Origin of the sequence: Mycobacterium sp. D16Q16, from assembly GCF_002013745.1 — a bacterium.
Classification (GTDB): Bacteria; Actinomycetota; Actinomycetes; order Mycobacteriales; family Mycobacteriaceae; genus Mycobacterium.
Map to the genome: position 1 here is coordinate 280,095 of NZ_MAEY01000013.1, position 40,404 is coordinate 320,498.

General features: G+C 64.1%; 45 protein-coding genes and 1 other RNA gene (1 of these 46 cut by a window edge). 24 read left to right on the forward strand and 22 right to left on the reverse strand.

Annotated features, from left to right (window positions below; translation table 11 throughout):
* The 3 genes in view from B4394_RS14730 to B4394_RS14740 are tightly spaced (at most 5 nt apart) and all read left to right on the forward strand, a layout consistent with a single transcriptional unit that may run on beyond the window.
* Positions 1 to 217: the end of an isochorismatase family protein gene (locus B4394_RS14730; protein WP_078315467.1), read on the forward strand. Its footprint begins 419 nt before the window's first position; the window shows 217 of its 636 coding nt (coding positions 420–636); the start codon falls outside the window, past its left edge; it ends in the stop codon at positions 215 to 217.
* Positions 214 to 2,070, forward strand: a complete 1,857-nt coding sequence (locus tag B4394_RS14735) for an anthranilate synthase family protein (protein ID WP_078315469.1) — start codon at positions 214 to 216, stop codon at positions 2,068 to 2,070. Before B4394_RS14730 ends, B4394_RS14735 begins: the two co-directional genes overlap by 4 nt.
* Positions 2,071 to 2,075: 5 nt before the next feature.
* Entirely contained in the window at positions 2,076 to 3,026 is a 951-nt protein-coding gene (locus tag B4394_RS14740; protein ID WP_078311236.1) for an amidohydrolase family protein, read from the forward strand.
* A gap of 68 nt (positions 3,027 to 3,094) precedes the next feature.
* On the opposite strand, the gene B4394_RS14745 is transcribed toward B4394_RS14740, so the two are convergent.
* On the reverse strand, positions 3,095 to 3,541 hold the full coding sequence (locus B4394_RS14745) for an acyl-CoA thioesterase (protein ID WP_078315470.1): 447 nt from the start codon (positions 3,539 to 3,541) through the stop codon (positions 3,095 to 3,097).
* 125 nt (positions 3,542 to 3,666) lie between these two features.
* On the opposite strand from B4394_RS14745, the gene ffs reads away from it, so the two are divergent.
* Both ffs and B4394_RS14755 read left to right on the forward strand, forming a co-directional pair.
* Positions 3,667 to 3,761: signal recognition particle sRNA small type (gene ffs / locus B4394_RS14750), an RNA gene on the forward strand.
* Positions 3,762 to 3,808: 47 nt separating this feature from the next.
* Entirely contained in the window at positions 3,809 to 5,092 is a 1,284-nt protein-coding gene (locus B4394_RS14755; RefSeq protein ID WP_078315472.1) for an aspartate aminotransferase type Ic, read from the forward strand.
* On the opposite strand, the gene B4394_RS14760 is transcribed toward B4394_RS14755, so the two are convergent.
* Genes B4394_RS14760 through B4394_RS14770 form a run of 3 tightly spaced genes read right to left on the reverse strand, consistent with a single transcriptional unit; the run spans position 5,089 to position 7,085 of the window.
* Positions 5,089 to 5,745, reverse strand: a complete 657-nt coding sequence (locus tag B4394_RS14760; protein WP_078311235.1) for a hypothetical protein — start codon at positions 5,743 to 5,745, stop codon at positions 5,089 to 5,091. The two genes, B4394_RS14755 and B4394_RS14760, sit on opposite strands and share 4 nt — an antisense overlap.
* Positions 5,746 to 5,778: 33 nt before the next feature.
* Positions 5,779 to 6,504 (reverse strand): hypothetical protein, encoded by a 726-nt coding sequence (locus B4394_RS14765; RefSeq protein WP_078315473.1) that lies wholly within the window; start codon positions 6,502 to 6,504, stop codon positions 5,779 to 5,781.
* Positions 6,505 to 6,533: 29 nt separating this feature from the next.
* The gene (locus B4394_RS14770) at positions 6,534 to 7,085 is read right to left on the reverse strand and encodes a hypothetical protein (RefSeq protein WP_078315474.1); all 552 of its coding nucleotides are present in this window, start codon (positions 7,083 to 7,085) and stop codon (positions 6,534 to 6,536) included.
* Positions 7,086 to 7,369: 284 nt separating this feature from the next.
* Here B4394_RS14770 and B4394_RS14780 point away from each other — a divergent pair, with 284 nt between their 5' ends.
* Positions 7,370 to 9,382 (forward strand): DNA polymerase III subunits gamma/tau, encoded by a 2,013-nt coding sequence (locus B4394_RS14780; RefSeq protein ID WP_078315477.1) that lies wholly within the window; start codon positions 7,370 to 7,372, stop codon positions 9,380 to 9,382.
* Here the strand turns inward: B4394_RS14780 and B4394_RS14785 are convergent.
* From B4394_RS14785 to B4394_RS14805, 5 genes are all read right to left on the reverse strand, one after another.
* On the reverse strand, positions 9,379 to 10,689 hold the full coding sequence (locus B4394_RS14785; protein ID WP_078315479.1) for a class I SAM-dependent methyltransferase: 1,311 nt from the start codon (positions 10,687 to 10,689) through the stop codon (positions 9,379 to 9,381). The genes B4394_RS14780 and B4394_RS14785 overlap by 4 nt on opposite strands.
* Positions 10,686 to 12,056, reverse strand: a complete 1,371-nt coding sequence (locus tag B4394_RS14790) for an FAD-binding oxidoreductase (RefSeq protein ID WP_078315480.1) — start codon at positions 12,054 to 12,056, stop codon at positions 10,686 to 10,688. Before B4394_RS14790 ends, B4394_RS14785 begins: the two co-directional genes overlap by 4 nt.
* 66 nt (positions 12,057 to 12,122) lie before the next feature.
* A complete protein-coding gene (eno, locus tag B4394_RS14795; protein WP_078311232.1) occupies positions 12,123 to 13,397 on the reverse strand; it encodes a phosphopyruvate hydratase in 1,275 nt (424 codons plus the stop codon).
* The gene (locus B4394_RS14800) at positions 13,397 to 14,368 is read right to left on the reverse strand and encodes a phosphotransferase family protein (RefSeq protein ID WP_078311194.1); all 972 of its coding nucleotides are present in this window, start codon (positions 14,366 to 14,368) and stop codon (positions 13,397 to 13,399) included. Before B4394_RS14800 ends, eno begins: the two co-directional genes overlap by 1 nt.
* Positions 14,355 to 15,026: a TetR/AcrR family transcriptional regulator gene (locus tag B4394_RS14805; RefSeq protein WP_176112818.1), complete on the reverse strand. Its 672-nt coding sequence runs from the start codon at positions 15,024 to 15,026 to the stop codon at positions 14,355 to 14,357. The genes B4394_RS14800 and B4394_RS14805 overlap by 14 nt, the downstream gene beginning before the upstream one ends.
* 90 nt (positions 15,027 to 15,116) lie before the next feature.
* On the opposite strand from B4394_RS14805, the gene B4394_RS14810 reads away from it, so the two are divergent.
* The 3 genes from B4394_RS14810 to B4394_RS14820 are packed head-to-tail and all read left to right on the forward strand — an operon-like array spanning position 15,117 to position 17,618.
* Entirely contained in the window at positions 15,117 to 16,310 is a 1,194-nt protein-coding gene (locus B4394_RS14810; protein WP_078311193.1) for an acyl-CoA dehydrogenase family protein, read from the forward strand.
* Complete coding sequence (locus B4394_RS14815; protein WP_078311192.1) at positions 16,310 to 17,122, forward strand: enoyl-CoA hydratase/isomerase family protein; 813 nt, start codon at positions 16,310 to 16,312, stop codon at positions 17,120 to 17,122. The genes B4394_RS14810 and B4394_RS14815 overlap by 1 nt, the downstream gene beginning before the upstream one ends.
* 49 nt (positions 17,123 to 17,171) lie before the next feature.
* Complete coding sequence (locus B4394_RS14820; protein ID WP_078311191.1) at positions 17,172 to 17,618, forward strand: SRPBCC family protein; 447 nt, start codon at positions 17,172 to 17,174, stop codon at positions 17,616 to 17,618.
* Here B4394_RS14820 and B4394_RS14825 read toward each other — a convergent pair.
* Positions 17,615 to 18,367 (reverse strand): Rv3717 family N-acetylmuramoyl-L-alanine amidase, encoded by a 753-nt coding sequence (locus tag B4394_RS14825; RefSeq protein ID WP_078311230.1) that lies wholly within the window; start codon positions 18,365 to 18,367, stop codon positions 17,615 to 17,617. The genes B4394_RS14820 and B4394_RS14825 overlap by 4 nt on opposite strands.
* A gap of 165 nt (positions 18,368 to 18,532) precedes the next feature.
* Between B4394_RS14825 and B4394_RS14830 the strand changes: the two genes are divergently transcribed.
* Together B4394_RS14830 and recR are read left to right on the forward strand one after the other, a co-directional pair.
* Positions 18,533 to 18,877, forward strand: coding sequence for a YbaB/EbfC family nucleoid-associated protein (locus B4394_RS14830; protein WP_078311190.1), 345 nt, complete (start codon positions 18,533 to 18,535; stop codon positions 18,875 to 18,877).
* The gene (gene recR, locus B4394_RS14835) at positions 18,870 to 19,478 is read left to right on the forward strand and encodes a recombination mediator RecR (protein WP_078315481.1); all 609 of its coding nucleotides are present in this window, start codon (positions 18,870 to 18,872) and stop codon (positions 19,476 to 19,478) included. The genes B4394_RS14830 and recR overlap by 8 nt, the downstream gene beginning before the upstream one ends.
* A gap of 15 nt (positions 19,479 to 19,493) precedes the next feature.
* Here recR and B4394_RS14840 read toward each other — a convergent pair whose 3' ends face one another.
* The 5 genes from B4394_RS14840 to B4394_RS14865 form a co-directional block, all read right to left on the reverse strand.
* Entirely contained in the window at positions 19,494 to 20,195 is a 702-nt protein-coding gene (locus B4394_RS14840) for a hypothetical protein (RefSeq protein WP_078315483.1), read from the reverse strand.
* Between the two features lie 18 nt (positions 20,196 to 20,213).
* The gene (locus B4394_RS25775; protein WP_286142075.1) at positions 20,214 to 20,888 is read right to left on the reverse strand and encodes a hypothetical protein; all 675 of its coding nucleotides are present in this window, start codon (positions 20,886 to 20,888) and stop codon (positions 20,214 to 20,216) included.
* Between the two features lie 166 nt (positions 20,889 to 21,054).
* Complete coding sequence (locus tag B4394_RS14855) at positions 21,055 to 21,765, reverse strand: type 1 glutamine amidotransferase (RefSeq protein WP_078311187.1); 711 nt, start codon at positions 21,763 to 21,765, stop codon at positions 21,055 to 21,057.
* Positions 21,762 to 23,042: a Mur ligase family protein gene (locus tag B4394_RS14860; RefSeq protein WP_139360208.1), complete on the reverse strand. Its 1,281-nt coding sequence runs from the start codon at positions 23,040 to 23,042 to the stop codon at positions 21,762 to 21,764. Before B4394_RS14860 ends, B4394_RS14855 begins: the two co-directional genes overlap by 4 nt.
* Positions 23,043 to 23,153: 111 nt before the next feature.
* Positions 23,154 to 23,714 carry a hypothetical protein gene (locus B4394_RS14865; protein WP_078311186.1) on the reverse strand — a complete coding sequence of 187 codons (561 nt, stop codon included), beginning with the start codon at positions 23,712 to 23,714 and terminating at the stop codon, positions 23,154 to 23,156.
* A 286-nt stretch (positions 23,715 to 24,000) separates the two neighbouring features.
* On the opposite strand from B4394_RS14865, the gene B4394_RS14870 reads away from it, so the two are divergent.
* The 5 genes from B4394_RS14870 to B4394_RS14890 are packed head-to-tail and all read left to right on the forward strand — an operon-like array spanning position 24,001 to position 28,901.
* Entirely contained in the window at positions 24,001 to 24,447 is a 447-nt protein-coding gene (locus B4394_RS14870; protein WP_078315487.1) for a MarR family winged helix-turn-helix transcriptional regulator, read from the forward strand.
* Positions 24,448 to 24,471: 24 nt separating this feature from the next.
* Complete coding sequence (locus B4394_RS14875) at positions 24,472 to 25,539, forward strand: phosphotransferase family protein (RefSeq protein WP_078315488.1); 1,068 nt, start codon at positions 24,472 to 24,474, stop codon at positions 25,537 to 25,539.
* Positions 25,536 to 26,717, forward strand: a complete 1,182-nt coding sequence (locus tag B4394_RS14880; RefSeq protein ID WP_078311183.1) for an acyl-CoA dehydrogenase family protein — start codon at positions 25,536 to 25,538, stop codon at positions 26,715 to 26,717. Before B4394_RS14875 ends, B4394_RS14880 begins: the two co-directional genes overlap by 4 nt.
* 49 nt (positions 26,718 to 26,766) lie before the next feature.
* Entirely contained in the window at positions 26,767 to 27,750 is a 984-nt protein-coding gene (locus B4394_RS14885) for a DEDDh family exonuclease (protein ID WP_078315490.1), read from the forward strand.
* Positions 27,750 to 28,901: a serine hydrolase domain-containing protein gene (locus B4394_RS14890; protein ID WP_078311181.1), complete on the forward strand. Its 1,152-nt coding sequence runs from the start codon at positions 27,750 to 27,752 to the stop codon at positions 28,899 to 28,901. The genes B4394_RS14885 and B4394_RS14890 overlap by 1 nt, the downstream gene beginning before the upstream one ends.
* Positions 28,902 to 28,908: 7 nt before the next feature.
* On the opposite strand, the gene rpsR is transcribed toward B4394_RS14890, so the two are convergent.
* The 4 genes from rpsR to rpmB are packed head-to-tail and all read right to left on the reverse strand — an operon-like array spanning position 28,909 to position 29,861.
* Complete coding sequence (gene rpsR / locus B4394_RS14895; RefSeq protein ID WP_078290059.1) at positions 28,909 to 29,154, reverse strand: 30S ribosomal protein S18; 246 nt, start codon at positions 29,152 to 29,154, stop codon at positions 28,909 to 28,911.
* On the reverse strand, positions 29,154 to 29,459 hold the full coding sequence (gene rpsN / locus B4394_RS14900; protein ID WP_078311180.1) for a 30S ribosomal protein S14: 306 nt from the start codon (positions 29,457 to 29,459) through the stop codon (positions 29,154 to 29,156). Before rpsN ends, rpsR begins: the two co-directional genes overlap by 1 nt.
* Position 29,460: 1 nt before the next feature.
* The gene (gene rpmG / locus B4394_RS14905) at positions 29,461 to 29,625 is read right to left on the reverse strand and encodes a 50S ribosomal protein L33 (protein ID WP_078290061.1); all 165 of its coding nucleotides are present in this window, start codon (positions 29,623 to 29,625) and stop codon (positions 29,461 to 29,463) included.
* On the reverse strand, positions 29,625 to 29,861 hold the full coding sequence (gene rpmB / locus B4394_RS14910; RefSeq protein ID WP_005083638.1) for a 50S ribosomal protein L28: 237 nt from the start codon (positions 29,859 to 29,861) through the stop codon (positions 29,625 to 29,627). Before rpmB ends, rpmG begins: the two co-directional genes overlap by 1 nt.
* A 120-nt stretch (positions 29,862 to 29,981) precedes the next feature.
* Between rpmB and mrf the strand changes: the two genes are divergently transcribed.
* Together mrf and B4394_RS14920 are read left to right on the forward strand one after the other, a co-directional pair.
* Positions 29,982 to 31,178: a ribosome hibernation factor-recruiting GTPase MRF gene (mrf, locus tag B4394_RS14915; RefSeq protein ID WP_078311179.1), complete on the forward strand. Its 1,197-nt coding sequence runs from the start codon at positions 29,982 to 29,984 to the stop codon at positions 31,176 to 31,178.
* Complete coding sequence (locus B4394_RS14920) at positions 31,178 to 31,423, forward strand: type B 50S ribosomal protein L31 (protein WP_078311178.1); 246 nt, start codon at positions 31,178 to 31,180, stop codon at positions 31,421 to 31,423. Before mrf ends, B4394_RS14920 begins: the two co-directional genes overlap by 1 nt.
* A gap of 3 nt (positions 31,424 to 31,426) precedes the next feature.
* Here the strand turns inward: B4394_RS14920 and B4394_RS14925 are convergent, their stop codons facing one another.
* Both B4394_RS14925 and leuA read right to left on the reverse strand, forming a co-directional pair.
* Complete coding sequence (locus tag B4394_RS14925; protein ID WP_078311177.1) at positions 31,427 to 32,146, reverse strand: alpha/beta hydrolase family protein; 720 nt, start codon at positions 32,144 to 32,146, stop codon at positions 31,427 to 31,429.
* A gap of 79 nt (positions 32,147 to 32,225) precedes the next feature.
* A complete protein-coding gene (gene leuA, locus B4394_RS14930) occupies positions 32,226 to 34,058 on the reverse strand; it encodes a 2-isopropylmalate synthase (protein WP_078311176.1) in 1,833 nt (610 codons plus the stop codon).
* Between the two features lie 186 nt (positions 34,059 to 34,244).
* Here leuA and B4394_RS14935 point away from each other — a divergent pair, with 186 nt between their 5' ends.
* The 3 genes from B4394_RS14935 to B4394_RS14945 all read left to right on the forward strand — a co-directional run bounded on the left by B4394_RS14935 (position 34,245) and on the right by B4394_RS14945 (position 36,966).
* Entirely contained in the window at positions 34,245 to 35,285 is a 1,041-nt protein-coding gene (locus tag B4394_RS14935; protein ID WP_078315492.1) for a hypothetical protein, read from the forward strand.
* 110 nt (positions 35,286 to 35,395) lie between these two features.
* Positions 35,396 to 36,307 (forward strand): hypothetical protein, encoded by a 912-nt coding sequence (locus tag B4394_RS14940; protein ID WP_078311227.1) that lies wholly within the window; start codon positions 35,396 to 35,398, stop codon positions 36,305 to 36,307.
* 26 nt (positions 36,308 to 36,333) lie between these two features.
* Entirely contained in the window at positions 36,334 to 36,966 is a 633-nt protein-coding gene (locus B4394_RS14945) for a maleylpyruvate isomerase family mycothiol-dependent enzyme (protein WP_139360210.1), read from the forward strand.
* On the opposite strand, the gene B4394_RS14950 is transcribed toward B4394_RS14945, so the two are convergent.
* Positions 36,963 to 37,565 carry a nitroreductase family protein gene (locus B4394_RS14950; RefSeq protein ID WP_078311173.1) on the reverse strand — a complete coding sequence of 201 codons (603 nt, stop codon included), beginning with the start codon at positions 37,563 to 37,565 and terminating at the stop codon, positions 36,963 to 36,965. The two genes, B4394_RS14945 and B4394_RS14950, sit on opposite strands and share 4 nt — an antisense overlap.
* Before the next feature lie 86 nt (positions 37,566 to 37,651).
* Between B4394_RS14950 and B4394_RS14955 the strand changes: the two genes are divergently transcribed.
* From B4394_RS14955 to B4394_RS14965, 3 genes are all read left to right on the forward strand, one after another.
* Positions 37,652 to 38,917, forward strand: a complete 1,266-nt coding sequence (locus B4394_RS14955; protein ID WP_078290067.1) for an aspartate kinase — start codon at positions 37,652 to 37,654, stop codon at positions 38,915 to 38,917.
* A 28-nt stretch (positions 38,918 to 38,945) separates the two neighbouring features.
* Positions 38,946 to 39,983, forward strand: a complete 1,038-nt coding sequence (locus tag B4394_RS14960; RefSeq protein ID WP_078315495.1) for an aspartate-semialdehyde dehydrogenase — start codon at positions 38,946 to 38,948, stop codon at positions 39,981 to 39,983.
* Positions 39,984 to 40,045: 62 nt separating this feature from the next.
* Positions 40,046 to 40,404: hypothetical protein (locus tag B4394_RS14965; protein WP_139360211.1), on the forward strand; the 359-nt coding region annotated here is incomplete at its 3' end.

Below are 40,404 nucleotides of genomic sequence, written 5' to 3' on the forward strand. Positions count from 1 at the left end.
GATGCACGCCGCAGGGCGAGACCAGCTGATTATCTGCGGTGTCTACGCGCACGTGGGAGTGCTGATGACGGCGGTGGACGCGTTTACTCACGATATCGAGACCTTCCTGGTCGCCGATGCGATCGCCGACTTCGATGACGAATCGCACTGGATGGCACTCGAATACGCGGCCCGGCGGTGCGCTGTGCTGACCGTTACTGATGAGGTGCTGACATGAGTGATCTCCTGGGGCGCGTCTTGGCCGGACAAACCGGACCATTCGCGCTGCTGCATCGGCCGGAATCCGGCGCTCCCGATGTCGTCGATGTGTTCACCGGAGAGGTGACGTCCGTCGAACGGATCGGTGACCTGCCGTTGCGCGATGGATTGGTTGGGCATGACCTACTGGCATTGGTGCCTTACCGCCAGATCGTCGAGCGGGGATTCGTGGCGCCCGATGATGGTGCTCCGCTGCTGGCACTTGCCATCGAACAGCAAGAGCCGGCGCCGTTGTCTGCGGTGCTGGATCGAATTCCTGAGTACCCGGTGGTGGTGGGTCACAGCGATTTCGACATCGATGACGAGGAGTACGCACGTCTGGCGGCCGGAATCATCTCCGAGGAGATCGGTCAGGGTGCCGGCGCCAACTTCGTGCTCAAGCGGAACCTGCTCGTGCAGTTGCATGACTATTCGATCAACACGGCACTGACGCTCTTTCGCAGGCTGCTGGAGCGAGAGAAGGGTGCGTACTGGACCTTCCTGGTGAGCACCGGGGATCAGGTGTTCGTCGGCGCCACACCCGAACGCCATATCAGCGTGCAGGATTCGTTGGCCGTGATGAATCCGATCAGCGGGACCTATCGGTACGGTGTCAACGGCCCGAATCTGGATGCCGTGATGGAGTTTCTCGCCGACACCAAGGAATCCGATGAGCTTTACATGGTGGTCGACGAGGAACTGAAGATGATGGCCCGTATCTGCCCGGATGGTGGTCAGGTGCAGGGGCCGTACCTGAAGGAAATGGCGCGGCTTGCGCATACCGAGTATCTGATTTCCGGTGTGACGAACCGTGATCCGCGAGAGATCCTGGCCGAGACGATGTTCGCGCCGACGGTGACGGGAAGCCCGCTGGAGAATGCGTGCCGCGTCATCCAGCGGTATGAACCACAGGGCCGGCGGTACTACAGCGGAGTCGCCGCGCTGATCAGTACCGATACTGCCGGTGTGCGGCAGATGGATTCGGCGATCCTGATCCGTACCGCTGAGATTTCGCCTGATGGAGCACTTGTGGCCGGCACCGGCGCCACCATCGTTCGGCATTCCAATCCCGCGAGTGAGGCCGCCGAAACCCGCAGTAAGGCGGCAGGATTGCTCTCCGCGTTGACGACACGTCGCGAACTTCGCAGTCATCCCCGCGTGACGGAGGCCCTCGCCAGTCGCAACTCCGGCATAGGGACCTTCTGGCTGGGGCACGATTCGGGGGCGAGCGCCGCGAATCTGGTCGGCCGGACCGCGTTAGTGGTCGACGCCGAGGACACGTTCACCTCGATGATCGGATTGCAGCTGCGGGCCTTGGGCTTGCGGGTGGATATTCGTCGCTTCGACGAGGACATCAGACCCGGTTCGCATGACATTCTGGTGCTCGGTCCCGGTCCGGGTGATCCGACGGCCATTGATGTTCCGAAGATCGCGACGCTAACGGCGTTGACGAAGACCGCACTGACCCAGCGCATTCCGTTTCTGTCGATTTGCCTGAGTCATCAGGTGCTGTGCCGGCAATTGGGTCTGCCCATCCGTCGCCGGGAGCAGCCTAATCAGGGTGTCCAGCGGCAGATCGATTTGTTCGGAACTGAGCGGCATGTCGGGTTCTACAACACCTTCGCCGCGGTCACAGGCGGCGAGTGGGTGGATACTCCGGCGGGGCGAGTGCAGATCAGTTCGGATGCCGTGACGGGTGAGGTTCACGCGGTGCGCGCCAAGCGATTTGCGTCGATCCAGTTCCACGCCGAATCCATCCTGACGCGGGATGGAGTAGGGATCTTCGCTGAGCTGCTGACGCCGCTGGCGACGGGGGTTCCGGTACTAGCATGACAAGTGTGCGCATAGACATTCACGCTCACCTGTGGTCCGACGACTATCTCTCGCTGCTTGATGAGCACGGACGGGCCGGTACCGACGTCCATCGTGGTCTCGGGGCCGGGGCGGTACGCGCCGATTTGGATGGGCGTTTCGCGTTGATGGACGAGGCGGGTGTAGACCTGCAGATCCTCTCGGCGACACCGGCATCGCCCCATTTCGAGGATGAGTCTGCCGCCGTCGAGAGCGCCCGATTTGTCAACGATGAATACGCGAAGCTCGCTAGTGAGTACCCGGGACGGTTCCGGGCGCTGGCGTCGTTACCCTTGCCGCATATCCCGGCCGCGCTGGAGGAGCTGAGTCGCGCGATCGACGATCTGGAGATGTACGGTGCGGCCATCACGACCTCGGTGCTAGGTCGATCAATCGCCGATCCGATCTTCGATCCGCTGTACGAGGAGCTCAATCGCAGGGGTGCAATCCTTTTCGTGCACCCTGCCGGGTGCGGAGCGGATTCCTCGTTGATCACCGAGCACTCGCTCACCTGGTCCATCGGGGCCCCGATCGAGGACACGATCGCGATCATGCACCTCATCGTCGCGGGGATCCCGTCGCGTTATCCGGATATGAAGATCGTGACGTGTCATCTGGGTGGGGCGTTGCCGATGGTGCTGGAGAGGGCGAACCGGCAGGTGACCGAATGGGAAGCCACGCATTGTCCGGAGGCTCCCAAGGATGCTGCCCGGCGGATTTGGTACGACACGGTGGGACATGACCACACGCCCGCATTGCAGGCTGCTGTCGCGTCACTGGGCGCCGACCGGCTGGTGTTCGGATCGGATTTCCCGTACCAGGGCGGTCCCCGGTACGTCAGTTCCGCGACGTACATCCAGGAGGGTCTGTCGGCCGAGGACGCGTCGTTGATCCTCGACCGCAATGGGGCTGAACTGCTGGGGCTGGACGACGGTTAGACGTTTGTATCGGAGTGTGTTCCGGCGCGCTATTCGTCAGGCTGGCGTGATAATTGCCATGCGCTATGTCATTTTTCGGTAGCAGACCCGTCCAGCAACGATGTTGGCTCGGAGAGGCGGGTGCGAACCCCCTCGGAGAATGGCGTCGAGAGGCGTGAGCTTTCATCCATCAAAACAATGACGGAGCGGGCTTGCGCGACACAACGATTTCCCTGAAAGATGGCTTGGCGAAGTGTGAGTGAACTGCGTCCGACAGAATCCACCGTAGTACCGATGGTTACCTGGCCTGGCCACTGCATCTCGCCCAGGAAGTCGATCTCCAAACGCGCGATGACAAATGCCCTGTTCGGCCCCAGGATTTGTCTAGTGCTGTCGTGTAGAAACTCAACTCGCCCGGTTTCCAGCAGGGTCGAGAAAACGGAGTTATTGACGTGCCCCTGCCGATCCGTGTCGGCGTAACGTAGCTTATCGTGTGAATGCAGCGGAAACTCTGCAAGAGTTGGAATTTCAGCCATTTCCGCTGGTCCTTTCCGCTGTGAATTCGAGGGTAAGGAGAGTATCGCCCCAATCCGATTTCACGATATCGGAAGGTAACACCTACCACGGTTCGGGGCGGGACGGCCCACCCACTAGACTGGTCGCCGGACCCCGCGCGGCGTCTATCCTGTGAACTCCCCCAGGGCTGGAAGGCAGCAAGGGTCAACGGGCTCTGTCGGGTGCGCGGGGTCCCCTTTCCGAAGATCGCGACCTCCAGATGCCCGTAGGGCGAATAGGGGAAAGCCGTGTCGTTCCTGTCACTCGGACCCGACGAACTCGCAGCTCAGCATCGGTTGCAGCAGGAGAACTACAGCCAGCTCAAGGCCAAGGGGCTATCGCTGGATCTCACCCGCGGTAAGCCGGCTCCCGAGCAGCTCGACCTGTCGAACGGCCTGCTGGCGCTGCCCGGTGACGGTGACTTCCTTGACGGCAATGGCACCGACACCCGTAACTACGGTGGCGGCAACGGCCTCCCGGAGCTGCGCGCAATCTTCGGTGAGCTGCTCGGCGTTCCCGCGCCCAACCTGATCGCTGCCAACAACGCCAGCCTGTCCCTCATGCACGACATGATCGTGTACTCGCTGTTCCATGGAACCGTCGACTCGCCCCGGCCCTGGGTCGACGAGCCGACATTGAAGTTCCTGTGCCCAGCGCCCGGATACGACCGTCATTTTGCGATCACCGAATCCTTCGGCATCGAGATGATTCCGATACCGCTGCGCGAGGACGGCCCCGATGTCGACCTCATCGAGGAACTCGTCGCCTCCGACCCGGCCATCAAGGGCATGTGGAGCGTTCCGGTCTTCTCCAACCCGACCGGAACCGTGTACTCATGGGAAGTTGTTCGTCGGCTGGCCCAGATGAACACGGCCGCACCGGATTTCCGGCTGTTCTGGGATAACGCATATGCGGTGCACACCCTTACGCATGATTTCGTCCGGAATGTGGACCTGCTGGGCATCGCCGAAACCGCCGGACATCCGAACCGTCCGTTGATCTTTGCCTCCACCTCGAAAATCACCTTCGCCGGTGCGGGTGTCAGCTTCATGGGCGGATCGCTGGCCAACATCGCGTGGTACTTGCAGCATGCCGGTAAGCGCAGCATCGGACCTGACAAGGTGAATCAGCTGCGGCACTTGCGCTTCTTCGGCGATGCCGAGGGCGTCAAGCTGCACATGCAGAAGCATCAGCAGATTCTCGCGCCTAAATTCCAACTGGCACTTGAAATCCTGGACGACCGATTGAGCGAGAGCAAGATCGCATCGTGGAGTGAGCCCAAGGGCGGATACTTCATCAGCCTCGACGTTCTCGACGGCACGGCCAAGCGCACGGTGGCTCTGGCCAAGGAGGCCGGGATTGCGCTTACCGAGGCGGGGGCCACGTTCCCCTACCGAAACGACCCGAACGACAAGAACATTCGACTGGCGCCGTCATTTCCCCCGTTGGAGACCGTTGGTGCTGCTGTCGATGGTCTTGCGACGTGCGCACTGCTGGCGGCAACGGAGAAGCTACTGGAGCGTGCCGACTAGGGTGCCTTTTGCACCCTGTCGATCTGTTTGTTGAGGAGCGTCAGCGCCAGTTTGTCGTTATCGCTGGTCCAGGGCTCCATGGCGTGAAGGACTTTGACCGTCACCGTGGTTCCGCGCGGATGTGCGGTGAGCGTCTTGATGGTGATTTCCACGGTCTGCTCACCATCCATGCCCAGGCCGCCGGTGAAGACGGTCTCCGTCGCGTCGACGGAGGCCCCGGGCACCTTCTCCATCTTGACGCTGCCGGTCCCGTCGATCCCATCGAGATCCAGCTTGACGGACCCGCATCGTCCGGCCTTCTCCTCGATCGTCTGGAACGAGTCGGCAATGCCCTTGCCAACCACGACGTCCACGCGAAGAGCCCCGTCCTCGTACTGAGCGGCCGCCTGCTCAAAGGGGACCGTGTCATGGTTGACAAAGATGTTGCACTCGACCGGTTTCACCTTCGGTCCGTCATCGCCCGGCTGCTCGACCACTTCGTACGAGCCGGAGCCGTCGGGAAAGTCCTCGCGCGGCAGCAGGAGCGTTTCGGGAGAACCCTTGGGCAGCCCGGGCGAGCCATCCGACTTCGCTTCGCCCTCGACGACGCTGGTGCACGCGGACGCCAAGATCAGCACAGCGGATATCGCACCGATGGACAGCATGCGAGCCACGGGATATCCCCCATCCATTATGTGCGGATTCGCCTACGGCGCCTTTTGTACCTTGGCGATCTGCTTGTTGAGTAGATCCAACACCAGCGTGTCCTGATCAGGTGTCCACGGATCGATGAATCGATCGACCTCGATCCTGACGGTCGTGCCCCGAGGATGGGCGATCGCGATATGAGACTCGACGCCGATCTGATCTCCCTCGGGTCCGAGCAGGCCGCCGACCTTCACCAACTTGGCCTCCACGGAGGCGCCAGGCAAATCGGTGATGGAGACGTGCGCCTTCATCGCCACGCCGTCACCTTCCATCTGGACCGACGCGCATTCCTGGGCGCGCTTCGCAAGGTCGTCAAATGACTGCTTGATCCCGAGCCCGACACTGCTCTCCGCCGTCACGGTGTCCGAGTCGTATTTGGCCTGCGCCCTGTCGTAATCGCCGTCCCCCTCGGAAATGAACTCGTAGCATCCGGGCGGGTTGACCTTCTCAGGCTTGGACTTGCCCTGCTTGTCCTTGTCGAGTTTGAGCTTGTCCTCGATGCTGAACGTCCCATTGCCCGCGGGGAAGTCCTCGCGGGTCAGCAACAGCGCAGTCGCCGGGCCCTCGGGCAACTTCACGCTCGGCTCGTCGGCCTTCTGGGTACTCGAGGACGGTGCCGGGGTATTACTCGGCGAGTCCTTCGAACAAGCGGAGGTGAATGCGAGTGCGATGACACTCGCGCCAACCGCCAACACAGTGTTCATATCAACGCGACGTGTCGTCATGTACGGACTTTAGCGGCCATTTCGTGTGGCTACGGCGCTTCCTTCACTTTGGCAATCTGCTTGTTGAGCAGCGCTAAAGCAAAGGCATCGTCGGTGTCAGTCCAGGGCTCGGCTGTACGGGTCACCGACACCTTCACCGACGTGCCGCGCGGGTATGCACCGAGAATGGTGCTCTGGATGGGAACCTGCTGTCCACGTGCCGTCGCGTGGCCCACGAGCACCAGCTTCTTGGCCTCCGCCGCTGCTCCGGGGACGTCGGTGAAGGTGACATCGGCGTTGACGGTGATGCCGTTGATTTCGAATGTCACTGACGGGCATTTCTTCGCGCCCTCTTCGGCTTTGGCGAACGAACCGTCTATGCCGATCGACACGGTGCTGTCCGCGTCGAGGGTATCGGTGGAGTACTTGGTGCGCGCCTTGTCGAACTTGTCGTCGTTTTTCTTGTCCTCGTTGATCACCTCATCGCAGACCGCCGGGGTGACGACCGGGTCGGGCCGTTCCGCGTCGTCCTTCTTGATGTCCGCTTTGTCCTGGACGACGAACTTTCCATCCCCCCCGGGATAGTCTGCGCGCGTGAGCATCAGGCTCTCGAGCGGGACAGCAGGTAACTTGACTGCGGGTGTGGACGAAGTCGGGGCACTGGCGGAAGGCGAACTTTTCGCCGACGGCTTGTTGGCAGTTTCTCCGGAACAAGCAGAGGTAAACGCGAGGGAGATGACGCTGACGCCCAGAGTCAGCACAGTGGTGATGTTCACCTTGAAGGTAGGCATGAGCGGACAGTAGCAAACTTTTTTCTAACTTGGCGACCGGAGTGTGGGAGGCGGCCGCATGTGACCGTCTGCGTTCGCCGGTACCCTTGCTCCCCGTGGCCCTGTACCGCAAGTATCGCCCGGCGACTTTCGCCGAAGTTATCGGCCAGGAGCACGTCACCGGACCGTTGACCACCGCGCTGGACGCCGGCCGAATCAACCACGCTTATCTGTTCTCGGGGCCTCGTGGCTGCGGTAAGACGTCCTCCGCGCGCATCCTGGCCCGCTCACTGAACTGTGCGCAGGGACCCACCTCGACGCCGTGTGGAATCTGCGATTCATGTGTCGCGCTGGCGCCCAACGGCTCGGGGAACGTCGATGTCATCGAACTCGACGCCGCCAGCCATGGTGGAGTGGACGATACCCGTGAACTACGCGACAGAGCCTTCTACGCACCCGCGCAGTCGCGCTACCGCATCTTCATCATCGACGAAGCGCACATGGTCACCACCGCGGGTTTCAACGCGCTACTCAAGATCGTCGAGGAGCCGCCCGAGCATCTGATCTTCGTCTTCGCCACCACCGAGCCGGAGAAGGTGCTGCCCACCATCCGGTCGCGCACTCACCACTACCCCTTCCGCCTGCTGGCGCCGAAGACGATGCGGACACTCGTCGAGAACATCTGCGCGCAGGAGAACGTCGCCGTCGACGATCCGGTGTATCCGCTGGTGATCCGTGCCGGTGCCGGATCACCCCGTGACACCCTGTCCGTACTTGACCAACTGCTTGCCGGTGCGGACGAGGAACGCGTCACGTACCAGCGGGCACTCGCGCTGCTGGGCGTCACCGATATCGCGCTGATCGACGATGCGGTCGACGCCCTCGCCGCCGGTGACGGCGCCGCGGTCTTCGGAGCCATCGAAGGCGTGATGGATGCCGGACACGATCCGCGCCGATTCGGCACAGATCTGCTGGAACGCTTCCGGGATCTGATTGTCCTGCAAGCCGTTCCGGATGCCGCGGAGCGCGGTGTGGTTGACGCGCCGCAGGATGTGCTGGAGCGGATGCGTGAACAGGCCGAGCGCATCGGCCCCGCGACACTGACCCGCTACGCCGAGGTGCTGCACGCCGGGCTCGGGGAGATGCGTGGCGCGACGGCACCCCGGCTGCTGCTGGAAGTGGTGTGTGCCCGGCTACTGCTGCCTTCAGCCGCGGATGCGGAATCGGCTGTACTGCAGCGCGTCGAACGCATCGAGAAGCGTCTGGACATGTCGGTACCCGAGGCCGATGGGGGAGGCGCGGCGCCGCGCTTTGTCCGTAGGTCGCAGGCCCCCGCGGCACCGGCTGCGGAAGCACCCGCGCCACCGGCTCCGGCGCCTGAGCCTCCCGCGCCGACACCAGCCCCCGCGCCAACGGCACCCGTTCCTGCACCGGAACCGGAACCCGCTCCGGAACCGGAACCCACTCCGGAGCCAGCGCCACCCCCTCCCACCCCGGCGCCTGAGCCTGAGCCGACCCCGGAGCCAGTACCGCCTGCTCCTGCGCCGGAACCAGAGCCAGAACCAGAACCAGAGCCAGAACCGGAGCCCGCTCCGGCACCTGCGCCGCACCAGCCCGGCGCCCTCGACACCACTGCTGTCCGCAACGCCTGGGCCGAGATCCGGTCCAAGGTGAGGGATCGCAGCCGCACCACCGAGGTCATGCTCTCCGGTGCCACGGTGCGCGCCATCGAGGGTAAGACCCTTGTGTTGTCGCATGATTCGCCGCCGCTGGCCAAGCGCATCACCGAGTCGCGCAATGCCGAGGTCATCCGGGACGCGTTGAAGGACGCGCTCGGTGTGGACTGGGAGATCCGCTGCGAGGTGGGCAGTGGAGAAGCCGGCGCTCCGGCTCCCGCTCAGAAGGCCAGCAAGTCCCCGCCGCGGGTGGTGACCCGGCCCAGCCGCCCCACGCCCGAGCCGGAGGCAGCTCCCGAGCCCGAGCCGGAACCCTCGTCCCCTGAGGACGAGGAGGAGCAGATGCTCGCGGAGGCCGGACAGGGCGAGACCGGCCCGCGACGCGACCCCGAAGAGGTTGCGCTGGAACTACTTCAGAACGAGCTGGGCGCTCGCAAGATCGATCCCAGTTAGGGCTGCCACCACGGGCGCAGCGGCAGTGAGGATCCGCCGCGTTCATCCAGCTTTGTGGCCAGCACCTGATGCAGTTGAACGACGTTGCGCTCGAAGCCCAGTCGTGAACCCGCCATGTACAGCCCCCACACCTTCGCGGTGGCCTCACCTACCTCGGCGACCGCCTCGTCCCAGTGTTCGACGAGGTTGGCGCACCACTCGGCGAGCGTCAGCGCGTAATGGTGACGCAGGTTCTCCTCGTGGAGCACTTCCAGGCCAACGTTTTGTATCTCGGTGATGATCTTGCCTGACCCGGTCAGCTCGCCGTCGGGGAAGACGTAGCGGTCGATGAAATAACCTGCGACGGCAGAGGTTCGGTTGTCGGGCCGGGTAATGCAGTGGTTGAGCAGCAGGCCACCGGTCTTCAGGCGTGACTGCAGAAACCGGAAGTAGGCGGGATAGTTCGCGATGCCGATGTGTTCGGTCAGTCCAATCGAGGAGACCGCGTCGAACCCTCTCTCCGTGGTGTCGCGATAGTCCGCGTGACGAACCTCGGCAAGATCCGAGAGTCCTTGATCGGCAATTGCTTTCTGCGCCCAGGCGGCTTGCTCCGCCGACAATGTGACACCGATGGCGTGCACCCCGCGCCGCGCCGCATACCTGACCATCGACCCCCAGCCGCAGCCCACATCGAGCAACCGGTCTCCTGGCCGGAGCGCCAGTTTGTCGAACACCAGCCGATACTTATTGTCCTGCGCCTCCTCTAGGGTGGCGTCGACATTTGGATAGCACGCGCATGTATAGGTCATGGACGGGCCGAGGACCCACTCGTAGAACGCGTTCGACACGTCGTAGTGGTGATGGATGGCCTCGGAATCTCGTGTCTTGCTGTGCCGGAACCCCTCGACCACCCGACGCCAGCGGGGCAGGGCCTCTTGCGGCGGCGGCGCGATGGGGCGCAGATGCTCGAAACCGATCGACCTGACGATGTTGGCCAGTACCCGTGCCGGTGGACGCTTGAAGTCCAGCTTGTCGGCCATGGCCTTCAGCAGTTCGTAGGGATCACCCGGGTGCACCCCTTGCATTTCGATATCGCCGGAGACATACGCCCGTGCCAGCCCCAGATCGCCGGGAGCTGTCGCCAGATATGTTGTCCCACGCGGTGTCAACAGGTCGAGCCCCAGTTCGGCATTCTCGGGACCGGCCTTGCTGCCGTCGTACGCGCTGAAGCGCAACGGCAGGTCCCCGGCCGCCATGATCTCCAGAATCTCGGCGAGCGAGAGCCTGCCGTTCTCGCCGCGCTCATTCTTGGCCTGAGTAGTCGTCATTGTCGCCGCACCGCCTTCGCATAGAGATCCAGCAATCGGTTATCGGGGTCGTACGTCTTCTTGAGTGTCCGATAGTGCTCGCCGCCGTATAAGGCTTCGAACTCATCACGGGGGTAGAAGGATTCGGAGTACAGCGACTTGTGTCCGCCAAGCTCGCTGACCTTGCATTCGATGAGCCGATTGGCGGCTCCGTCTTCGGAGCCCGCGGGCACTGAAGACCAAAATCCGATGTTGACGTATGTCTGTCCCGATCGTATCGGGTACAGAGGCCATCCCTCGCTATCACGTAACCGCAACGGACACAGCCACACCGGCTCGATCGGTACCTCGTCGAGGAACCACCGCAGGAACTCCGCGGTGTTGGTGATCGGCACCTCGACGTCCTGTACGACACGTTCCCGGGCCACGCGTCCGTTGAATCTCTCGATACGGTCGGCGATGTCGTAGCGTTGGTCGAGGCCGATCATCTTCCAATAGACGCTGCTGCGCCGGTATTTTCGTGGCCAAAGCCTGCGGATGCGCGGATTCTGCGCACCGAACGCGCGGGAGCACCAGAACCAGTCGGTGTCCCAACGCCATAGGTAGTCGTGAATGGTCAGGCGATCGTTGCTGGTTCCGTTCGCGTGCTGGATCGATCGGTAGTAGATCTGTTGCCCTGTGTAATCGCTCACCGGGCCCGGTGCATCCGTCTGGGTGCCCAGGATCAGGTACGACTCGTCGGCCGTGAATACCACCCCGTCCAGGTAGTCCACGCGTTCGCCCTGGAAGGACGCCGAGTCCACGATCGACTCCATCCCCGAGACCAATTCATCGAGATTGTGGAATCGGATGTGCCGCAGGGCAACGAACGGTGTCACGGGCTCTAGTTCGATACGCAGACGCACCGAGTAGCCCAAGGTGCCGTACGAATTGGGGAAACCGCGGTACAGATCGACATGTTGGTCTGACGATGCGGTGATGATCTCGCCCGAGCCGGTGAGGATGTCCATCTCGAGAACGGACTCGTGGGGAAGCCCGTTACGGAAGGACGCGGATTCGATTCCGAGTCCGGTGACCGCGCCGCCGAGCGTGATGGTCTTGAGCTGTGGCACCACCAACGGTGAGAGACCGTGGGGGAGTGTCGCGGCGACCAGGTCCTCATAGGTGCACATGCCGGCCACATCGGCAGTCCTGTTGACCCTGTCCACGTCAATGACACCGGTGAGGCCCGAGATATCCAGGCCCGGTGTAGTCGGCTTTGCCCTTGCGCGGAACAGATTTGACGTGGGCTTAGCCAAGCGGACGGTCGCCGTCGCGGGAATGGCCCGGTAACTCCGTAGCAGCCGGTTCACTCCCTCGGCGTGCGCCGATCCTAATGAGATAGGCACAGTTACTACGCTAGCCCGGTTCCGGGCCAGGCGCACCCGAGATCGTGATTCGGCGACCAAGCGCGACTAACCCAGGGTCAATCGTCCTAACCGAATCGGTGCTCCGCCAAGCTGTTCGTCGATGCGGAGCAGCTCGTTCCACTTCGCGGTGCGTTCAGATCTGGTGATGGAGCCAACCTTGAGTTGCTCGGCACCCCAGCCGACCGCTAGGTGCGCGATGGTGACGTCCTCGCTCTCACCCGATCTCGCGGAGACGATGGTGTCCCATCCACAGTCGTGAGCGGTGTCGTGCGCAGACTTGGCGGCACTGAGTGTTCCCGCCTGATTTGGCTTCACCAGCAAGCCGTTACATGCTCCGGCCGCGGTTGCTCGGAGCACGCGCCCGGCGTTGGTCACCGTGAAATCGTCACCGACGACCAGGACGCGGTGTCCCACTGCTTGGGTGAACTGGGCCAGGGCGGCCGGATCGTCCTCGGCCAGGGGATCCTCGATGGAAGCGATCGGATACTTATCGATCCAGCCGATCAGAACCTCCGACCAGGCGTCGGAGTCGAGTTCGGTGCCGTCGAGCCCGAGGCGGTAGCGGCCACCACTACCGAACTCGCTCGATGCGATGTCCAACGCGATGGTGACCTGGGTGCCCGGCTGCAGGCCGGCCCGCTCGATGGAGGCGACCAGCAGTTCCAAAGCATCCTCGTTGGAGTCCACCACCGGCCACCAGCCGCCTTCATCGGCCACCCCGGCGAGTCGGCCTCGCTCGGAAAGCAATGCCCCACAAGCGCGATGGATCTCCGCCACCCAGTTGAGTCCCTGTTCGATGCTATCGGCGGCCGCCGGTACCACCATGAAATCCTGGACATCGGTGCGGCGCGCGGCATGGGCGCCCCCGCCGATCACTTGAATCTCCGGCAGTGGCATCGCCGCGGTTTGGTCACCGATCAGATACCGCCACAACGGAATTCCATGGGACGCGGCTGCGGCGTGCGCGGCCGCCATCGACATGGCGACCGCGGTGTTCCCGCCGATGTGGGAGAACGCGTCCGACCCGTCTGCCGCTGTGAGCGCCGTGTCGACGGCCTTCTGATCGGTGGCGTCGACGCCCACGAGATGTTCTGCTAGGCCGCGTGCGGCCCCGACCGCCGAAGTCACGTCGTAGCCGGCGAAAGGCCGGCCGCCGTCGCGTAAATCGGTGGCCTCACCGCTGCCTCGGGACGCTCCGGCGGGCGCGATCGCCCGTCCGATGCTGCCGTCGGCCAGCTGCAGTTCCGCTTCGAGGGTCGGCCGCCCCCGTGAATCCCACACCCGCCGTGCGTGCACTTCACTGATTTGTGTTCCGGTCATCATCCCTCTAACTGTTGTGCGATGGCCAGCGGGTCGGCGGCCGATTCATGGAGGGCCTGCCCCGCACGGTTGCGCAGTGAATCCCTTTGGGCGGCAGATAGGTAGTCCACAGGGGAACGCCCGTCGACGCGGGCGAGAGCCAAAGCGGGCAGGAGGCGTGCGGTACGTGCGGCCACCGCGTCCGGTGGCTCCCAGGAGACCCCCTGTAGGTACGTGGCGAAGAGTCGCACGCTTGTGTCATGCAGCAGTTCGCGGTGCTGCGGTTTCCATATTCGCTTGAGCAGTAGGTGATTAAGGCAGAACGCCAGATCGAACGCGGGGTCGCCGTACCAGGCGCATTCGGCGTCGGTCAGCACCGGTCCGTCCGCGGTGACGATGACGTTCTTCGGGCTCACATCCCCGTGAACCAGCGCGAGGTGCGTGCCCGCGAGATCGTCGGCCAGCCGCATCAGGATCGTCGAGTGTTGTGGGAGGCGCTCTGCGGTGTAGCGCAGGTACGGTTCTATCCGTAACGCCTCGAAGAGATTGTCGGCTGCGAATTCGCTTGCCACCGTGGCATCACCGGCCGTCTGGGCGTGAACGGTGGCGAGGCGTGCGCCGAGCACCGCGCCGATCTCCGGGTCGATGCGCCCGCCCGCCAGATCTTCCCGCCAGGACGGGATTGGCCCCAGATCGGTCATCGCGAACGCGTGTAGATCCTCGGCGGACGTGACAACCCGAGGTGTGAAAGACGGAACGATCCGTGACGCACGGACGAGGTAGCGGGCCTCAAAGGTGTTGCGTTCCAGGGGTGCTATCCAGTGGGCCTGCACACGGAGCCGTTCAACGGCGCGCTTGGCCACCACCGATTCGCCCGACCTCAGCCGTACGCGCCACACGTCGGAGGACACCCCTCCGGTCACCGGTTGCGCATCCAGTGGCACGAGTTCTGCGCGGGAGAGAAGTTCGACCACCCAGTCAGGTGGCACCATGCGCGCCTTCGGATTTCCACCACAGCGCGTTGAACCAGATGCGGGCCAGCGTATCGATGGCCTCCTCATCGGTGATCGAGCTGCGCCCGGTCTCGCCACCCTCGACCAGCCAGACGTAACAGAAGTAGTCCATCATCGCCCCGATCGCCGACGCGGTGATATCGGGATCCATCCCCGGGCAGTACTCGTGTTTCTGTAGCCGCCGAATGTTTTTGGCGATCATCGTGCGGGCCGGGGCACGCAGGTCCCGCCAGTACTCAACGAATGTCGGATCAATCTGCGCCGCCTGGAATACCCCGGAGAGCACCGGTGCGTGGTCGCGATAGGTGGTCCAGTACACGGTGACGATGTCCCGGATCACCTCGTACGGTGCGCGATCACCCGTCTCGACGGTGTCGCCGCGGGTGTACGCCTCGTCCCGGAACTCGTCGACCATGGTGCGCAGGAGCTCAGCCTTGTCGGTGAAGTAGTTGTAGAAGACCCCGACGGATTTCCCGGCCTGGGTGGTGATGTCGATGACGCGGGTCTCGGCGTACCCGACCCTGGAGATGACCTCACGCGCCGCATCCATCAGGGCGCGGCGCGTGCTGCGGCCACGTTGCGTCGAGGGCTGTTCGACGGGGACGGGCTGGATCGCGGAATCGCTAGACATCACCACCAGCCAAGGCTACATTAAACCTGAATCGAGATTCAGTTTCAGTCCGATCGCGTGTCATCCCCTAATGATTACGCAGGTTGCGAGGTTTTGATGACGAGTTCGACAGCAGTGCGGACCGATGCCGTGGAGCGGGCACGCGAGCTGGCACCCAACATCGCCGCACGGGCGCTCGAGGCGGAGCGCTTGCGCCGGATGCCCGACGAGACCATTGCCGAACTGTCGCAATCGGGTCTGTTCAGCCTGATGGCGCCGCGGCGTTACGGAGGTGACGAGGCCAGCCTGGAAACGTTGGTCAGCGCGGTCATCGAGGTGGGCAAGGTCTGTGGATCGACCGCCTGGACATTCTGTATCTACGGAATTCACAACTGGCTCGCCGGATTGTTCCCCGAGAAGCTGCAGGACGAGATGTTCGGCTCGGTGCCCGCCGGCTCGCCCCTGCTGTTTCCGGGCAGCTGGTCGCCGTCGGGTGTCGCCGTACCGATCGAGGGGGGCTACAAGATAAGTGGGCGTTGGCAATTCGGCAGCGGTGTCTGGCACTCATCGTGGGCGTCGGTCGCCGCTGTCGTGCAGCACGAGGAAGCGCCGAAATATCCGGATCTGCGCACCTTCATGATTCCGCGAGATGATCTCGAGGTCATCGATACCTGGTTCACCTCCGGCCTGCGGGGCACCGGAAGCATGGATATCGCGGTCAATGACGTGTTCGTCCCCGAGCATCGGGTGCAGGAGTTCGGCCCGCTCGCGCGCGGACAGTCACCGTCCGCCGACCTCCATGGCGCCGCGATCTACCGCATACCGCTGTTCTGTGCCCTCTCCAATGTCGCGGCCGCGCCCGCGGTGGGCATGGCGTTGGGCACGGTGGAGTTGTTCACCGAGAAGATCAAGACCCGGGTGATGCGCTACTCGATGCAGGAGCAGTCCAAACTCGCCACCGCGCACCGCCGCATGGGGCATGTTGCCGCGCAGGCAGAGTCGGCGCGGGCCCTGCTATTGCAGACAGTGCGCGATGTGGAGGGCAAGCTGCGTTCTGGCGAGGGATTGACGACGGAGGATCGGGTGGCGGTGCGCCGCAACTGCGCCTACGTTGTCGAGGTCTGCAAGCAGGCCATCGCCGAGGCCGTCGAGGCGTGCGGTGCCTCCGCGCAGTACGAAGACTCGCCACTGCAGCGTCACCTGCGTGACGTGAACACGCTGTCCACACATGTTGTCTACGACACCGATTCTGCCTACGAGCTGTTCGGACGGGTGGAACTCGGGCTGCCGCCGGGATCCGTCGCATTCTGATGCCACCCGAGCTCACCGGTCTGCACTGCGTGCTCGCGGACCGAATCTTGACCGTCACAATCGACAACGGCCCACTCAATCTGCTCGACGGGCCACTCATGGCGAGCCTGTCGCGCCTGGCCCGATGGCTGGCCGACCGTGACGACGTGACGGTGGTGCTGTTCGGCAGCGCCAACCCCGACTTCTTCATCGCGCACCTGAATGTCGAAATTCTGCAAACGGATTCGGCCCGTACTGCCGAGTCCGTCGAATCCTTCCAACGCTTGGTCGGCAGGTTTCGCGCGCTGCGCCAGGCCACTATCGCCCTCGTGGAGGGTCGGGTCGCGGGCGGGGGAAGCGAATTCCTCCTCAATCTGGACATGCGCTTCGCGGTGCGCGGCAAGGCCGTCTTCAATCAGGTGGAGACGGGTCTGGGCATCGTGCCGGCGGGTTCAGGCCCCCAGCACTTGGTCCAGGGCATGGGTCGGGCGCGCGCACTCGAGGTGATTTTGGGTCACGAGGATTTCGATGCTGACCTGGCGGAGCGATACGGCTGGGTGAATCGTGCCCTGGACCCCGATGAGGGGTGGCGGTTCGTGAATCGACTCGCCCGGCGCATCGCCGTCAATCCGCTCGCACTGATCGCTGGCGCCAAGAGCACGGTAGATGCGCTGGTCACCGACCTGGAGCCGGGGTTGGCCGCGGAGCGGGCAGCCATCGTTGCGGCGTTCGCCGACGTGCACAGCACCCAAAGAATCGCGCTCTTTCTGCAACGGGGTGGCCAGACGGTGGACGGTGAACGTCGCCTCGGCGATCTCGTGGGCGACCCTTAGACTGCGACTACAACCAGTAGTAGAACCAAGTCGTAGCGAGGGAGAACTCATGGGTCAGGTCAGTGCGTCCAGTTCGGTGTTGATCGACGCGGCACCCGAGGCTGTGCTCGCCGCGGTTGCCGATTACCAGACTGTGCGCCCGAAGATTTTGTCCGGTCACTACCGCGACTACCAGGTGCTCGAAGGCGGTCAGGGCGAGGGCACCGTCGCAGCCTGGAAGCTGCAGGCCACGGAGTCGCGGGTGCGGGACATCAAGTCCAGTGTCAGCGTGGCCGGACATACCGTCATCGAGAAGGACGCCAACTCCACGCTGGTGACCAGCTGGACCGTCGCGCCTGCCGGAACCGGCTCCACCGTCACCACCAAGACCGCGTGGACGGGTGGCGGCGGTATCAAGGGATTTTTCGAGAAGACCTTTGCGCCGTTGGGGCTCAAGAAAATTCAGGCCGAGGTGTTGGACAACCTGAAGAAGACGGTCGAAGGTTCGGCGACCTAACCGCCGGGTGCAGGCGCCGCCGCCGGGTCTACCCCCGGCGCCGGTGCGGTACCGCTGAGGTAGGCGACGATGCCCTGAACCACGGCCTGCGCGTACTTGGCGCGGCCCTCGGGGCTGGTCATCATCGCGGAGTCCTGGGCGTTTTTCATGTTTCCGAGCTCGACAAGCACCTTCGGGTGCTGGGCCAGGTTGAGGCCCGCCAGGTCGGAGCGGCCGTAGAGCCCGCCGGTGCCGATGTAGGTCGCCGGTGTCAGGCCCGCGGCTTGCAGGCTGTCGCGCATGGTCTTGGCGAAGCGCACCGTCGGCTCGCCTTGCACGGCGTTCACCGGGGGGTTTGAGAAGTTGACATGGAAGCCGTGGCCGCCGGCCGGGCCGCCGTCGGCGTGGATGCTCACCACCGCGTCGGGGTTGAAGCTGTTCTCGATCTCCGCACGCTTGTCGATACACGGGCCGAGCTTGTCGTCGTCACCACGGGTCATGGCCGTGCGCACGCCGAGCTGGGTCAGCTGCTGACGGATAAGCAGCACGGTGTTCCACGCGAAGGTGTGCTCGGGGTATCCGCCGTCGGTGACGGTTCCGCTGGTCTGGCAGCTCTTGGTGCCGCCGCGCCCGTCGGGTACCTGATTGTTGATCGAGCCGTCGTTGGCTCCGTTATGACCCGGGTCCAGCACGACGATGCGTCCGGCGATACCGGGTGCCGCGCTGGCGGTGAAGCTGGTGGAGGCCGCCGGTGTGACGGCGGGCAGCACCGTGACGGATGCCGCCGTTAGCAGCGTCACGCCAGTCAGGCCCGCGGCACGCCAAAAACTCACTCGCACCTGGCCACGGTAGCCCGGGCGGCGGCTACCCTTGTTGACGACCCGCCGAGGCCCGGCGAGCGTGACCAACTTGATACCCGCCGTTTAAGGAGACACATGCAACCCGGAGGCGCCCCGGATATGTCCGCCCTGCTCGCGCAGGCACAGCAGATGCAGCAGCAGCTGATGGCTGCTCAGGCGCAGATCGCGGCGGCCGAGGTCACCGGGGAGTCCGGTGGCGGCCTGGTGCGGATCACCGGCAAGGGCACCGGCGAAGTGACCAACGTGCAGATCGACCCGAAAATCGTCGATCCCGAAGATGTCGAGACGCTGCAGGACCTGGTCATCGGTGCGCTCGCCGATCTGACCGCGAAGACGCAGGAACTCGCAAGCCAGCGGTTGGGCCCGCTCGCCGGCGGTCTCGGTGATCTTGGTGGAGGGCTGGGATTGCCCGGTGTTTGAGGGGCCGGTCCAGGACCTCATTGACGAACTGGGCAAGCTGCCCGGCGTAGGACCTAAGAGCGCGCAGCGCATCGCCTTTCATCTGTTGGGCGTCGAGGCGCCCGATATCGATCGACTGACCGCGGCCCTGACCCGGGTGCGCGATGGCGTTCAGTTCTGTGAGGTCTGCGGGAACGTTTCCGATAAGGAACGCTGCCGTATCTGCTCGGATCCGCGACGTGATCTCGCACTGGTCTGCGTTGTCGAGGAGCCCAAGGATGTGCAGGCTGTCGAGCGCACCCGAGAGTTCCGCGGTCGTTATCACGTACTCGGTGGCGCGCTCGACCCGCTCTCGGGTGTCGGCCCGGATCAACTGCGCATTCGGGAGCTGTTGACGCGCATAGGAACCGAAGAAGATGGGGTCTCCATTTCGGAGGTCATCATCGCCACCGATCCGAATACCGAGGGGGAGGCGACGGCCACCTACCTGGTACGGATGCTGCGCGATTTCCCCGGGCTGTCCGTCACCCGGTTGGCGTCCGGTCTGCCGATGGGCGGGGACCTGGAATTCGCCGACGAGCTGACTCTGGGGCGCGCCCTCTCCGGACGCCGCCCCCTCTGACGTGCCTTCTTACGTTCAGGGGACGATGAGGAATTGCGCCTGACCGGGGTTGCCTTGCGCTCCTGACACCGTCACCGAGGTCCCTGGATCGCCGGGTGCGCCCGGATTGGGTTGAGGTCCCGGTCCACTGCAGTCCGATGAGGACGAGAACACACCGGTCGTCGCACCGTTCGCGCCCACCGATCCGCCAGGACCGCTGCCGCCACCGATTCCGCCATTGCCACCAGTGCCCGCCGACACGTCCATCGGATGAGTGCCCAGGGACAGGTCGTGCTGGCACTTGACGAGAATAACGCCGCCATTGCCGCCGGGGCCGGCGAAATTTCCATCTCCGCCGCGACCACCGGTCCCGCCATTGCCGCCAGTTCTTCCGAATTCGCAGTCGTCTCCGTCGCCGCCTTTGCCTCCGGTGCCTCCGGTTCCGCCGACTCCTCCGGTTCCGCCATTCCCACCACGGCCGCCCTTGGCTTGCAGCGATACGCCGTCCATGAAGGTCTCTACCTCGAAGTCGATCACGCCGCCGTGGCCGCCCGGTCCGCCTGGACCGCCGGCCACACCGTTGCCTCCGGTTCCGCCGGTCCCGCCTCGGGTGGCACAGTCGTCGTCAAGCCAATTGCAGTTCGCCATGGCCCCTGCCGCGCCCGTGGGCCCTTGGGGACCCTGCGCTCCTGTTGCTCCGGCATCGCCGTTTGGGCCATTGCTGATGATGTTCGCCATGGTTGTTTTTCCTTCTGTCTAGGCCAGGTTGCCGCGGACGGATGTCGCGCGAATTTTGATGTAGCTGGAAGTGATAACGAGTCGCCCTCCGGAATGGATGCGGATGTCGTTGGCCCACAGGCTCTTCGCCTTTGATCCCAATGTCAGCGTGGCGTTTCTGCCGATCTCGATGTCTTTGAACAGCACGACTACCAGCGGTATGTGGGTGACGTGTGCGGCGAACCGTTGGGCGAATGAATGGGTGATCTTCGCCTCCAGACTGTCGACCTCCACCGGCACCCCAAGTGCATCGCCAACTGCGCGTGACAGATTCGTGTGCGTCACCGGCCGGATTTCGCGGTAGAGCTGACCGAGTCGTGCTGGGTAGCTCGCGCGCCCGTCGCTCTTGCTGGCACACGGTGTACAGCAAGAATCCTGGGCGTCGGGGTGTTCGGCCACGGTTTCGGCCATACGCCGGGCGATCTCGCGTGCTTCGATGTCGTCGGCCGCTATGGCTTGGCGTGCGGTGCGCTCCTCCAAACGCTCTGGGACGAGCCGCAGTGCCTGAAGGTCGTCGAATCCGGCGATTTCCAGGCGGTGTGTCACCTCCGCCCATTCGCGTTCATTGGGATCGACAATTACCGATTTCTCTTCTGGCACAGTAAAACTGCGCCGTTCGGCCTTTAAGAACCGTGTTACTGATTCGCTTGTCACAATCGCTCCTTTGGGCGTTCGGCATGAACCTTGAATGCCCGAGGAACGTATTGCGCGTACGGCCGTGCCTACGTGAGTAATCGACTACTCGAATTCACGATCCGGCACGTGGCGCACTAGGAGATCGGCGTGGCCGCGGAACCGCACAGGCGAGTGCGCTCGCCGCTCAAGACTTGAGCCGTTCCTTACGCAGCCGCGCTACCTCGTCCAGATCCAGCGCGGTCAGCTGCGGCACACCCATGGCACGAGCGAGTAACAGGTCTGCCAGCTCGGGATTGCGTGCCAGGCACGGACCATGCATGTAGGTGGCGATCACGCTGCCTTGCACCACGCCGTCGGTACCGTCACCGGCACGGTTCCCGGCACCGCGGGCAACTCTGGACAGCGGAGCCGCAGCGGGTCCTAAAACCGTTCCGCCGCGGTGATTCTCGAATCCGGTAAGGGTGTCTTCGAGCTCGTCCATGATGGGCACGCCGGCCAGTTCACCGATGGTGCGCTTTTCCTGCGGACTGGTGGTGACGTCGAGCAGCCCGACGCCTTCGACTCGCTCCCCGGATGACGTTTCGTACCAGTGCCCGAGCACCTGGATTGCCGCACAGATCGCCAGCACCGGTGCACCGCGTTCAGCGGCGCGCTGCAATCCCGGATGCGCGATGAGATGGCGGGTGGCGAGCCGCTGGGCGTAATCCTCTGCCCCGCCCAGCGTGTACACGTCCAGGGAGTCTGGGACGGGGTCGGCCAGGGTGATCTCCACGATCTCGGCGTCGATGCCGCGCATCCGCAGCCGCTGCCGGAGCACCACGGCATTGCCTGAATCGCCGTACGTGCCCATGACGTCGGGCAGCACCAGGCCGACTCGGACGGTGGATTCGCTCATGCCGCACCACCTTTGGTCAGCGCACGGTTGAGGTTGAGGAACGCCGTGTAATTGGCGATCACGTCGACCTTGCCGGGTGGGCAGGCCTTGATGGCCTGTACCGGGTCATGGTGCAGGGTGTGTGTGACGCTGGCATACGTCAGCCGGACCGCCAAATCGGTGCCGCGCTCTCCGGACGCGACGACAGGCGGCACGGTGGTCATGTCATCGTCGGCACGGTTATCGCACGCGAAATGTTCGAAGTTGACATCCCATAGCCAGGACAGATCCTCGCCGTCCGGCACCTGTCCGTTGACCGCGATGACGAGTCCGTCGGCGTCGGTATCGACCATCGACAGCGCCTCCTGCCAGCCGGCCGGATTCTTGGCCAGCAGCAGGCGCACCGTGTGGTCGCCCAGGTGGATGCTGCGGTAGCGGCCCGCCACTTGATCGACGGCGGATACCGCATCGACGGCCGGACCGGGGCGGGCGCCGAGCTCGACAGCCACGGCCACCGCGAGCGTGGCGTTGCCGCGGTTGGCGGTACCGGGCAGTGTCAGAGACATCGGCAGGCTGATTCCGCTGGGCCCATAGATTCGATCGTCATCGAACCACCAGTGCGGATCGGGCCGGGAGAAGTCGGTTCCGGTGCTGTACCAATGGTTTCCGTCGCGGACGATGAGTTCCCCGCTGCGCGGACAGCTCACCGAGTCTCCGGCCCAGCCGCCGCCCGCTGCCACCCAGATGACATTGGGGTTGTCGTATGCGGCCGATGTCATGAGGACGTCGTCGCAGTTCGCGACGATCACCGCGGTGCGGTGCCGGGACAACCCCTTGCGCAGGGTGCGCTCGATGTTGTTGATCTCGCCGACGCGGTCCAGCTGATCACGGCTGAGGTTGAGCAGCACGATGGCCGCTGGGTTGACGGCGTCCGCGACATGCGGCACGTGCATCTCGTCGACCTCGAGCACCGCGACCTCGGCCTCGCGGGTCCCGGCCAGAGCGGCGACCAGGCCGGCATCCATGTTGGAGCCTTCGGTGTTGGTGGCCACCGGCCCCACTGTCGCGAGCGCGGCGGTGGTCATTCGGGTGGTGGTGGACTTGCCGTTGGTGCCGGTGATCACGACCGTGCGACGTCCGCGGCCCAACTGCGTCAGCACCGAGCTGTCCAACTTAAGCGCGACGAGCCCGCCGATCATGGAGCCCGCGCCGCGACCGCTGATCCGGGACGCCCAGCGCGCCGCGCGTCCTGCGGCCAGTGCGATCCGGCCGCGCACCGAGAGGTGGTCTTGGGTCACTCGCGGAGTTTATTGGAGGCCTCGATCGAGGACGATGTCACCGTCGTCGAGGGGGCGTTCACTGCCCGTGCGGCCAGCGGGGACGGCCACACGGGCAGTGCTGAACGGCTCCTAGGCGACAGCGCTCTGTAGCGATCGTTTGACCTCGTTGACTGTGGTCAGGAGGGTGGCGCTGGCCTCGGCCAGCTTTTCCTTCTGCTCGTCCGTTCCGGTCACGGCGATAACGCGAGCCAGTCCGGCGATTTCGGCCAGACCCGAGCGGAGCTTGAGAACGTTGATGAGTTTCGGGAAGAGCTTGGCTCGGAGCGCCTGTGCGGTGTGCGTGGTGATGCCCCGCTTCGCGAGCACCTTCCGGCCAAACTCGGTCAGGCCGGCTACGCCGTCATCGGTCTTCACGACGCCGCGATGAGCCAGCCGTTCGAGGACTCGCGCCACCACGGGCTCGGGAAGGGTGATCTCACCCTCGGTCGTATCCGAGACACGCTGCACGATCTCTGCGGCACTGGCCGGTCCGTCAAGCAGCAGTGAGGCGGTGACTGCGCGCTTGATTCGCAGACCGAAACCGCCGGGGCCGAACCCCGGTCCGTCAAATCCGGGTCCGCCAAACCCAGGTCCGTCGAATCCACCGAAACCGGGGCCGCGACCTTCGGAGCTTGCAAATGAATCAGACATCTAACTCTCCTTTTCTGATGATCAGGCAGCTGGCCTGTCGCCGACTGCATCTGTATCAACTCCCTTGATACAGGCGCCGAATTAGGCATGTCAAGGTTCTTGATATGAGTACGCTGAGAATTTCGCGTGGGGCGATAATCCATTGCCCGGCAACGACTCGCCCGCTCGGTTGACGCCGGGCTCTCGCGCGCGGCCGACAAACGGGGCGCTCCGGCCGGGCCCACCGCTCGCGTGTGCCGCATCAATGGGCGCGAGTCTGCGTGCGTCCTGGACGGTTCATGCCAGGATGCTTGCGATGACTGAATCCGATGAGGCCGAGCCACTGGGGTACCTGATGTTCCGGGCCGGTGCCGTGATGCGTCCGCAGGTCCTTGCTGCGCTGCGGCCGCTCGGGCTCGGGATGCCGGAGTTCATGTGCCTGCGGATGCTCAACGAGAGCCCCGGCCGTACCAGTGCCGAGCTGGCACGCGAGCACAATGTCTCGGCGCAGGCGATGAATCAGGTTCTCAACGGGTTGCAGAACGTCTCGCTGGTGTCCAGGCCGACGGTGCCGGCCTCGGGGCGAGCGCTACCGGCCCGGGTTACTGCCAAGGGCAAGGCGTTACTCAAACGCGTGGAGTCGGCGATCTGGGCCGCGGAAGGCGAGATGTTCGGCCGGCTGAGTGCCGATGATCAGCGTGAACTCCGGCGGATACTGGGGCGGCTGATCGACGCTACCGGCGAAAACGAGTGACCATCCACCCAACCAACCAGCCGGTTGGGGCACGCGGCTAGGGTAACGCGTGTGTTCCGCGCCACAGCAGAGACGACGCCACAGGATTGGGCTGCGTTGTCGGCGTGGGCGACGCGGCAGGGACGCACTCTCGACACGGCGACGGCGCGACAATTCGCCGGCGGTAAGGCCAATCTCAACTATCTGGTGACACTCGACGGCCAACGGGCCGTGTTTCGCCGCCCGCCGGCGGGTCCGATCGCCGAAGGCGCCAATGACATGGCCCGCGAATGGCGAGTGCTCTCGCGTCTGAACGACGGCTTCACACTCGCTCCGCGAGGCCTGTCGTACTGCGACGACCTGGACGTCCTGGGTGCCCCCTTCCAGTTTTTGGAGTATCGGGAAGGACTGGCGATCGGCGGTGAGCTGCCGCAGGGTCTACCTGGAGACGCCCCGGAACGCATCACCGCCACCCTCATCGAAGCCATGACCTCCCTGCACCGGGTGCAACCCGAGTCCGTGGGATTGGGCGAACTCGGCAAGCCCGAGGGCCTGCTGGACCGTCAGCTGACCGGTTGGACTCGACGGGCCCATGCCGTCTGGCCCGAGGGCCTGCCCGGGGTAGTCACGAAGCTGACCTCACAGCTGGAGCGGCAGATTCCCGAGCCCGCGGGAGTTTCGCTGCTGCACATGGACCTCAAGCTCGACAATATGCTTGTCGACCGGGAAACGTTGTCTCCCAACGCCGTCATCGATTGGGATATGACCACCCGTGGCTGCCCACTATTTGATCTGGCGATTCTGGTCTCGTATTGGATGGAGCAGGGTGACCCGGCCGCCGTGCGTGCTGTCCATCAGATGCCCACCACAACACCCGGATTCGGAAGTCGCCGGGACGTTATCGATGCCTACTTCGCCGCGGCCGGAACGCAGCCGCGCCCGCTGCACTGGCATGTGGCCTGCGCGCGGCTCCGCCTCGCCGTCGCCTGGATGCAGCTGTACCGCAAGTGGCAGTCCGGTGATCTCATCGGCGCCGGATACGCAGATTTCGAGAACATTGCCATGTCCGTCCTTGATTGGGCGGCAACACAATTCACCGAGGGAGAGATATGATCGACTTCAGCATTCCGGAAGAGCTGGCCGCGAAGGCGCAGCGGGTGCGCGAGTTCGTCACCGAGACCGTGATTCCCTACGAGCGCGACCCTCGTCTGACCGCGCACGGACCCACCGACGAACTGCGGAACGAGCTCGTCGGCAAGGCCCGAGAGGCCGGGCTGCTGACCGTGCAGGCGCCGGAATCCTATGGAGGTTGGGGTCTTTCGCATATCGGGCAAGCGGTGATCTTCGAGGCGGCAGGCTGGTCCACCCTGGGACCCATCGCCATGAACTGCGCTGCGCCCGACGAAGGCAATATGTTCCTGCTCGGCAAGATCACCAATGAGGAACAGTCCGAGAAGTTCTTGCGCCCGGTCATCGAGGGACATCAGCGCTCGGCGTTCGCGATGACCGAACCCGACGGCGCCGGATCGGACCCGTCGCAGCTCAAGACCTCGGCCACCTTCGATGGCCAGAACTTCGTCATCAACGGGCGCAAGTGGCTCATCACCGGAGCACGCGGCGCCAAGACGTGGATCATCATGGCCAATCTGGAGGCCAACGACCACCTGCCCGAGGGGCCCACGCTGTTCCTATGTGATGGCGACACCGAAGGCATTGTGATCGAACGGATCATGAACACGATGGACCGCAACTATGCCGAAGGGCATGCGGTGGTGCGGTTCGACAATCTGACCCTGCCGCGTGAGGCGCTACTCGGGGAGACCGGCCAGGCCTTCCGGTACGCACAGCTGCGGCTGGCGCCGGCGCGGTTGACGCACTGTATGCGGTGGCTCGGGGCCGCCTCCCGCGCTCAGGACATCGCGGTCGACTACGCGCGCACCCGGACCTCGTTCGGCAAGACCATCGGCGAGCACCAGGGAGTCTCCTTCATGCTCGCCGACAATGAGATCGCGCTGCATCAATGCCGCCTCACCATCTGGCACGCCTGCTGGATGATGGATAACGGCGCCAAGGGCCGGCACGAGAGTTCGATGGCCAAGTCATTCGTGTCCGAGGAGCTGTTCAAGGTCACCGACCGGTGCGTCCAGGTACTCGGCGGTATCGGCATCAGCGACGAGACGCCGGTGGAGATGATCTTCCGCGATATGCGCGCCTTCCGCCTGTACGACGGCCCCACCGAGGTGCACAAGTATGCGATTGGGCGACAGGTTCTCCGCACCCCGCGCGCCTAGGGCGGCGCGCCGGGCGCGATGTTGTCGGTCCTACATGCCATCCTGAGTCATGCCGATCTGGGGGCAGACGCCCGACCACAGCCCCAAGTGGGTGGTCGTTGACCTGGAGACTTCCGGCTTTCAGCCAGGTCGGGCGCGTGTCATCAGTGTCGCGGCGTTGGCGCTGGACACCGACGGGACCATCACCGACAGTGTGGTGAGTCTGCTCAACCCTGGTGTTGATCCGGGCCCGACGCATGTGCACGGCCTGACCCCGGAGATGCTGGAGGGACAGCCCGAGTTCGCCGATGTCGTCCCCGATCTCATCGCGCTGCTGCGGGGCCGGACATTGGTCGCTCATAACGTCGGATTCGACTATTCGTTCCTAGCGGCGGAGGCCGAGCTGGCCGGCGCCGAGCTGCCTACCGAGGCGGTGATGTGCACTGTCGAGCTGACCCGGCGTCTGGACCTGGAGACGCCGAACCTGCGCCTGGAAACCCTTGCCGCGCACTGGGGCGTCGAACAGCTCAAGGCTCACGACGCCTATGACGATGCCCGGGTGCTTGCCGAGGTGCTGCCGAAGGTGCTTGAGCGGGCGCGGGAACGCGGAACCTGGCTTCCTATCCGCGAAACCACCCGTAAGCGCTGGCCCAACGGCCGGGTGACACACGACGAGCTGCGCTCGCTCAAGACCGTGGCATCTCGCCAGCCGTGTCACTGGCTCAATCCCGGCCCGTTCATCGCGGGTCAGCCGCTGGTGCAGGGCATGCGAGTGGCCCTGAGTTCGGAGGTCGCTCGCACCCACGAGGAGCTGGTCGAGCAGATCATGCAGGCCGGCCTCGCCTATGCCGATACGGTTGACGAGGACACCTCGCTGGTGATCTGCAATCAGCCAAACCCTGAGCAGGGTAAGGGATTTCATGCACGGTCGCTCGGTGTGCCGCTGTTGGATGACGAAACGTTCATGACTGAAGTGCGACGCGTGGCCGGCGGTACCGACATCGAGCAGTTCACGGTTCCCAGCCGCGCCGGAGCGCAGTACTCGCTGTTCTGATGCGCCGAATCCTCTGCGTGGTACTCGCGCTCGTGCTGCTTATCGGCGGGTGTGCGACGCGCTCGCGCATTACCGTCACTGATCTGGATGCGGAGACATCGGCCAGGCTCGACGCTGCCATCAATGAGGTGTTGTCGAGCGCGTCGGTGCCCGGCGCCATTGTCGGGGTGTGGGGGCCCAAGGGCCAGTATGTGCGGGCATTTGGAGTCGCGAACACGGCGACCCGTGCGCCCATGCGCCCCGACTTCTATCACCGAATCGGCAGTGTGACAAAGACTTTTACGGTCACCGCAGTGCTGCAGCTTGTCGATGAGGGCAAACTGGGACTCGACGATCCGATTGCCAAGTATGTGGACCGGGTTCCGGGCGGAGACAAGATCACCCTGCGTGAGCTCGCCCGGATGCAGAGCGGACTGTTCAACTATTCGATGTCGCTAGCCTTCAACCGCGACCTGGAGGCCGATCCGAAGCGCCGCTACGGCACTCAACAACTACTCGATTACGCTTTCACGCAGCCGCCGAACTTCCCGCCGGGGCAGGGCTATGAATACAGCAACACCAATGCGGTACTGCTGGGGCAAGTCGTGGAGAAGGTCAGTGGACAGAAGTTGCCCGAGTTCGTGCGCGAGCACATCGCCGAGCCACTCGGCTTGAGTCACACCAGCTTTCCGGACACCAATACCCTTCCCGATCCGCACGCGCAGGGTTACACGCAGCTGACGCCGACCGGGCCGCTTGTCGATAGCACCGATTGGAGCCCGTCGTGGGCCTCATGGGCGGGTGCGATGATCTCGACACTCGAAGATCTCAGGATCTGGGTGCCCGCGCTGGCGACCGGCAGGCTCCTTACACCCGCCACCCAGGAGCAGCGCCTGCAGGCCGTGGCGATGCCTCCAGTCCCTGACGATATCCGTTATGGCTTAGGGATTTTCGACGCGCGAGGATGGATCGGCCACAACGGCAGCATCCCCGGCTTCCAGACACTGGCCATCTACTCGCCGGCCGAGCAGACCACGGTGGTGGCGCTGCTCAACACCGATGTGGCCAAACAGCCCGCGCAGCCCAGCACGCTGTTCGGCACGGCGATCACCAAGGTGATCAGCCCGGAGCACGTCTTCCTGTTGGAGAACGCGATTCCGCAGCCGCGCTGACTCGGGCTCAGGCGTAGGGCAGTAGCGCCATCTCGCGCGCGTTCTTGATCGCCGTGGCGACCTGGCGCTGCTGTTGCACGGTCAAACCGGTCACCCGGCGGGCGCGGATCTTGCCGCGCTCGGAGATGAAGAGTCGCAAGGTATTGGTGTCCTTGTAGTCGACCGATGAAAGACCCAATTTGGCAAAGAGATTCGGCTTGGGCTTGGTATCGGCGACCTTGACCCGACGATTGCGAGGTGTCTTGGTGGCCATCACCAGCTCGCTTTCCGGACGCCGGGCAGCGACCCATCGTGCACGAGTGCACGGACCCGCACCCGGGACAGTCCGAACTTGCGCAGATAGCCGCGGGGTCGCCCGTCTACCGCATCGCGATTACGCAGCCGTACCGCGCTGGCATCGCGTGGCTGGCGGGCCAGCTCGGCCTGGGCGGCCAGTCGCTGCTCCTGGCTGCTCGCGGGGTGCCGGATGATCTCCTTGAGCTCCGCGCGTCGCTCGGCATAACGCTCGACGATGACGCGACGCTGCTCGTTCTTGGCGATCTTAGACTTCTTGGCCATCTCAGCGCTCCTCTCGGAAATCCACGTGCTTGCGCACAACGGGGTCGTACTTGCGCAGGACCATCCGGTCCGGGTCGTTGCGCCGGTTCTTGCGGGTCACGTACGTGTATCCGGTGCCCGCCGTGGACTTCAGTTTCACGATGGGCCGGATCTCATTGCGCGCCATCAGAACTTCCGCCCTTGCGCGCGCAGCCGTGCCACCACGGCCTCGATGCCGTCGCGGTCGATCACCTTGATGCCCTTGGTGCTCACCCGGAGCTTGATGCGCCGGTCCTCTGAGGGCAGGTAATACGTCTTGAGCTGGATATTGGGTGACCAGCGGCGACGGGTACGGCGGTGCGAATGCGATACCGCGTTACCGAAGCCTGGCGACCGTCCGGTCACCTCGCAATGCGCGGACAACGGACCTCCATTCATGCCCATTTGATAATGGGAATCGTTTTCGACAAGTGCTGATCTGGACTGTACCGTGAAGCCCGTAGTAATGAAAATCGTTTCCAATAGGCCCAAGAGGGAGAAGTCATGCGCACGCCGGTGCTACTCGTATCCGGACAGACCGATACCGACGCGGTCGTGGATGTCTTGGCGCGCGACCCAGGAACCGTCGTCGTCACGCACCGGTTTGACGGGCACATCGTCAAGCGGTCCGTCGTATCCGGCGGTGGAGTCCGGGACCCTCAGGTGACCGTTCTGGAACTGGCCCACGGCTGCGTTTCCTGCACCGTCCGTGACGATCTGCTCGTGCTGCTGCGCAAGCTGCATCGCCGGGAAGATGTGGGACGGATCGTGCTGCATCTGGAGCCATGGCTGGAAGCCGATCCGATCTGTTGGGCGATCAAGGCGGTGCCCGTTCGCATGGGGCCGGGGTACATCGATGGACCGGCGGCACGTGATGTGGAAATCGCGGGGGTGGTCTCTTGTGTCGATACCGCGAACTGGCTGGAGCAGGCCCTCGGGGATGATGAGCTCGACGACGGCCGGACGGTGGCCCAGGTGGTGATCGGTCAGGCCGAGTTCGCCGACGTGCTGGTGGTACGCAATCCCGAACCCGAGGTGCTTTCGGTGCTGCGGCGCTTGGCGCCGCGCGCACGCATCACCGCCCGTGTTGGCCGAGTCGAACAAGCCCTCGACCATCTGGAGGACGACGCGCGGTGTGGTCGGGCGGACGACCCACATGGCGCGCTACTCGCGGGGCAGCCCTCCCTGGCCGTTGACGGCAGGATCGCGCTGGTGGAATTCAATGCGCGCCGGCCATTTCACCCGGAGCGGCTGCATGCCGCGATCGACCTACTGCTGGACGGCGTGATCCGTACGCGGGGCCGATTGTGGCTGGCGACCCAGGATCGGCAGGCAATGTGGCTGGAGTCCGCGGGTGGTGGGCTCAGGGTGTCGGCGGCCGGGAAGTGGCTAGCGGCCATGGATTCGGCGGAGGTACGGCAGGCAGATCTGGAGCGACGGGCATTTGCCGACCTCATGTGGGATTACCGGTTTGGAGACCGGCATACCGCGATGACGGTGCTGGTATGCGGCGCAGAGAGTGCCGAGGTGCTGGACGCCCTGCGCGGTGCGCTGCTCACCGATGACGAAATGGCAAGGCCCGCAAGCTGGGAAGAGTTCAGCGATCCGTTTGGCGATTGGCATGAGGACCCGTGCGAGCACGGGTCCGAGCTTGAGGATTTCCTCTCCTACGGCGAATACAACACAGAAGGGAACCACTGATGAAACCCGGAATACACCCCGACTATCACTCTGTCGTCTTCCAGGACACCACCACCGGAAAGATGTTCCTGACCCGCTCGACGGCGACGAGCACTCGCACCGTCGAGTTCGAGGGCCAGGAGTATCCGCTGATCACCGCCGAGGTGACAGCGGACTCCCATCCGTTCTGGACCGGAGACCGGCGGATCGTCGATACCGCCGGCCAGGTCGAGAAGTTCCGTAGGCGTTACGGGACTAGAAAGTAGATGTCACAGCGGCTTTGTCGCTAGCCAGACAACGGCGTCCAGCCAGTGGGGGCCGTTCGGATCGATTTCGTCGCCGTGCGGCAGGTTCTCGAACTCGCGTAGCTCGACATCACACCCAGATTCGACGGCGGCATCACGATAGCTGCGAGAGTGCTCGATGGGAACGCGATCGTCGTCCACGCCATGCGTGATGAGTACCGGAGTGGTGATGGGTAGTTGCCACCGCGGTGATGCGAGCTGGTAGCCCGCTGGGTTCTCACCTGGTGTGGCACCCATGAACGGTCCGGCGGCTGAGTCACCCAGGTCTTCGTCGAACGTGCGTCGGACGTCGGTCACTGGCGCTAACGCCAATACCAGGTCTGCCTGTTTCGCATTGAGTAGCGACAGCTCGCCGCCCACCGAGTGGCCTACCAGTGCGGTGCGTTCGACGCTGTTCGCGCGCGTTCGTACGGCGCATTCAATTCCGGCAGCCGCATCCTGCAGCGTTATCGGGTAGCCACCGCCGGAACCTACCCGTCGGTACTCGACGTTGGCCACGTCCCAGCCCCGCGCCACCAGGTCTGCGATCAAGGGCTCCATGACGTCCGCGCTATATGTGGATCTCCAATAGCCGCCATGCACAAGAATCGCCAGGCCACGTGCAGACTGCGATGTCCACATGTCCACGTACTGCTGCCCCGCGTCATCTCCGTACTGGTACCTCGTGGAGCCGCTCACCGTCACCGGTGTGTACCTCTGGTATTAGTCAATGTGAATCTCCCTGGGAGCCAGACTAATTCCGGATTCTGGGGGAAGTGCTGGGCTAGGCGCGCGCAGCACGGTTGACGGCCGATACCACTGCCCGCAGGGACGCGGTGGTGATCGACGGCGCGATACCGACACCCCACACCGTCTGTGCCTCACCGCCATCGGGGCCGACAACCATGGCTTCCACGTACGCGGCGGCCTGCGCGTCATCGCCTGCGCTCATGGCGTGCTCGGAGTAGTCCAAGACGTTGACGGCGTAACCCACGGTGGACAGCGCATCCACGAACGAGGCCAGCGGGCCGTTGCCCGTACCGTGGACTTCGGTTTCCTTACCGTCGATCTTCACCACGGCGGCAATGGAATCCGTGCCACCGTCCTCCTCGGACGCGGTCACCTTCTGGCGGATCCGCTCCAGCGGGACGATCGGTGCCAGGTACTCCTCGGCGAAGACATCCCAGATCTCCTTGGGGTTCACCTCGCCACCCTCGCCGTCGGTGATGCGCTGGATCGACTGCGCGAATTCGATCTGCAGGCGCCGCGGCAGCACCAGTCCATGATCAGACTTCATGATGTAGGCGACGCCGCCCTTGCCGGACTGCGAGTTGACCCGGATCACGGCCTCGTAGTTGCGCCCGACGTCCTTGGGGTCGATGGGCAGGTACGGCACCTGCCACAGGATGTCGTCGACGTCGGAATCCGCCTCGTCCGCATCGCGTTTCATTTGGTCCAGGCCCTTGTTGATGGCGTCCTGGTGGCTGCCGGAGAAGGCGGTGTAGACCAGGTCGCCGCCGTACGGATGCCGCTCGGGAACCTTCAGCTGGTTGCAGTACTCGACCGTGTGCCGAATCTCGTCGATGTTCGAGAAGTCGATCTGGGGATCCACGCCGCGGCTGAACAGATTCAGCCCCAGCGTCACCAGGCATACGTTTCCGGTGCGCTCACCGTTGCCGAACAGGCAGCCCTCGATGCGGTCAGCACCTGCCTGATAGCCCAATTCCGCTGCGGCGACCGCTGTTCCGCGGTCATTGTGCGGGTGCAGGCTCAGGATCACCGATTCGCGCCGAGCCAGGTTACGGCTCATCCACTCGATGGAGTCGGCGTACACATTCGGAGTTGTCATCTCCACCGTCGACGGCAGATTGAAGATGATCGGGTTGTCCGGTGTCGGCTCGATGATGTCGCCGACGGCGTTACACACCTCCAGCGCATACTGCAGCTCCGTGCCGGTGTAAGACTCCGGGGAGTATTGGAAACGCCAATGCGTATCGGGGTATTTGGCCGCTTCCTCGACGCACTTGCGGGCGCCGTCGGTGGCGATCTTCTGGATCGTGTCCTTCTCGCCCCGGAACACCACGCGCCGCTGCAGGATCGACGTCGAGTTGTAGAAGTGCACGATCACCTTCGCCGCGCCTTCACAGGCCAGGAACGTCCGCTCGATCAGTTCCGGGCGACACTGTGTCAGCACCTGGACGGTCACGTCCTCGGGGATGGCGTTCTCGCTGATCAGCTCGCGGATGAAATCGAAATCGGTCTGGCTTGCCGAAGGGAACCCGACTTCGATCTCCTTGAACCCCATCCGGATCTGCATATCGAACATCCGGCGCTTACGCGCGGGGCTCATCGGGTCGATCAAGGCTTGGTTGCCGTCACGCAGGTCGACCGCCGCCCACTGTGGTGCGCGGGTGATCACCTTGTCGGGCCACGTGCGGTTGAAGGGCGCAGTCGGTTCTCCCCCGGGAACTTCCGAGGCGAAGGGACGGTACCGATGTACCGGCATCGAGCTGTTCTTCTGGGTGTTCCACGCCGGTTGGTCGCCCGGAATGGGTCCGTTCGGGGTGACGATGCTGCGGGGGGTGTAGTTGAACTCGTCTGGGGAAAAGCTAGTCATGGGAAGGCTCCGGGAGTTTGAGGGGTATCTCGACCGGCACGCCAACAACCCGCGACAGGAAGCCGGTCTGGATCAGACCCTGTCGCGGCGTCGGAGGAGGAGCGCCCGCTGCATAGACGGGACTCTACCAGCCGCGCGAACCCCGATCATCTGGCACGATCGCAGAGCATGTGGGTACGGAGGGGGATGGCTGCGCTGGCGATTCTGCTGGTGGCCACCGGCTGCACGCGCATCGTTACCGGGCAGGCGCGGGGAGGCGAACCGGCGCCCGGGGCTGACTCATTCTTTCGGGGTGATCAGCCGGACTACGGCCAGAAGCTCACCGCTCAGGAGAAGACGACGCTTACCTACGCGCGAGCGCTGCGGCGCGTGGACCCCTGCGGTTTCGCGGCCAACCTGAAGGAGTACGGAGACCCGGGACAGGTCGTCGGCGACTTTCAGATCTGTTATGCCAGCGTGAAGGTCACCGGTGATCCCGGCCTCACCGAGGTGTCCTACGAGTACTCCATGCAGGACAAGCGCGATACCGCCGTGGCGTTCCAGGTGGGTTCTGTCCCGATCTACGACACCGGGTCAGCGTGTGAATATGAGGTCCCTCTTGGCCTGGAACGGCTACCGGGAGCGCCCGCGAGTCCCACGCTGCAGGCCGTGTTGACGGTCAGCGCGTACCTCTATGGGTCGGACGAGTACTCGGACCCGGACTGTCGACTGGCCAAGCAATTGGTGACGGCGATCGCCAAGGGCCTTCCCTCGGGATTACCGCCGCGTTCCGCGCTCAGTGCATATCCGATCAAACTCGCCGAACGTGATCCCTGCGAGATCCTTGGGGAGTACCCGGGCACGGCGCGCAAGGTGTCCGTCGACCTGCTGGGCGATCCCTTCGGCTGCGACTTCACGCTCGCAGATTCCGATATCGACTACTCGGTGGAACTCACCAGCAGTGTCGACGACTTTCCCGATGAATACGTCGAATCGCATCGTGACGGCGTGACGTACTTCCACAACGAGGACACGAGCACCCCGACGGGATGCCACGCTCTGGCATTGGTGGGAGATCCGTTGTATCCCAAGGATATCGGCGGCGGTGCGATGAACACCGATGATTCCGAGGCGTACACCCCGGCAGTCGTGGCGAGTGGCTTCACCCGGCAGGGGCGATCGAATTGTGGGCAGATGAGCGAGATCCTCGACAAGGCGGTGCGGCTATTCGCAAACTCCGCTCGGTAGCAGTGCTTGTCGTCACCATGCTGGCGATCGCGGGGTGTACGGATGTCGTGTCCGGTACCGCGACCGGAAAGCTGCCCGCGCCCACCGGCCAGACCTTGTTCTCCGGCGCTGTGCCCACATATGGTCAAACCTTCACTCAGAACCAGACCACGCTGCTGGCCTACCTACGGGCGCTGCGACGGGTAGATCCGTGCGGCCTTTTGTTGGTGCTCAAGGATATTGGTGCTCCCGAATACGTGTCAGGGGACATCGGTGGTTGCTTCGGCTCCATCAAGGTGACGGGTACGGCGAACCCGTCGAGTGTCGGCCTGTCACTGATGTTGGGCGACTATTCCCGTGAGAAGCCCGAATTCACGATCGGCGGCGCGCCCGTGTTTCACACCGCGGGCACATGCCTGTACGAGTTTCCGATCGCATTGGACAAGCTTCCGGATGCTCCGAGGTTGGACGGGGCCAAGGTGCCGGCTTTACGCGTCGTGGTCGTCGACGGCTCGCGGAGCGCGCTAGCGCCGAATTGTAAAATGGCACAACCGGTTATTGGCCTATTGGCCAAGCTGAACCCAGCCGACATGCCCGTGCGCGATGCGCTGAGCGCCTACCCGATCAAGATCGCCGAACGTGATCCCTGTGAGATTCTCGGTGAGTATCCCGGCAAGGCGGACGATCTGAGGCCATCACTGTTCGGCGATCCGTTCTCATGCCGATTCTCGTTGCAAGACAGCGATACTCAATTCGAGTTGTCTATCAGGACCGGTATCGATGCGCCGGCGAGGCTGCGGGAAGAAGTCCGCGACGGTATCGAGTACTTCCACGGCCAGGACGGCAGCATGTGTACCAGCATGGTGCGTCTGGGCAAGCCGCTCTATGCCCGTGAGGTTCCGGGCGGTGCGATGCAGGAGAACAGCACCCCGGAGCGCATTTTCATCGAGGTGCTCAGCTTCTCGCTGAAGAACGCTGACTGTGCATCAACCCGGGCGATGATCGACAAAGCGGTGCGGATCTTCCGCGGTTCGTTCGACTGACGCGCGAGCCGGGACACAATGGCGATATGGATACCGACGAGATCTGGCAGTTGATCGACGCCGAGCGCGTGACGCTTGCTGATCAGTTGGCCCAGATCTCGGCCCAGGATTGGGACCGGCCGTCGTTGTGTGGTGAATGGCGGGTCCGCGACGTGGTCGGCCACATCCTCTTCGCAAGCGAGTTCTCGCTGCCACGCACGCTCGTGGATGTCATCCGGGCGCGCGGCGACCTGAATCGATTCATCGCCGCGACGGGGGTGCGGGAGGGGTCGGTGCCGCCGGCCGACCTGCTGGCGCTGGTGCGCGCCAGCGTAGGGTCCCGGCGAAAGCCGCCGGGCGTGCAGCCGATCGACCGGCTGATGGACCATCTAGTGCACGGTCAGGACATCGCGATACCGCTCGGATGGCAGCAGGGTATGCCTGTGGGGGCCGCCCGGCTGGCGGCGGCGCGGGTGTGGGAACGCGACCGGTTGTTCGGAGCCCGCACGCGGTTCGCCGAGCACCGCCTTATCGCGACCGATACTGACTGGTCGGCGGGGACCGGCGCCGCGGTCATCGAGGGGCCGGTGTCGGCTCTGCTGCTCCTGATGACGGGCCGTGGAGATGCTGTCCGAGATCAACTGAGCGGCGAGGGCGTGTCCTTTCTGCCCCCGAGCTAGCTGACCAAGCCGTTGCCCCAGCGCTCGGTGAAGGCGATATCGCTGAGCGCTGGCCGTTGACGGGGGGCATGATCGCGTTCGACGGTCGATTCGTCGGCCTGGGCGTAGTCCTCGAGAACGGGCCCGATCGCGACGACGGCGATGGGCCGCACGTTCTCGGGGATATTGAACACAGCAGGCGCCTCGTCCACCCGGAAACCCGCCATTGGATGGGTGTGCAGACCATGGGAGCGCGCCTCCACACCCAGTTGGGCGATCGCCAGCCCGGCATCGACTGCCGCATACACCGCGGTGTTGTCGTCATCACCCAGATCGGTGCTCACCAGGACGAGTGCCGCCGCAACTTTTGCGTAAGAGTTTCCCCGATTGAGCAGCTCAGTCAGCGCTTCGTAGGTGGCGTCACCGCGCAGACCCACGATGTATCTGACAGGGAAGCGCTTGCCCCAACTGGCGGCCCAGCGACCCGCTTCGAGCAGGGCCGTCAGGGTCTCGGGAGCCAGGTTTGCACCGGGATCGAAATGCCGCGGACTCCAGCGCGAGGCGATCAGCGGCTGGATAGGAACCGAGGTGATGGCGGTACGTTCGGTCGGGTTGCCCATACGGGCCAGGTTATCGAGTTGTCGTAACCCCTTATCCTGATGACTGGATCTCCCCCGACCCTGGCCGAACAGCAGGAAGGTATGCCGTGGCGCTCGTCGTCCAAAAGTACGGCGGATCGTCGGTCGCAACGGCCGAACGCATCCGCAGGGTGGCCGAACGCATCGTCGAGACGAAAAAGAACGGCAACGACGTCGTCGTGGTCGTCTCGGCCATGGGTGACACCACCGACGAGCTGCTTGACCTGGCCCAACAGGTCTGCCCGTCGCCGCCGCCGCGTGAGCTGGACATGCTGCTCACCGCGGGTGAGCGGATGTCCAACGCCCTCGTCGCGATGGCGATCCATTCGCTCGGGGCCTCGGCACGCTCGTTCACTGGCTCGCAGGCCGGCGTCATCACGACCGGTAGGCACGGCAGCGCCAAGATCATCGATGTCACCCCCGGCCGGTTGCGCTCCGCTCTCGACGAGGGTCAGGTGGTGTTGGTTGCCGGATTCCAGGGCGTGAGCCAGGACAGCAAGGACGTCACCACGCTGGGACGGGGTGGTTCCGACACCACCGCCGTCGCGCTGGCCGCGGCGCTGAAGGCCGACGTCTGCGAGATCTACACCGATGTGGACGGGGTATTCACCGCCGATCCGCGGATCGTGCCGAATGCGGCCCGGCTCGACAAGGTCAGTTTCGAGGAAATGCTGGAGATGGCAGCGGCCGGAGCCAAGGTGCTCATGCTGCGCTGCGTGGAATACGCCCGGCGATACAACGTTCCGGTTCACGTGCGCTCGTCGTATACCGACAAGCCGGGCACGATCGTCAGCGGATCAATGGAGGACATTCCTGTGGAAGAAGCGATTCTCACCGGTGTCGCACACGATCGTGGTGAGGCCAAGGTCACGGTTGTCGGGATTCCCGACGTTCCGGGATACGCCGCCAAGGTCTTTCGTGCCGTGGCCGATGCCGAGATCAACATCGACATGGTGCTGCAGAACATCTCCAAGGTCGAGGATGGCAAGACCGACATCACGTTCACCTGCCCCAAGGAGAACGGACCCACCGCGGTGGAGAAGCTGGACTCGCTGAAGAACGAGATCGGGTTCTCGCAGGTGCTCTACGACGACCACATCGGCAAGGTGTCGCTGGTGGGCGCGGGTATGCGCAGCCACCCGGGTGTCACCGCCGGCTTCTGCGAGGCGCTGGCCAAGGCCGGGGTCAACATCGAACTCATCTCCACATCGGAGATCCGGATCTCGGTGCTGGTCAAGGACACTGAGCTCGATGCGGCCGTGCGGGCCATCCACGACGCCTTCGATCTCGGCGGCGAAGAGGAAGCCACCGTGTACGGGGGCACCGGACGATGAGGCGAGCGCAGCGACGGGAGATTTGGACATGACCTCCATCGGTGTTGTCGGTGCCACCGGTCAGGTGGGCGCCGTCATGCGAAAGCTACTGGAAGAGCGTGACTTCCCGGCTTCGTCGGTGCGGTTCTTCGCGTCGGCTCGCTCTGAGGGCAAGAAGCTGACGTTCCGCGGTCAGGAGATCGAGGTCGAGAACACCGATACCGCCGATCCGTCCGGGCTGGACATCGCGTTGTTCTCCGCCGGTGCGACCATGTCGCGGGTGCAGGCGCCGCGGTTCGCCGAGGCGGGTGTCACCGTGATCGACAACTCCTCGGCCTGGCGCAAGGACCCGGACGTGCCGTTGGTGGTTTCGGAGGTCAACTTCGATCGCGATGTGCGTGGTGTGAAGCTGCGGAAAGGCATTATCGCCAACCCGAATTGCACCACCATGGCCGCGATGCCGGTGCTTAAGGTGCTGCACGACGAGGCGGGCCTGCAGCGGCTGATTGTGTCGACCTACCAGGCAGTCTCGGGTAGCGGCCTGGCCGGTGTGGAGGAATTGGCCACTCAGGTGCGCGCCGGTATCGGCGAGAGCGAGCGGCTGGTACACGACGGCTCCGCCGTCACCTTCCCGGACCCGGTGAAATACGTTGCACCTATTGCCTTCAACGTGATCCCGCTGGCCGGATCGCTGGTTGACGACGGCTCCGGCGAAACCGACGAGGATCAGAAGCTGCGCAACGAGAGTCGCAAGATCCTGGGCATTCCAGAGCTTTTGGTGAGCGGTACCTGCGTGCGGGTTCCGGTCTTCACCGGACACTCGCTCTCGATCAACGCCGAATTCGAGCGTGAGCTGACTCCGGCGCGCGCCACCGAGCTGCTTGCCGCGGCGTCGGGTGTCACGCTGGCCGATGTGCCCACACCGCTGGCTGCCGCGGGAGCCGACGACTCGCTGGTGGGCCGGATCCGTCAGGATCCGGGCGTGCCGGGTAATCGCGGTCTGGCGCTGTTTATTTCCGGAGACAACCTTCGGAAGGGTGCGGCGCTCAATACGATTCAGATCGCCGAATTGCTCGTCGCTAGCTGACTCACAGGAACTTCACGGGTTTTCCCTGGGTAACGGTCAGTCGGTTCGGCCATGCTCGGGGCATGACAACTCCAGACAATCCCGATACACCCACGAATCCGGTGTCTGTACCGCAGGCACCTGCGCCCGCGCCGCGTTCGGCGAGTAACACCCTGCTGGTGAAGATCGCCGCCGTCGTCGGCATCGTCGCGGGTGCCTTCGTGATCCTCGGCGTCACCTTTGGTCTTGGCGTGCTGGCCGGCTCGCAATGCGGGCATGGCGGACACGGCGGACCCGGCGGGCACGATCGAAGCCGCGTGATGATGTTCGACCGTGACGACGCGCCGCCGATGCGGGGCCCGGTGATCATCCAGCGTGGACCGGAGGTAGGGCCGCCGGACTTCCCGTCCGCCCCCGGTGAGCGGCGCCAACCGCCCCCGCC

Excerpts from the sequence above, each read along its gene's own strand:
- B4394_RS14735 (WP_078315469.1), top strand. The coding sequence starts at position 214 with ATGAGTGATCTCCTGGGGCGCGTCTTGGCCGGACAAACCGGACCATTC.
- B4394_RS14745 (WP_078315470.1), bottom strand. The coding sequence starts at position 3,541 with ATGGCTGAAATTCCAACTCTTGCAGAGTTTCCGCTGCATTCACACGAT.
- B4394_RS14765 (WP_078315473.1), bottom strand. The coding sequence starts at position 6,504 with ATGACGACACGTCGCGTTGATATGAACACTGTGTTGGCGGTTGGCGCG.
- B4394_RS14770 (WP_078315474.1), bottom strand. The coding sequence starts at position 7,085 with ATGCTCACGCGCGCAGACTATCCCGGGGGGGATGGAAAGTTCGTCGTC.
- B4394_RS14785 (WP_078315479.1), bottom strand. The coding sequence starts at position 10,689 with ATGACGACTACTCAGGCCAAGAATGAGCGCGGCGAGAACGGCAGGCTC.
- eno (WP_078311232.1), bottom strand. The coding sequence starts at position 13,397 with ATGACCGGAACACAAATCAGTGAAGTGCACGCACGGCGGGTGTGGGAT.
- B4394_RS14800 (WP_078311194.1), bottom strand. The coding sequence starts at position 14,368 with ATGGTGCCACCTGACTGGGTGGTCGAACTTCTCTCCCGCGCAGAACTC.
- B4394_RS14810 (WP_078311193.1), top strand. The coding sequence starts at position 15,117 with ATGACGAGTTCGACAGCAGTGCGGACCGATGCCGTGGAGCGGGCACGC.
- B4394_RS14815 (WP_078311192.1), top strand. The coding sequence starts at position 16,310 with ATGCCACCCGAGCTCACCGGTCTGCACTGCGTGCTCGCGGACCGAATC.
- B4394_RS14820 (WP_078311191.1), top strand. The coding sequence starts at position 17,172 with ATGGGTCAGGTCAGTGCGTCCAGTTCGGTGTTGATCGACGCGGCACCC.
- B4394_RS14830 (WP_078311190.1), top strand. The coding sequence starts at position 18,533 with ATGCAACCCGGAGGCGCCCCGGATATGTCCGCCCTGCTCGCGCAGGCA.
- B4394_RS14840 (WP_078315483.1), bottom strand. The coding sequence starts at position 20,195 with ATGGCGAACATCATCAGCAATGGCCCAAACGGCGATGCCGGAGCAACA.
- B4394_RS14855 (WP_078311187.1), bottom strand. The coding sequence starts at position 21,765 with ATGAGCGAATCCACCGTCCGAGTCGGCCTGGTGCTGCCCGACGTCATG.
- B4394_RS14865 (WP_078311186.1), bottom strand. The coding sequence starts at position 23,714 with ATGTCTGATTCATTTGCAAGCTCCGAAGGTCGCGGCCCCGGTTTCGGT.
- B4394_RS14870 (WP_078315487.1), top strand. The coding sequence starts at position 24,001 with ATGCTTGCGATGACTGAATCCGATGAGGCCGAGCCACTGGGGTACCTG.
- B4394_RS14880 (WP_078311183.1), top strand. The coding sequence starts at position 25,536 with ATGATCGACTTCAGCATTCCGGAAGAGCTGGCCGCGAAGGCGCAGCGG.
- B4394_RS14885 (WP_078315490.1), top strand. The coding sequence starts at position 26,767 with ATGCCGATCTGGGGGCAGACGCCCGACCACAGCCCCAAGTGGGTGGTC.
- B4394_RS14890 (WP_078311181.1), top strand. The coding sequence starts at position 27,750 with ATGCGCCGAATCCTCTGCGTGGTACTCGCGCTCGTGCTGCTTATCGGC.
- rpsR (WP_078290059.1), bottom strand. The coding sequence starts at position 29,154 with ATGGCCACCAAGACACCTCGCAATCGTCGGGTCAAGGTCGCCGATACC.
- rpsN (WP_078311180.1), bottom strand. The coding sequence starts at position 29,459 with ATGGCCAAGAAGTCTAAGATCGCCAAGAACGAGCAGCGTCGCGTCATC.
- rpmG (WP_078290061.1), bottom strand. The coding sequence starts at position 29,625 with ATGGCGCGCAATGAGATCCGGCCCATCGTGAAACTGAAGTCCACGGCG.
- mrf (WP_078311179.1), top strand. The coding sequence starts at position 29,982 with ATGCGCACGCCGGTGCTACTCGTATCCGGACAGACCGATACCGACGCG.
- B4394_RS14920 (WP_078311178.1), top strand. The coding sequence starts at position 31,178 with ATGAAACCCGGAATACACCCCGACTATCACTCTGTCGTCTTCCAGGAC.
- leuA (WP_078311176.1), bottom strand. The coding sequence starts at position 34,058 with ATGACTAGCTTTTCCCCAGACGAGTTCAACTACACCCCCCGCAGCATC.
- B4394_RS14935 (WP_078315492.1), top strand. The coding sequence starts at position 34,245 with ATGGCTGCGCTGGCGATTCTGCTGGTGGCCACCGGCTGCACGCGCATC.
- B4394_RS14945 (WP_139360210.1), top strand. The coding sequence starts at position 36,334 with ATGGATACCGACGAGATCTGGCAGTTGATCGACGCCGAGCGCGTGACG.
- B4394_RS14950 (WP_078311173.1), bottom strand. The coding sequence starts at position 37,565 with ATGGGCAACCCGACCGAACGTACCGCCATCACCTCGGTTCCTATCCAG.
- B4394_RS14960 (WP_078315495.1), top strand. The coding sequence starts at position 38,946 with ATGACCTCCATCGGTGTTGTCGGTGCCACCGGTCAGGTGGGCGCCGTC.